We start from the raw sequence: 56,514 nt of genomic DNA, 5'->3' as shown, positions 1-56,514 counted from the left end.
GGGTCAGGTCGATATCGGCGCCCAGCGTATAGCTGCCCGCCAGATTGAGCGACATCAGCTGCAGCGCATGCGGCGTGAAGATCACGCTCGACGCTTCGTTGCGCAGCATCGGGCGCGTGTCGCCGGGCAGCATCACCCAGGTGTTGGTGAAGTCGAAGCCGAAGCCGCTGTAGGTGTTCTGGTTATAGGCGATACCGTGGACGAAGCCGAGGCCGAGCGCGCTGGTGGAAACGCCGGTGGAGCCCACATCCCAAAGCGCGCCGCTAATGTTGGCGGTGCTGCCGCGCCATTGCCCGATGAGCCCGCCGGTCAGCGAACTCCCGGAGACCCTGCCGCTGGCATAGACGTTGGTGAGCGTCAGCGTGATGCCGTTGTCGGTGTCGCCGATCAGCCCGCCGACCATGCTCGTACCGGTAACCGCGCCGACGGCGTAGGAATTGGTTATGCTGGCGGTGGAAAAGACATAGCCCGCCAGGCCGCCGGCCTTGTTCTGCGAAATCGCGACGGATGCGGCGGACGAAACGCCATTCAGCGTGCTGTCGAACAACCAGCCGACGACGCCGCCGGCTTCCTGGAAAGCGCTGACGCTGCCGGTGACGTGGACATTGCTCAGCGTCGTACCGCCGGCATAGCCCACCACCGCCCCTACCCGGGAGCTGCCTGTCACCGTGGCGTTGGAAAGCGTGAAATCGCGCAGTACGGCGTTGTTCGTGCTTCCAAACAGTCCGGTCTGGCCCTGGTTTGGCCGGTTGACCGTCAGCCCATCGATCGCATGGCCGAGGCCGGCGAAAATGCCCTGGAAATTATCGAGCGTCGCGAACCCCGCGCCGCTGTTCCAGGTCGCGGTCGCGGACGCATCGATGTCGTTGCCGAGCGCATAATAGCCGGTGGCGGATGCCGGAATCGCCTGGAGCTGGGTGGCGTTGTGGATCAGCGTATAGGCATTGCCGTTGATCCTCAGGTTCGCCGCGCTCCCGGGCAGCGATATCCGTGCCCCGCCCGTAAGCGCATAGCCGCTTGCCGCGCTCAGGTAGAGGCTGGCGGACTGCCCTGACAGCGTCACGTCCTTGGCGATGGTGAGCGTGCCGCCGCTGGATTGCAGCGTGTAGCCGGCGCCGACGGCGGTGTCGGTCAGCGCTGCGTTGATCGTCAGGTCGCCGGCAGCGATGAGGGAGACAAGGCCGCTGCTGCTGGCAACCGCGCCGGTCACGGTCAGCGCCGTTCCGTTACCGAAGTAGAAGATGCCCGACGCGGACGAAGCGCCGAGCCGCGTGACCTGATTGTCCGCCACGTGGAGCATAACGCCACCGCCGTTCGCGGCGTTTGCGGTCAGCGTGCCGACGGTGATGGCGCCGCTGGCGTTCTGGTTGATGCCGCCCACGCCTGCATTGAGCGCAAGGCCGCTGTTCGCGTTCGAACCGGTGATCGCAGCGTTGAGGAAGATGCCGCCGGTCGAGCTATTGGCGTTGAGCGTCAGCGTGGTGGCGGCGCTCCAGGTCACGGCGTCATTGACGGTGATATTGCCGGCTTGCCCGCCGCCGCCACCATCGACCAGAACGATGATATTGGCTGAATTCAGCCATCCCGAGAGCGTGGCATTATTGAGATTGGAGGTAGTACCGATCGACCCGACATATCCGGGGTTACCGACTACGTTGATCCCCAGGGAATAGGAAGAATTGGCCGAGATGGTCAGATCGTACGGATCGATCAGCCAAGTGCCGGTCGTGCCGTTCGCCGCCGAGGTCAGGACCTGCAGATCGTCGCCGAAGCCGACCATGTGCGCGGAGGTTTCGACGAAGCCGCCATCGCCGCCATCGGGCGCCGACGCGTCGAGCGTGCCGCCGGCCTGCGTCACGCCGCCCTGCATGTCGGCGAGGAGCAGGATCTTGCCCGACTGGTTGGAGAGCGTCCGCGCCTCGATCGTGCCGATGTTCGAGACGATCGAGGAGACCGCCGCGCCTGCACCCTGCGCGGTGAGCAGCACCTGGCCGCCGCCCGCTGCGATCAAGCCGCCATTCTGGACCAGCGCCTGGCTGGTCGCGGGATCGACCTCGACCTTCAGATGCCCGTCGGCGCCGGCGTCGAGCGTGACCTTGCTGCCTGAGGCGAGCACCACGTCGCCGCGTTCGGCACCGATCGTGCCGAGGTTCGACACGCTGCCGCCGACCAGCACCACTGCGCCGCCGTTCCGCGCGGTCAGGCTGCCTTGGTTGATCACCGAAGCGGTGGGGCTGATCGTGAAGGCGTCCTTGCCTGCCAGGAAGTCGCTGTCGGCGATGTCGCCGGCGGCGGCGACCAGCCCGCCCACGTCCACCTGCGCAGTCGACGTGAACAGCACGCCGTTCGGATTGACGACATAGACCTTGCCGTTCGCCGAGAGCTTGCCGGCGATCGTGCTGCCATTGCCGCCGAGAACGCGGTTGAGGGTGACCGAACTGGCGTCGGGTTGAACGAATTGTACCGACGCATCGCTGCCGATATCGAATCCCTGCCAGTTGATAATCCCCCGCCGCGTCGACTGGGTGACCGTCATCGCGGCGCCGCTGGTGCCGATCGTCGCCTCGCCGGCGACCACCTGGCCGCCGGTCGGCAGCGCAGTGCCGGTGGGGCCGTCCGGGCCTGCCCAAGCGGGTGTCGCCAGCACGAGGCTGAGCAGCGAGACGCCGGCAAGCGCGCCGAGGCGGCGGCCGCGCGGCTGCGAGAGGTTCGGACGCGAGAGGCGGCGGACCGTGGTGCTGATCATGCGCTTAACTCCGCTCAGAAGGTCTTGGAGACAGTGAACCAGCCGCGGGCGCGGCGGCGGCTGCCATCCTGGTTGTGGCGATCGTCGGGGCCGCCCGGATTGGCGCCGATCGGCGCGGCGATCACGCCGCTGACGGTGATGCCGCCGGGCAGCGGATAGGATACACCGGCACCCGCACCGGCGATGCCGTAGCTGTTCTTGTCGCCCGGCCCGCCCCAGCCCAGCCAGGGATCGGCATGCCGCTGGGTGATGCCGCCATCGACGAAGCCGTAGAAGTCGATGCCGCCCAGCGCGCCGCCGTTCACCGGCAGGTGCAGCTCGACATTGGCGACGACGCCGCGATCGCCCAGTGCTTCGTTCACCGGATAGGCGCGCACGCCGTACGGGCCGCCGAGTGCGAACTGCTCGCTCGAATCGAGATTGGCGAGCGACAGCTGGCTGGCGACGCGGACGCGCAGGAACGCCGGCGCGCCGAGCCGCTGGTCGCGGATCAGCTCGGCGGCGAGCTTGCCATAGGCGCCGTTCACCCGGGCGGTGAGCTGATCGTAGAGCCTGTCGAGCGCCGCGCCCGACAGGTCGATCGTGCCCAGCGTCATCGCAACGTCGTACCGGGTGCGCCCACCGCCGCCCAGGCCGTCGCCGGCATCGCCGCTCAGCGACAGCGCGACGCGGTGGACCTGCTTGTTGTGCGCGACCGCGCCGAACAGCTCGTCGTGATAATGGCCATGCTCATAGGCGATGCGGAAGCGCGCCGTCGCCGCGCTGGTGCGCAGGATCGGATAGGTCAGCTCAACGCCCTGGGTATCGGCATTGCCGCGTCCGTCGAGCGCCGCGAAGTCACCGCCCAGCGTGTAGCGCAGATAGCTGGTATAGACGCCGGCGCGCCAGCCGCCGCTGCCGATCGCCAGGCTGTAGCCGATCTGGCCATAGCCGAGCCGCTCCGATCCCAGCCCGAGCAGGGTGAGCTGGTCGCCGGTGCCGGTCAGGTCGTTGAACGCGAGCGTGGCGATGCCGCGATAGCGGCCGGTGGTCTCCACGCCGCCATTGTCCGCCCCGATGCTGCCGCTGACCAGCGGCGCGTCGCGCACGGTGAGCGCCAGGTCGCTGGTGCCGGGCGCGCTGCCGGCCTTGAGCACGCCGTCGGCGCGGATGCCCGGCAGGTCGTTGGCGAGCAGGATGCCGCGCTCGAGTGCGTCGGCCGAATAGGGCTGCCCCGCCGCCAGCCGCCCGCCGACGACGCGCGACACGAAAGCGGGGTCCGCGCGCTTTGCCTGGTTGTCGAGCAGGATCTGGCCGAAGCGTCCTTCGACGACCTGGATGCGGACGGTGCCGGCGCTGGCATCCTGGGGCGGCAGCAGTGTGCGCGCGAAATAGCCGTGGCGGCGATAGACATCGGCCACTGCCTGGGCGGCGGCCTGGAGCCCCTGCAGATCGAGCGGCCGACCGATATAGCCGCGGGTCGCGGCCTCGAGTTCGGGCAGCGGGACCAGCGTCGCCCCCTCGATCACGAAGCGATCGACCTGCACGGTGTCGCCGGTGGGCGCCGCGACGTCCCGCGTCGATGCGGGCGGCGGCGAGGCGGAGCGGGGCGTGCCGCCGGGCAGGCCCTGGCGCAGCTCGCGCTGCAGGCTGCCGGCGTCGGGCACGGTCTGCGCCGCGGCAGGTGAGGCGGTGGCGGCGATTGCAGCACAGCCGAGCAGCAGCGCGACACGCCGGTTCCTCGAAATTTGCCGGCCGATGCTCCCGCTTTGGGCGCGCAACTTCGTTTTGCCGACAAATTCCATTTCACCCCCCGATGATCTTTCACGCCTCGGAAGCTGAAACTTCAGCAATTGCGAAGCTGTTCGCTCATCGGGCAATTTGATGTCCGAAGCATTGCTGCGACGCAAAATTCTGTTTGTCTTCGCGCAAGTTTGACCATGGTTATTTTCTCAGCAACCAGGCGCAAGCATCTGGATCAGTAGCTTTGCCCGGTTTGTTGCTGCGCAGCGTGGTTGCGATCGCGAAGCCTCGCGGAGGGCACATGGCCGCGCCCCGCCGCCGCGCTTGCCCGGCCGGTCAGCGTGCCTGTGCGCGTCCACGCCTCGGGCTTATCGGCGCGGCGCATTTCCCCGGCGCAGTTCCCGCCGGGCCAGGTGAAATGACGTGGCTGACGGGGTGCAAAAAATTGATCGGCAATTTGTTTTCGGGGCGGTTGACAGCGCAGGACGTCCCCCGTAGAGGCGCTCGCCTACCCCGTGCCCAGATGGCGGAATTGGTAGACGCACCAGCTTCAGGTGCTGGCGCTCGCAAGGGCGTGGAGGTTCGAGTCCTCTTCTGGGCACCATTTTCCCGGTCCATTGACGTCCATCAGCGTCGCGTAAGTGGCTGGGTTAAAAGCCTTTTTCCAAATATCTTTCCGACGAGATTTGGGCGGGTCCGCCGACATACCACCAGTTTTGGTGGCATAAATCGGCAGCGAATTCGCCCGTTTTCGGACGGAGATACCACCATGGCTCTTACCGCACTCGCGATCAGGAATGCGCAGCCCCGGGCAACGCCCTACAAGCTCAGCGACGAGCGATCCCTCTTCCTTCTGGTGATGCCCAACGGCGCCAAATACTGGCGCCTTCGCTATCGATTTCTCGACAAGCAGAAGACCCTCGCACTCGGCGTCTGGCCGGAAGTCAGCCTCGCCCAGGCACGCGACAAGCGCGATTCCGCGCGCAGGATGGTCGCCGACGGTATCGATCCGATGGTCGAGAAGAAGCGCCGGAAGCTTCGCGCCCAGATTGATGCGAACGTCACCTTCAAGGGCGTCGCCGAGGAGTGGTTCGTGAAGATCACCCGCGAAGAGCGGGCCGAGGTTACGCTTAGCAAGGTCCGTTGGCTGCTGGAGAAGGTCTATCCGTTCCTCGGCCATCTCCCGCTCCACGAGATCGAGGTGCAGGAGGTGCTCGCCGTGCTGCGAAAGATCGAAGCGACCGGCCGCTACGAAAGCGCGCGCCGCATGCGCAGCGTGATCAGCCGGGTCTTCAGATATGGCATCGCCACCGGGCGGGCGAAGGTCGATGTCGCCCGCGACCTGCGCGGCGCGATCATCGTTCCCAAGACCAAGCACTTCGCGGCGATCACCCGGCCCAAGGAAGTCGGGCAACTCCTGCGCGACATCGACGATAGCGCGGGAAGCGCGATCACGAGGTTCGCGCTTCGGATGACGCCGCACGTCTTCGTGCGCCCAGGCGAACTTCGCCGGGCCGAATGGAACGAATTCGACCTGGAGCGCGCGGTGTGGTCGATCCCGGCGGAGAAGATGAAGATGCGCTGGCCACACCAGGTGCCACTGTCGCGGCAGGTACTCGACCTGCTCGACGAGATACGTCCACTGACCGGCCATAGCCCTTATGTTTTCCCGGCACTCCATACTTGGAAGCGTCCCATGTCGGAGAACACCGTCACGTTCGCGCTCCGGCGTATGGGTTACAGCGGAGATCAGATGACCGCGCATGGCTTTCGCGCCATGGCGGCGACGCTGCTCAACGAGATGGGCCTATGGAACCCCGACGCCATCGAACGGCAGCTCGCGCACATGGAGAACAATGGCGTGCGCCGCGCCTACGCTCGCGGCCAGTATTGGGAAGAGCGTGTGCGGATGATGCAGCACTGGTCGGATTATCTCGACCAGCTCCGTGGCGGAGGCGACGGCAGCGACAAGGTTGCAGGTGATGGCAAGGTGGTCACGGTGGACTTCGGCCGCCGCGGTGCTCGCGCGCGCTAGATCCCAGGGGCGGAGACGGTCGGTCGCTGGCCCGTGCGGGCGCGATTTCGCCTCCGGCTGCCGCCTCGCCGGTCGAACCGATGTGAAAGCCGGACGTTGGCGCCTTGATCGAAGCGACAGGCAATCCGCCCGTCCGCGCTCATCGAGGACAATCGAGCATGCCCAACCGCGCCCAGAAGATCTTCGCGCCGGAATTTTCCTTCGGCCTCGGCGGCGTGCCGCTCGGCAACGAGTTCAACAAGCACAGCGACCGGGAAGCCGCGGAGACGCTGGAAGCGGCGTGGGGTCTCGGCGTGCGCTACTATGATGTCGCGCCTTGGTATGGCTTTGGTCTCTCCGAGCGGCGGTTCGGTCACTTCCTTCACAACAAAAATCGTGACGACTTCGTCCTGTCCTCCAAGGTCGGAAAGTTGTTCAAGGCTTCCCGGGAAAACCGGCACGCCGACTATTTCCCGCTGTCGGATTCTCCGAACGATATCATATTCGACTATACGGCAGACGGCGTGCGCCGCTCGATCGAGGACAGCCTGCAACGGCTCGGCGTGTCGCATCTCGACGTCGCCTTTGTGCACGACCTTTCGCCCGACTTCGTCTACTTCCCGAACGGCTGGGAGGAGCAGTACGAGATCGCGCGCAAGGGCGCGTTCCCGGAACTCTCGAAGATGCGGGACGAAGGGATCATCCGCGGCTGGGGCGTCGGCGTGAACACGCCCTACGCGATTCTCAGGGTGATCGAGGATTCCGATCCCGACGTCTGCCTGTGTGCTCGTCAATACTCGCTCATCGACCATGAGAATGCGGTGCGTGAGGTTTTCCCCGCGGTGCGCGCGAAGAACGTCTCGCTGGTGATCGGCTCGTCACTCAACGCCGGGTTCCTATCCGGGAGCGCGCGTTACAATTACGGCAAGGAGAATTTCGTCATCCCGGCGGAGGTGATCGCCAAGCGCGAGCAGCTGCGCGCGGTCGCGGAGCGTCACGGCGTCGACCTGCGCACTGCGGCGCTGCAATTCTCTGCGGCAGCAACGGAAGCGGTTTCGCTGGTCGTCGGCGCACGCAGCGCGACCCAGATCTCGGAAGACTGGAACTCGATGCAGGCAAAGATCCCGGCGGATTTCTGGGCTGAACTGCAGCACGAGAAGCTTATCGACGCGGAAGCTGCGCTGCCGGCAAGGAGCGAGTAAGCGCTCGCCGGATCGAGGACTCAAGTTGGCGGCGCGACCTTCCTAGCGGGCCGCCAACTTAGGGCAAGAACGTCAGCGCTCAGCTCCGCTCGAACAAGCGCTTGAGGCTCGGATAGAGGATGAAGGTCGATCGGCCGATCTTCACCGTCTCGATCGTCCCGTCGCCGATGAGCTCGTAGATCGTCGAGCGGCAGATGCCGGTCAGCTTCACCGCGGTGGAGATCCGCACGGCGATCGGCTCTAGCGCGTCGGGATCGGTGTGGAAGATGCCGGCGCTCATTTCGCCCTCGTCTTGCTGAAGGCCCGGTCGCTCTCGAGGAACGCCGTGAGCATCGCCGGGATGAGGTCCACGACCGGCTCTTCCCGGCCGTATGCTTGCGCATAGAATGCGGCATAGTCATTGAGGGCCTGGTTCAGGTCGGGCATAACCGAGATGCCGAGCTTGACCGGCGTGCGGTCGCGCAGCTGAGCGAGCTTGATGTCAGGCATGTTATTGCTCCTGGCCGGGCCATGGCGCGAGGACGATGTCCTTGTGCACCACGACGCGGAGTGGCCAGCCGGGCCGCACCTTGATGGTCGGCTGGATGTTGAGGTTCTTCATGACGATCTGGTCGCCGGCGCGCGACGCGCCTTGCTGGGCGGATTCGCGGATCGCGCGGACGAGGTCGCTCTCGCTGTCGCCCAGGCTCAACTCGGTGCCTACGCCCAGCAGCGTCGCCAGACCGATGCCCTTGAGCAGCCGCCAGGTGTGAACATCGACCTTGTCGGCAAGGCCGGCATAGCCGGCCATGTCGGTCGCCGGCACATTGTCGATCCGGATCGAGCTGCCGTTCGGCAGGACGATGCGCTGCCAGACGACCAGAGCCCGGTTTTGGCCATAGGCCACGACGCTGTCGTAGCTTCCGATCAGCCGGGCACCCTGTGGAACCAGCAGGATGTGGCCGGTGGCGCTGTCATAAGCGTTCTCGGTCACCTGCGCGATGACGAGGCCGGGCAGGTCCGAGTTGAGACCGGTGATCAAGCTGGCGGCGATGATGCTGCCGGCGCTCAGCGTGTACGGCGAGACCTGTGCCACCAATGCGTGCGGGTTGATGTCGCCGGCCTCGTCCTTGCCGGCGAGGAAGTCGGCCTTGCGTTGCTGGTTGCCCGGATCCCGCACCGGATCGACCGCGATCGTCGCCGATGGCGCCTCCCGTGCCGGAACGGCGGACGGCGCAGAGGCGGGCGGAGCCGCATTCGCCGCGTGTACGGAGGCGCCGAGCTGCATCATGATACCGGATTCGCGGGCCGCCTTGCGTTCGGCGAGAAGTCGCTGTCGCTCGGCTTCGGCCGCCTGCGCAGCCTGGTCCGAGGAACCCGCAGGCGGCAATCCACCGAGCGCTTCCTGCCGGCGCAGGATCGGACGCCCGAGATCGCCGGGGAGCGGCGGCCCGAGCCTGGGTACGTCACCATAGCTTTTCGGCGCGCCGGCGAGGGCGTCGTCGGGCGCATGGTTGGCGATGTCCTTCTGGTCCTCGGCGCCGGCGACGATCCGGAAAGTCGCGGGCTTGAGCGCGACCCAGGTGACCCCGACGATCGCCGTCGATCCCACCGCCGCGATCGCGATGATCGCGCCGCGACGAAAGCGGATGATCCGGTTCGGGCGGCCGCGCAGCACCAGCGTCTCGGGATCGAGTTTGGGCGAGGCTGCCATAGTGGGAACAGTCTCGCTCATGACGTCCTCCGCTGCCGGCGACGGTCGATGCCAGTACGGCTGATGCGCACTACCACCTGCTTCTTCGTCCCCAGGCGGAGCTCGGCCGTGTCGAACAGCCGATCGACCACATAAAAGCGGCCGCTCATACGGTAGTTGACGAGTTGGGCTTCACCCCGGTCACCGATGACGAACAGCGGCGGCGCCTCCCCGACACCGACGCTTGCCGGGAACTCGACAAACGTCTGCCGCCCGTCGTCGAACGCGCGCAACGGCCGCCAGGCCGGTCTGTCGCCGGCCACGACATAGCCGAAGTCGAGCCGCTCGACGGCGAGACCCGCCGCAACCGGCCTTGCCGCCTCCGCCGCCGCCTGCTGGCGGCGGATCGCGATCATCTCGTCCTGCGGGTAGGTCCAGGACAAGGCGGCCATGGCGGTGGCCGGCGTGCTGTCGAGCTGCAGATGATAGGCACGCCGGTCGGTGGTGATGACGAGGTTGGTCGAGAGCCCGGTGGCGAATGGCTTGACGAGGATATGGACGCGCCTGCTCTCGCCGGCACCGCTAGTCGTGTCGCCGACCGTCCAGCGGGCGGTGTCGCCCGCCGCCACCGAGACGATCGCCTCGCCGGGTTGCAGGGCGATGTCGCTGACCCGCTCGGGCGCGGCGAGCAGCCGGTACAGCACGCCTTCGCTATAGGGATAAACCTGCACGGCGTTGACGAAGGCCGGGGTCGCGGGCTCCTGGGTCGCCTTCGCATTCGCCGTGCGAACCCGAAGCTCGGCCGGCGACGGCTTGTGGCGACGGGGCGCCACGGGAGGCACTACCGACGGGGGAGCGATGGTAGTCGCGACCGGCGGCGAGCTGGGACTCGCCGTGGCGGCCTGAGGCGGTTGGGGCGGCGAGGTTTGCGCGAGAGCGGGCACGGCGACGAGCGCGCTCGCGGAAAGCAGGATGCGGTTCATGGGCGGTTCTCCGGTTGGACTTGGGAGGGCTGGCCGAGGCGGGGATCGAGCGGCGATCCGCTGGGCACGCCCGGATCCGGCACGGGCGTCGGCGCCGTTCCCGACGCATGGTCGGCAGGCGTCTCGAGCTCACGGCTCCAGTCGATCGCATCGACATAGAGGCCAAGCGGATTCTTGCGCAGCGTCTCGGCGTCGCGCGGCGGCTTGAGCAGGACCGTGACGATCGCGGTCCAGCGCGACGTACCAGCGAGGCTCCCGCGGTCGTAGGCGCGCTCGGCCCATTTCACCTGGAAGCTCGTCGCGGACGCGCGGACCACGCTCGTCACCTGGACCGAGACGGTCTTGTCGCCGACATCGGCGAACGGGTTCGCCGAGCGGGCATATTCGCCAAGAAAGATCGCGCCGCGCTTCGACGCGAAGTCATAGGCCTGGAGCCAGTTCTCGCGCATCAGCACCGCGTCGAGCGACCGGCCCCGGATATCGGTGATGAAACGCGCGAGGAACCAGGCGATCTGGGGGTCGGTCGGCCGATATTCGGCGGCGGCGGGAGACACGGCCTGGGCCTGACCGAGGGTGTCGACCGCCACCACATAGGGGACGACGCGGCTCTGCATCGACTGCCAGACCAGCGCGCCCGACAGGCCGGTGGTGAGCGCCAGCCCGCCGAACGCCATCAGCCGCCAGTTGCTCGCCTGGGCCCGGGCGGAGCCGATCCGCTCGTCCCAGAGCTGGCCCGCGCGGCGGTACGGTGTCTCCGGTTCGTCCGTGCGCCCGTAGCGCTGGACGGCACGTTTGAAGCGCATCAGTCCTTCTCCTTGATGTCGGGGGTCGCGCCGCCGCCGCCGCGATCCGAACCCTGGAGGGCGTGGATCGCCGCCTGGCGATGGTGACGGCGGGATTGCGTGTTCTGGAGGTCGCGCGCCCAACCCGGCATCGCGTTAGACGCAGGAGCCGGCGCTCCCCCGGGGTTGGATTGCGTGCCCGTCGCGCCGGCATTCCAGGCGGCGCGTTGGCCTTCGCCGGCGGCGGCGCGGAGCCCGAGCCCGCCGCCCATGCGCTGCGCGAGCGCGCCACGGGCGGCGCTCGCGACACCGCCCATGCCGGCCGCGACCGATTTCGAGCCGGAAGTCTCCTGGCCGAGCCTGTACGCGGTCGACGCGGCAGACCCCATCGAGGTGCCGGCCCGGATTGCGCCGAGCCCGGCACCGGCCAGGCCCTTTGCCGCAGCCATGCCCGCACCGCCGGCGACCGCGAACCCGCCTGCGGCCAGCGCCGTGGTCGCGACCGCCGAGCCGGCGCCGAGCTGCGGCGCGCCGGATACGAGCCCGGAGGCGATGCCCGGCCCGAATATGCCGAGGCCGAACAATGCGAGGCTGGCGAGCACCAGGCTCATGGCCTGGCCGATATCGGGCTCCTTGCCCTGGAGCGCCGAGGCGAATTCGGTGAAGAAGCCCGACCCGATGCCGACGATGACCGCCAGCACCATCACCTTGATGCCCGAAGAGATGACGTTGCCGAGCACGCGCTCGGCGAGAAAGCTGGTCCGGTTCCACAGCGCGAACGGCACGAGGATGAACCCGGCGAGCGTCGTCAGCTTGAACTCGAGGATGCAGACGAACATCTGCACCGCGAGGATGAAGAAGGCGACGATCACGATCACCCAGGCGATCAGGAGCACCATGATCGTCATGAAATTCTCGAAGAAGGTCGTGAAGCCGAGCAGATCGCTGGCCTGGTCGAGCAGTGGCCATGCCGCCTGGAACCCGGTGCCAGCGAGCCGGCCCGGGCGCAGCAGGTCGTCGGCCGAGAGCGTGCCCCCGCCGGCGGTCAGCCCTGCCTGGGCGAAGGAGCGGAAGATGATGTCGGCGAGCGTTGAGAAACGGTTCAGGATCAGCGCGAACACGCCGATATAGAGGATCTTCTTGAGGAAGCGGCCGATCATATCGTCCTCGCCGCCCATCGCCCAGAACAGGCCGGCGAGCGTGATGTCGATGCCGATCAGCACGGATGTCAGGAAGCCGACATCGGGCCCGAGCAGGCCGAACCCGCTGTCGATGTAGCGGATGAAGTCGGCCATGAACCGGTCGATCACGTTGAGGTCGTTCACGGGTTCTTCCTTGGATCTGGGTGCCGCGGGGCCCGGCCAGGGGGAGCGGTTGGCCAGGCCCCGCGGGCTGCGACTGTGGCGGCAGGGGGCTGTTGCCGCCGCGGCCGGTCTCGCTATTGCCGGGGCGTGTAGGCGGTGCCGGTGCCGAGGAACCTGCGCGTCGCGGCGCGCGACGCCTCGGACTCGGTCAGCTGGCGCTGCTTCTCGAGCGCGTCGGCGCGGAACTGCGCGGCCATCATCTGCTGCAGCGCCATGCCCTGCTTGGCGGTGAGCGCGAGCAGCTGGTTGGTCGCCTGGCCGACGGCGAGCGCGCCTTCCGCACCCTGGCTGCGTGCCGCGATCTCGGCCAGCGCCTCGGCATCCTCGCGCGCCTGCTGCACGATACCGCTCTGGACGGTCATCGTCCGGTGCAGCGCGTCGGTGCTCGCGTCGTAGCGCGCGCGGGCCGCCTGCAGCCGCTGGTCGCGTGTCGAGGCGGGATCGAAGCTGCGCGGATAGAGCGCCTTCAGCCTGGCCTCGAGCTGGTCCACTTCGAAGTCGACGCTCTGCGCCTGCTTCATGAGCCGGTCGATGCCATCGAGCTTGTCGAGCAGCGCCTGGAGCTGCGGAAAGGCGATGCCCTTCAGGTTCTGGTCCAGCCGGAGCAGCATCTGCGCCTCGTTCTGGAGCGACTGGATCTGGTTGTTTACCTGCTGGAGCGTGCGCGCAGCGGTCAGGACGGTCTGGCTGTAGTTGGTCGGGTCGAACACCGTGATCTGCGCGTGCGCCGAGGTGGCGAAGCCCATCGTCAGCGAACCCAGGGCGCCAAGGCCCAGCGCCGTCGCGATCAGGTTCTTGCGGGTAAGGATACGCATCACTTCTACTCCTTCGCTTGGGGATCGGGGAATTGGGCGAGCAGCGCCGCGGCCCAGTCGAGTCCGGCCTCCTCGAGAAACCGCGCGGCAAATCCGGCCGGGCCGTACTCCGCGAGCAGCGCGTCGATGCGCGCCTGGGTGGCGGGATCGGAGGAACCGCACAGCGCGAGCGCGACGGGCCCGAGGCCCAGCTCGAAGAGGCGGTTGCCGGCGGCGGACTGGAGGTAATAATGGCGCTTGGGCGTCGCGCGGCTGACGAGCTCGATCTGCCGGTCGTTGAGCCCGAACCGCTGATAGGCAGCGCGTCCCTGCGGCTCAATCGCCGCGGCATTGGGAAGCAGGATGCGCTGCGGGCAGCTCTCGATGATGGCGGGCGCGATGCCGCTGTCGGCGATGTCGGCGAGGCTCTGACTCGCGAAGATCACCACGACATTCTTCTTGCGTAGCGTCTTCAGCCACTCGCGGATGCGCGCGGCGAACAGCGGGTGGTCGAGGAACTTCCAGGCCTCGTCGAGGATCAGCAATGTCGGGCGTCCGGTGAACCGCGCCTCGAGCCGGTGGAAGAGATAGGTCAGGACGGGCGCGACCACGCTGCCCGCGCCCATCAGCGCCTCGGTCTCGAAGCACTGGACGTCCGCCACGCGCAGGTCGTCCTCGGCCGCGTCGAGCAGCCGGCCGAACGGACCTTCGAGCGTATAGGGCGCGAGCGCCGAGCGGAGCGCCATCGACTGGAGCAGCAGCGAGAGGCCGGTGAGCGTCCGTTCCTCGATCGGCGCGCTCGCCAGACTGGTCAGCGCCGACCAGACGGCTTCCTTCACCTCCGGCGTGACCACGACCTTCTCGTGCGCGAGCAGCGCGGCGATCCACTCGGCTGCCCAGGCACGCTCGCCGGCGTCGGCGATCCCGGCGAGCGGCTGGAACGCAATCGTCTCGCCGGCGTCGCCGCCGAGCCCGAGCCCGTGATGCGCGCCACCCATCGCGAGCACCGCCGCGCGCGCCGAGCGGCCCATGTCGAAGAGGTAGAGCTGGCTCCCCGGATAGCGGCGGAACTGGAGCGCGATCAGCGCGAGCAGGACCGATTTGCCGGCACCCGTTGGCCCGACGATCATCATGTGCCCGACATCGCCGACATGGGTCGAGAGCCGGAACGGAGTCGACCCGCTGGTCTCGGCATGGAGGAGCGGAGGCCCGTCGAGGTGCCTGTTGCGCGCGGGTCCCGCCCAGACGCTAGACAGCGGCATCAGGTGCGCGAGGTTGAGCGTATGGACGAGCGGCTGCCGGACATTGGCATAGGCCTGCCCGGGCAGGCTCGAGAGCCAGGCCTCGACCGCGTTCAACCCCTCGCGGATGCAGGTGAAGCCGAGCCCGTTGACGATCCGCTCGACCGCGCGGACCTTGTCCTCGACACGGGCGCGATCCTCGTCGGCGACGGTGATCGTCGTGGTGAGGTAGCCGAAGGCGACATGGTCGCCGCCCAGTGCCTGGAGTGCGAGGTCGGCGTCGGCGGTTTTGTTGTCGGCGTCGCTGTCGAGCAGCTGTACCGGCTGGTTGTAGATCACCTCGCGCAGCATCGCGGTAACCGACTTGCGCTTGTTGAACCATTGGCGGCGCAGCCGGGTCAGGGCCCTGGTTGCGTCGGACTTGTCGAGCGCGATGAACCGCGTGACCCAGCGATAGCCGAAGTCCTGGTGGTTGAGCGCATCAAGGATGCCGGGCCGGCTGAGACCGGGGAAGCCGAGGATGGTGAGCGTGCGTAGGTGCAGCGAACCCAGCATCGGCTCGAGGCCCCCGGTCAGCGGCGTGTCCGCAAGCAGCCCGTCGAGATACACCGGCGTCTCGGGCATGCGCACGCAGTGGCGTCGCGTTGAGATGGTGCCGTGAAGGAAAGTCAGGGTCTCCGCATCGTCGAGCGCGGCGATCTCCGGCATGAAGCCAGAGAACAGGTCGAGCGCGCGATCGGTCTCCGCGACGAACTCGGCCAGCGCCTGGCGCCAGTCGCGACCCTGCGGCGCCTCGGCACGCTCGACTAGCGCGCGGCCGGCACTGTCCGCCTGGTCGGGCGGCGGCAGGAAGGTCAAGGTTAGATGGTAGCGGCTCTCGAAATGGGCACCCGCCGCCTCGAACGACGCGCGCCGTTCCTCGTCGACGAGCCAGGACGCTGCGTCCGGGAAGTCGCTCGCCGGATAGCCCGCGGCCTCGCGGCGCTCGGCCTCGATGTGCAGCGCCCAGCCCGATCCGAAGCGCTTGAGCACATTGTTGGCGCGGGCGCAGGCGGAGACCAGCTCGGCCTCGGTCGCCGATTCGAGGTCGGGGCCGCGGAAGCGCAGCGTGCGCTGGAAGCTGCCGTCCTTGTTGAGCACCACGCCGGGCGCGACCAGCGCGGCCCAGGGGAGGTGATCGGCCAGCCGGTCGGCGCGGCTGCGATATTCGCGCAGGTTCAGCATGCGAAATAGCCCCGCTGCCGCAGGTGGCGCGCGAGCACCGGTGCGAAGTCCGGGTCGCGCTTCGCAGCGACAACCGCGATGGTGTGACCGACGGCCCAGACCAGCACGCCCGCGATCCATTGCTGGAGTCCGAGGCCGAGTGCGGCAGCGACGGTGCCGTTGACGATCGCGATGGCGCGCGGCGCGCCGCCGAGCAGGATCGGCTCGGCGAGCGACCGGTGGAGCGGCGCCTCGAACCCGTCGAGATGCTGTCCGTCGCCGATCATGCGAGCAGCGCCCCACCGCCGAACGAGAAGAAGGACAGGAAGAAGCTCGAGGCCGCAAACGCGATCGACAGCCCGAAGATGATCTGGATGAGCCGTCGAAAGCCGCCGGCCGTCTCGCCGAAGGCGAGGGTCAGGCCGGTCACGATGATGATGATCACCGCGACGATCTTGGCGACCGGACCCTGGACCGACTCCAGCACCTGCTGGAGCGGCTCTTCCCACGGCATGCCGGTTCCGGAGGCCCAGGCCTGGCCGGCGGCCAGGACGGCGATGGCGGCGCCGGCCAGCAGGCGCGGCTTGGCGGGCAGGTTCATGGTCTTCATGGTCAGGCTCCTTGGCTGGTGGGCAGGTGGAAGGGGGCGAGCGCGTAGGCGCCGCTGTCGGGATCGACGCCGGCGACGCGCGCGATCGCGTCGACCGAGCGATGGGCGCCGCGGCCGGCGATGAAGACGACGAGGTCGATCGCCTCGGCGACGAGGCGGCGGGGCACGGTGACGACCGCTTCCTGGACGAGCTGCTCGACTCGGTAGAGCGCGGCCTCGGCCGAGTTGGCGTGGACGGTCGCGATCCCGCCGGGGTGCCCGGTGTTCCAGGCCTTGAGCATGTCGAGCGCTTCCGGCCCGCGAACCTCGCCGACGATGATCCGGTCCGGGCGGAGGCGGAGCGTCGAGCGCACCAGGTCGGTCATCGACACGATTCCCGGGCGGGTGCGCAGCGCCACCGTGTCCGGCGCCGGGCTCTGCAGCTCGCGCGTATCCTCGATCAGGATGACGCGGGCATCCACCCAGCGCATCTCGGCAAGGAGCGCGTTGGCGAGCGTCGTCTTGCCCGAGCTCGTCCCGCCGGCGATGAGGATGTTGAAGCGCTGGGTGACTGCCGCCCTGAGCGCCTCCGCCATTGCGGCGGACATGATCCCGTCCGCCGCATAGTCGTCCAGCGTGTAGAGGCGCTGGGCGGGCTTGCGGATCGAGAAGCAGGGGCCGGTCGAGACCGGCGGCAGCACGCCTTCGAAGCGTTCGCCGGCCCGGCCGTCGAGATGCGCCGGCAACTCGGCCGAGATGATTGGCTGAGCCGCATGGACCTCGGACCGCGCATGGCTCGCGACCAGCCGGACGATCCGCTCGACCTGCGGCGCCTCGAGGACGATGCCGGTGTCGATCCGGCCTTCGCCGAGCCGGTCGAGGCGCAGCGAGCCGTCGGGATTGACCATCACCTCGACCACCAGTGGATCGGCGAGCGCCGAGGCGATGTCGGGGCCCATCGCCGTGCGCAGCATCGCGCGTCGGCGGTCGGAGGAGAGGATCTCACTCATCGCTCTTCCTCTCCGGGGAGAAGCGTGCGCCTGCCGGTCGCGACGGCGCGTCCGACCTGCGTCACGAACGCCTCGAAGCGCTCGCGCGCGAGCGCGCGGCCCGACACGTCGTTCTCGGCGAGCGGCGCCTGGATCGAGAGTTCGAACCGGATGAACAGCGCGAGCGTCTCGAGCACGACATGGCCGTCGCGCTCGATGCGGCCCAGCGCATTGGATATCCGGTCGAGGCGGAGCGCGAAGCGATCCTCGAGCTCGGAGGTGCCGCGGCGGTTGAGCCAGGCGGTCACCGCATCGGCGAGAATCGCGGACTTGGTCGCGCCGGGTGCTGCGGCAAGCGTCTCGAGACGGTCGCTGACCGGCTTCGGCAGGAAGAGCTGATGGCGGACGCGCTCGGCCATCTCAGAAGTCCAGTTCGAGATTGCCGGGCCGCTTGTCGGCCATGTCCAGCGCATAGGCGCGCCGCGCGGTACCGGTCGCGGTCTGGTCCATCGCACGCTTGTCGGCGGCAGGGTCACTCTCGTCCTCGCCCAGCCCGAGCGGGTCAGCGGGCGCCAGATCGACAGGTGCGGCGGCGACGATTTCCTGGGCGGGATGGCGCGCCTGCTCGAGGCCGCCGGCCTCCTCCTCGTCTTCAGCCGCGGCCTCGGCGAGCCGCGCGTCGATGGGCCGGACACGGTCCTGCCAGTCATGGGGGCGGTGGGACGGCAGGTCGGCTGCCTCGGCGCGTCCCAGAGCGGGAGGCGGGAGCACGCGCGCCTTGAACTGCGCATCCTCGAAGTAGCGCAGCTTCCGAGCCCGGACCGGCGGGTAGCCCGCAACCAGCACAACCTCGTCGGTCGGCGGCAGCTGCATGACCTCGCCGGGCGTCAGCAGTGCCCGGGCGGTTTCCTGGCGGCTGACCATGACGTGCGCGAGCCAGGGCGCGAGGCGGTGGCCGGCATAGTTGCGCATGGCGCGCTGCTCGGTCGCCGTGCCGAGCGCGTCGGAGATCCGCTTGGCCGTCCGCTCGTCGTTCGTCGCGAAGGCGACGCGGACATGGCAATTGTCGAGAATCGCGTTGTGCTCGCCATAGGCCTTCTCGATCTGGTTCAGGCTCTGCGCGATCAGGAAAGCACGCACGCCGTAGCCGGCGAGGAAGGCCAGGCTGGTCTCGAAGAAGTCCAGGCGGCCGAGTGCCGGGAACTCGTCGAGCATCAGCAGCAGCTTGTGGCGCCCAGGTAGGCCCGCGGCATGCAGTTGCTCCGTCAGGCGCCGGCCGATTTGGTTGAGCACGAGGCGGATGAGCGGCTTGGTGCGGCTGATGTCCGAGGGGGGCACGACCAGGTAGAGCGAGACCGGATGCCGTGCTGCGACCAGGTCCTCGACCCGCCAGTCGGACGCGGCCGTGACCGCGGCGACGGTCGGATCGCGGTAGAGGCCGAGGAACGACATCGCCGTCGACAGCACGCCCGAACGTTCGTTGTCCGACTTGTTGAGCACTTCGCGCGCGGCCGAGGCGACGACCGGATGCACCAGCGGCATCTCCGCGGTGCCGAGGTGGTTGGTCGCCATCATCGCGCGCAGCGTGGCGACGAAGGGGCGCTCGGGATCGGACAGGAAGGTCGCGACCCGGGCGAGCGTCTTCTCCTCCTCGGCGTAGAGGATGTGGAGGATAGCGCCGACCAGCAGCGAGTGGCTGGTCTTCTCCCAGTGCGAGCGCCGCTCGAGCGCCCCTTCGGGGTCGACCAGAATGTCGGCGATGTTCTGGACGTCGCGGACCTCGTCGGCGCCGCGGCGAACCTCCAGCAGCGGGTTGTAGCGGGCCGAGCGCCCATCGGTCGGATTGAACAGAAGGCAATGCGAGAAGCGCGACCGCCAGCCGGCGGTCAGCTGCCAGTTCTCGCCCTTGATGTCGTGGACGACCGTCGAGCCGGTCCAGCCGAGCAGCGTCGGCACGACGAGGCCGACGCCCTTGCCCGAGCGCGTCGGCGCGAACGCCATGACATGCTCAGGCCCATCATGGCGCAGATAGCGCGAGGCTGCGCGCCCGAGAAACACGCCCGCCTCGGCTGCCAGGCCCGCAGCGAGGATATCGCGCGGGCTCGCCCAACGCGCCGATCCGTAGGTCGTGACGTTGCGCTGCTGCCTGGCTCGCCAGACCGAGCCGGCGACCGCCGCGCCACAGCCCATCAGGCCGCCCCCGGCCGCGATCGCGCCGGCCTCGTCGAAGACCACCGGGGCATAGGCGTCGAAGTGGAACCACCAAGGGAAGATCGACCAGGGCGCGTAAACGGGCGTTTCGCCGAGCCGGAACCAGGGCGTGCCGAGCTCAGGCTGGTAGGCGAGCGACGCCGCCGCCCACTGCGTTGCGAACCAGATACCCGCGACGACGATCGCGGCGACAACCAGCATCTGGCCAAGGAGGAGCTTCGTCGGTGTCATGCGGGCCTCCGCCCGCACGACTCGATGGCGCGGGCTCGGCCTTAAAGGTCGCTCGGTTCCGGCGCGAAGATCAGAGGCTCACTGGTGACCCCAGGTGCCTTTTTGGGGTCATCAGTGGAGGCGGGTCGATTTCAGAGCCGCCCATTGCTTGGCCATGGCCATTCAGAGCTGGGTGGCGGCGTCCGCATAGCGATACTGGAAATTGATGTTCAGGCAGTCGATCTCGCCATGGAACGCGATAACAACGTTGATACCGTCCGCGGACAGCCACTCGCCGGTCGAGAAGGAGGTCGGGTTCTCCTTGAACGAGACCTCGCGCCCGTAGCGCAGGCGCAGTGCATTGGCGACCGCGTGGAAGTCGTTGAGCGTCGGTCCGCCCCTCGTGGCGATTGTGACTTGCGAAAGAGAGCCGTGCAGAAAGTAGAACAGAACCGAGTAGTCGTGTTCGGCAAGCCGCAAGGTCGGTATCCGAAGCTCGCTGACGGCGCCGTTGTGGAGCATCTGGCGATCACCCGACGGAGCCGCATCGGGGCGAGTGGCCAACACCTCCTCGACCGTCATGCCATAGGCAGTGTTCTGCCAAAGTAACGGCGAAGGCGCCTCGGCTCGCCGTGCAACGGGCACCGGAACCATATCGGAATCCTGCGTTGCTTCGAGCCGCAGCTCGGACGATGTCGGCGCAGCCTCGGTCTCGGCTCCACGACGACGGAAAAGTCCCAGGACCATGAAAACGTCTCCTAAAGAGCAGGCAGCGCGAGCGAATTGTTCCGTGTGCCGGTGGTGGCGACCAGCTTGCGCGCCGCGGCCGACAGATGCTGCGCGCGACCGTTCGAGGACACCTGCAGCAATTCGTTGAGCCCATTGCGGCTGCGCAGGTGAATCGATTCGTATAGACAGATCGGCAGCTGGCGATTATTCGCAAACCTGCGGTCGGGACCGCCATTCTTGTTGGGATGCTTCCAGGTCTGACCAACGATGGTGGCATCGCGCGGCACCGCGTCCTCCTCGATGAAGCGCGAATCCTGCCACAAGATCTCGAGCATGTCGTATGCGACTGCACCGACCTTACCGCTCTCGACCACGAGAACGACGTCCGGAAGCCAATATAGCGTTTCCTTCCCGACCTTCATGAAAGGCGGGGTGATATTGGTCTTCAGAACCCGCGGAAGCGCATACCCGAACTCCGTGGGGCGCTTGTCGATGATCGTGGAAGCCCCAGCATTCCGCTTCCATGTGTGCAAGTCGCGGACAGCGCCGCCGGCGTCGACGTGCCATTTCATGGACGAGGCCGCGAGATCGTCAAAGGCCTTGGTCAGCGCTTCATAGGCCGCCGCCGCGTCCGGCTCGAGATCATAGACCACTACGGCAGAGCGCCGGTGGGCATCGAGCCTTGACCCGATCAGCAGCGCGACCAGAATGAGTAAGATGCCAACGGCGCCACCCGCCGCTCCGCCGCCCAAGATCGCGAAGAAGGCACTCAGGCCGGCGACCAGACCAAGCGTCACCATCATCGAGATGGCACTCTGCTTGGCGTTGAGTTCTTCGAGCAGTTCGCCGTACCGCTCGTCGGTCATCTCGAGCACGCTCGATGACGAAACGGCAATCATCTCTACATTGGGCTCGCTCGACGCGACGGTTCGGCGAGGACTTGCCGGCGCAAGCGGGGCCGAGGCGGCCGAGGTCGATGACCGCTTGGATCCGCCCCCGAGTGACGCGCGATAGTAGAGTCCGCCACGGCCCGCATGGACATAGTGGCCGCGAGGGCCCGTGCCGATGCGGAATCCCTTGACGCCAACGGAGACACCGACACCGCCCGAGGACAGGTTGAAGCGAAACGGGCCGGCCGAGACCGACTTCCTGAAGTAAAACGGCATAGGGCACCCCCTCCCTTCGAAGAGGTTGGCATGATGGCTGCCGCGCGGTCAAATCGAACAGGCACCAGTTCGGCTGGCGCTCAAAGGTGTGGACCGGCACGATTCCGACCGAGACTCCAGCTGATCCCCTCGCTCCGCATTATGCCAGCCACCGGCTTGCCTAGTTGTCGCTCGAGCACCGGCCGCCACGGAACCAGGCTGAACTCGCGACTGCGCTCGACCAGCCCATAGCGCCCGCTCGCCAACTCGACCCGGCGCGTCAGCTGGCCCTCGATCCTCTGGCTCCGCACCGGCTCGACGAAATCCTTGCCAAGCTCCTCGCTCAAGGTGTCCGCGACGCGGAGCAACTCGCGGCGTTGCAGCGCTGCGAGCACCCCTCGCTTCAGCCTGACGACATTGTCGCCCTCGGCGCTGGCTAGGCCTTGCTCGACCAGCCATTGCCGCCGCGCGGCGAGCGCGCCTCGCACCTCGCGCCCGAAACCGGCGTCGCGCGCCATTACGGTTTCCTCGCCGGCCAGCGCGCGGTCGAGCCAGGTGGCGGCGTCGGCACCGGGCAGTTCGTCCAGCGGCACCGCGGACAGCGTGTCGATTGCGACGGGCCGGTCGCGAAGTTGGCGCGCCTCATACGCGGCGGCTCGTTCGACATGGTCGTCCGGGATGGCCCAGCTCCCATCCGCCAGCCGTTCGGAGAACCCAGCCCGCCGCATCGCCTCAAGGCGGCGGACATGCGCCTCGGCAAACGCCCGGCTGGCCTGCGGATCATGCTCGAGATGCAGCTCCACCGAATAGGTCCCGCTGCGCGCGGCAGCCACCGTTGCAATCGTTCGGTCGACCTCGCGGACCTCGGCCGTCCGCGGCGCCACCCGGACGATGGCGCCCTCCGGCGTCGGCTCATTCGCGGTGGCGCGCCCGATGTCGAGATAGTGCGTGCGCCCGTCGATCCCGTCGACGATCAGATAGTGCTGGTCGCGATGCTCGTCGGAGAAGCCGCGCCGGAGGACACGGCCGATGACCGGCTCCCGCAGCTCGCCCTCGATGACCCGGTCGGCCTGCGCCCGCTCGAGACGCCGCGCGGTCAGTTCGCGCTGCATCAGCCGGATGATGTCGCCGCGCTCGCCCATGCGGCGCAACGTATCCTCCAGGCCGTCGGCGAGCCGCCAGCGCCCGTTTGCCAAGTCTTCGGCCAGTCCCATCGCGGCGAGCTTGCGGAGACGCCCGGTGGCGACCGCCTGCTGGAACGGATCGTTGTGCGCGGGACCGGTGATCCGGTCGGCGTCCATCCGCCGCAGCAGCCGGCGGTCGATCGCGGTCAGTCGTTCCTGCTCGACATCGCGGCGCAGCCGGTCCTGGATCTCGCGATCGGTGCGCGGGCCCAGGTCGAGCGTGGCAAGCTCGGCGGCGCGCTCGCGGAGCCCATGCGCGATATACTCGCGGGCGATGACGAGGTTCTGCCCTTGGTCGTCGACGCCGCGCAGCATGACGTGGGTATGCGGATTGTCGGTGTTGAAATGGTCGACCGCGACCCAGTCGAGGCGGGTGCCGAGGTCGTGCTCGGCCTGCGCCATCAGCCGGCGCACATAGGGCTTGAGGTCGGGATATTCCGCGCCGTCCTCGGCCGAGAGGATGAAGCGGAACTGGTGGCGGTCGCCGGCACAGCGGTCGAGGAACGCTTTGCCGTCGGCGGTGTCGACATCGCGTCCGTAGAGTTCGCCGGGAGTGCCTTCGCGCGTCACGCCGTCGCGCTGGATGTAGCGCAGATGCGCGCGCGCCGCGGCGAGCCCGCTGCCCGCCATTCGCACCAGCCGCACCTTGACCATCGCCCGGCGCGCCCGCGCGCCGGCGAACCGGTCTCGGCTCGACAGCAGCCGGCCGATGCTCGCGCCGCGCCCGATCCGGCTGCCATCGAAGCGCCGCGTCCGCACGCCCGTCTTGCTGCCCGCCAACCGAGCGGCGGCAAGGACGCGGCCGCCATATTTGACGAGGCGCTTGCCGTCCTTGGCGCCGGGCTTGCCGAGCTTGGGCGTGAACTCGTCCTCGCTCACCGCCGGCATTCCCGAGTCTCGTGGGAAGTCGCAAAAAACGGCAGATTTCCGCCACTTTCGCGAAGCCTGTCTCGCGCCGCCGGCCGCGAGTCTCCTAAAAAAAGGATGTGCAGACAGATAGTTGAGCAGGGTCGCGAGACACTGCCTTTATCTTGTTTTCCCTGTTTCTCCTGCCTGCCTCCCACAAGACGCAAAAAGAGAGCCGGGACACGCTGCGTGGCCAGCAGCGCATCCCGGCTCGATCCGAGGCGGTTTTCACGCATCCGCGAATGCCCTTCGCGCCTGCTCCCTGCGTCCGAAGAAGCGCTTGCCGAGCATCCCATGTGAGCCGCCATCGCCGTCGACGAGCATCACCGCGACGAACCAGCGCCCGTCGATCCGCCCGAGAATCCGCACCCGGTCGAGCTCGATTTCGCTCTCCTCACCGCCGAAATAGCAGCCGAGCCAGCGCTCCTCGATCCGTGCGTCCCAGAGAAAATCGGCCTCCTCGGCATCGAGGAAACGTTCCGCCAATGCCGCACCCGCCTGCCGTCCGAACTCGATCTCGAGCCCCGAAACCAGTGCCGCCATCACGCGATCGGCCGCGTCCGAGATGATTTGAACCTGTGCCATGACCAGTCTCCGCTTGCGGTCCTCACCATCGAGGACAGCGTCTCGAAGACGGACGGCGAAGCGGCGGTCAGGGCCGCCGGAGCGAACGCGCAGGCGCCGCGAAGCGGACATGGGGGGAACCGATTTGCGTAGCAAATTGGGGGGCACCCATGGGCCTTGAGGGCCGCTTTGCCGCCCGTCATGCTGGGACTTCACGACGAGCCCTTCCACCCCCGCCATGTCACGGCACCTCGCGGCGGAGCACGAACATCGCCGGTGCCTGGCTCGGAGCGGGGACCGTGGCGTTTGGTGCGGGCGCGTCCCGACGGACCAGGAACAATGTCTCCGGCGCTGTGGTCGCTACCTCTACTGGCGCGGGCGCTGGACCGCTGACGCGCCGCAGATAGACCATCGTTTCCGCCGGCAACTTCGCTTCGCCGGCAAGCCACGCGGCGTAGCGCGCAGGCCCGGCATTGTACGCGCCGAACAGTCCGGGATAGCCGAAGCGGTCGTACATGCGCCGCAGATAGCAGGCGCCGGCAACGATATTGTCGGCGGGCAGGTCCGGATCGTCGCCGAGCCCGAGTTCGCGCCGCTGTTCGTCCCACGTCGCCGGCATCAGCTGCATCAGCCCGATCGCGCCCTTGAGGCTGCGGATCGGCTGTCCGTCGAGGGTGGTCCGGCCGGCGCTCTCGGCCCGCATCACCCGCGCGATCCAGTCTTGAGGTACGCCGCAGCGTGCCGCGGCGGCATCGATCTCCGCCGACCAGCGCCCTGTTCCGGCTGGGGGATCGGCCAGGACCAGTGCGCCGGTGAGCGCAAGGAGGTTCAGCGCCGCCATATCAGCCTCGCCCGGCCGACCAGATCGTGGCTCGCGCTGATCCCGAAATAGCGTCCGTCGAACGAGCCCGGCGCATCCGTCAGCAGCAGATATTCGTGGGCGAGCAGCCGCCGGCAGCCCTGCCACCAGGGCAAAGCGCGGCCGCTCGGATCGTGCGTGAAGCGAGTCGCGACGCGCACGCCATTGACCGAAACCTCGGGCCCCGACGCGCAGACCAGGTCGCCGCGCGCGGCGGCGACGCGCTTCACCAGCGGGACATTGGCGGGGAGGTAATGGCGCTCGGCGGCAAGCGCGCGCCAGTGCGACGGCGCCCAGGCGATCGCCGTCTCCCCGCGTGCGGGCGCATCGTCCGGCCATACCCAATAGAGCCCGATCGGCGCGCTGGCGCTTGCATTCCACACCAGTCGCGTCGCAGGTCCATAGACCGGCGGCACCGCGAGCAGCACCAGCGCCGCGCCTCCGAGAATGCCCAGGCGCAGCTGGCGGGTTTCGCGCTCGCGCCGGGCATGGCGCGCCTCGCCCCATGCGAGCAGCGGCGTATCGCCGGACGGGCGGCGCCGGTTCATGGCCGGATCCCGCGCGCGCTATGCGCGCGGCTCCAGGCATCGAGATCGTCGATATGATATTGGACGAAGCGGCAATGCCGGCGAAACACCGGCCCGTCGCCCCGCACGCGCAGCCGCTTCAGCGAGCGGCTCGACAGGCCCAGCCAGGCGGCCGCCTGCTCGGTGTTGAGGAAGGGCGAGCCGCGTTTGGCGCTGCTTGCCCGGTCGATATCGTCGCCGTCCATGCGCAATTCCTCGGATGCCTCGAACGGCACCCGGGATGACGGACGAGGCACCCCGCGAGGAGTGTCGAAAACGGCACCTGCCGAATTCGACACCCCCGGGCGCATGCTCAGCGCGACCAGATCAGGTTGTGCGTGCCGTGCTCGCCCTCGACCAGGGTCGCGTAGATCGGCGCGGGCAGCGACGGATCGTCGAGCTTGACCGAGACATAGGGCCGATCCTCGCGCGAGGTCTTGGTCCAGCCGGCGCCGAACTCGACATTGCCCGAGTTCATGACCCGGTAGTCGGGCGCCTTGTCATTGTCCTTGGTCGCGGGCCGGATGCTCGCCTTCACGTTGAGCGTCAGGGTCCGGATGGTGCCGGTGAAGACGCCGGAGTCGTCGCGGGTGAAGCTGCCGATGGTGGCCATGGTATTTCTCCTCGTTCCCACGAAGCCGCGCCAGTGCGGCCTCGATGGCGTCGGTCCGGCACCGCCAGCGGCCGGCATGCACCCGGCCCGCAGGGCCGGGCCGCAGCGACAGCGAAGGGCGGCCAAAGCCGGCTTTCTTGCCTCGCGAGGAAGGCGCGAAGGCGAAGCCTCAAGCCGGGGAAGAAAGCCGGCGACGCCGTTGCTGGCCGAGGCCGCGCGGTGCCAGACGGCCATCGTGAAGAGGCCGCGTGCGGCGTCGGGGGGATACGAGAGGAGGCGTCTTGCCCAGCCCTGGGCGAATCACCCGCTACCGTTCGGCTCGCCGCAGCCGGGCTGCGCGATAGGAGGCGACGCGCTAACGTGCCGGATCGAGGGGGAAGACATGACGGTATTGGACCAGGTCAGGGGACTGATCGAGCGGCTGGCGCCGGAGCCGGTATGTGACGACTGCATCGCCGAGCGGCTGGCCTTGAGCGTCCGGCAGCACGCAAACCACAAGACCCGCGAGCTCGCCGGCCAGGGCGGATTCGAGCGCCGCAAGGATGTCTGCTCGCTGTGCGGCGAGACCAAGATGGTGATCCGGCGTGGCGCACACTGAGGCGCGCGTCCTCGCGGCACTGCTGCTGATCGCCGCCGCGCCCGCCCCGCAATCGGGCGTGGTCGCCTGGGTGACCGACGGCGATACCTTCCGGCTGGAAAGCGGCGAGCGCATCCGCATCGCCGGGATCGACTCGCCCGAGACGCAGCCCGGCAATGCGAAATGCGGCGCCGAGTTGGCGCGCGGCAAGCAGGCGACCCGCGCAGCGATCGCGTTGCTCAAGGGCCGGACGGTCGAGATCGAGCGGGTCGGGCGCAGCTATAACCGCACCGTCGCCAGGGTCCGGCTCGACGGCCGGGACCTGGCCGAGACGCTGGTCGACAGGGGGATCGCACGCTGGTGGCCGCGCGGAAAGGCGAAGCCCGACTGGTGCCGGGGCTAGGAAGGAGGGGCGGCAGGACGCCGCCCCTCGTAGGTCAGGCAGCGAGCGGCTGGGGCTGCGGTTCGGGCGCGTGCGCCGCGAGCGCCGCCTCGACCTTGGCACGCGCCGCAACCGTGCCGACGCCGCCGCGCGCGGTATAGGCGGAAGGCGGGAAGGCCATCCAGCGCGGCACCCAGTTCTCGACCTGGGCGCGTCCTCCGGCACCGGCCAGATGGTCGGCGACGATCCGGCGCATCGTCTTGCCCGTCTCGCCGGCATTGGCATCGGCCACGGTCGCGCCGGCCACGTCGGCGACGACATGGGCCAGCACTTCCTTGTCGCGGACCAGTTCGAGGAAGGCGGTATCGGCCTGCCACCACTCCGCCATGCGGACGCCGAGTTCGGACCCGACCGCCTCGACCGCCGCGCTCCCGGCGGCGAGCGTCTCGCCCATCAGCACCGCGATCACGTCCATGACCTTGGCGTCGGGCAGGTCGAGCAGGGTCAGGAACACGCCGACGACGCCATGCCCGCCGTGTCCGCCCCGGATCGTCGGAGCCTCGGGATCGAAGCCGAGCACTGCCAGCATCCGGCGCCGCTTGGCGTCGAAGAACGTCTCGCCCCGGCAGGTCTCGACCGACTCGGCGATGGCGTCGCTGCGCGCCTGTTGCGGTTCGACATCGACCCGCCAGAGGGGCGAGCCGGCGATGGCGTGCGCGACCATCAGCCGCAGCGCCACCTTGGGCCGCGACAGCAAAGCGGCGCGCACGGCGGCATGGCGATGCAGGTCGATATAGACCTGCAGCGGCCCGCTGACTTCGGGCCGCACCGGTCTGGCCTCCGTCTCGGGCGCCTCGCCGCGTTCGATGCGCCTGGCCTCTTTGCGGGTCAGATAGCCTTCGTGGAACACCACCTCGCCACTCGCGCGGACGTCGATATAGACGCGGCCGCCCCTGCGCTTGGGCGTCTTCTCATGCTCCCAGCCCTGATATTGCTCGGCGGGACCGACGATTTCGACGCCGCTCCAGCCCGCCTCCAGATAGGCCACCCGCCGCGCCTCGATGGCGGCATTCTGCGCGCTCCAGAAGGCGTCGGGGTCCGCGATATAACGCTGCTCGGCGAACAGGTCGGCGACCAGCGCGAGCCCGCTTTCCTCGACGTCGAACAGCGCATGATGGTCGCCGATCGCCTGCCCGCCGAGCAGCCAGCCGCGCAGCTGCCAGCCGGTCGGGCAGTGGGTGTCGGGCGAATCCCAGAGCGCCAGCCAGTCGCGCTGCTGCGCCTTGCTGGCGAGGGTCAGGTGGCGCACCGTCGCCGCGTCGATCTTCTCGCGCCGGTAGAGATCGCGGATGCGCGGCAGGAGGTTGCCGAGCGCGAGCGTGCGCCGCACGGCGAGCACCGGCAGCGCGAAGGTGTCGGCGATCTCCTCGGGCGAGCGGCCCTCGCGGACCAGCCGGACGAAGCTCTCCCAGCGCGTCACCTCGTCGGGATCGAGCCGCGCCATGTTCTCGATCAGCGACGCCTCGACGGCGGCGGCATCGTCGCCGGCCTCCAAGATCGCGCAGGGGAAGAGGAAGGGCTCGGGGTTCGGGCCGTCGGCGTCGGCGCGCTCGCCCGCGACGATCTGTCCGGCACGGAAGCGCCGGGCGCCCGCGAGGATGCCGAACCGATCCTCCTCGCCGGGACGGACGATCAGGGTCTGGAGGATACCGCGCTTGCGCACGCTCGGCAGGATGTCGGCGACATCGGGCGGGCGCTTGGCGAAGCGCATATTGGCCTTGTCGACATAGAGCTTGTCGAGCGGAAGGAAGTCGAGTTTCATCGGTCTTGCTCCTTGTGGGCGCCGGTCCCGTGCATCTGGACAGTGAGCGGGACCGGCTTCGGGATCGCGGCGGGAAGGCGCGCCGCACGCCTTTCGCACCGTCACTCGGGCGGCGGAAACCGGTCGGTCAGGTCGCATGCGGTGTCGCTCGCGCGGCGCAGCAGCGCCTCGGCCCAGAGGATCGAGCCTGCCTTGCGTGCCCAGCCCGCCCAGTCGGACAGCGACACATTGGTCGAGAAATGCAGGTCGCGCTCGATCCGCAGCCCGAAGGGCAGGCGCAGCGCCTCGATCTCGGACAGCGAGAACCAGCCCAGTTCCGGGCAGCCGAAACCGAGGTCCGCGAGCCCGAACAGCGCATTGCCGTCCTCGGCCAGCTCGCTCGCCAGCCATGTCGCGGCGGAGAGCGGGTTGAACAGTTTGACCAGCGGGCGCTTGCCGCCCACGTCGCTGCGATATTGCGCGCGGAGCGCGGCGCGAAGCTCGGGGGTCAGGAGCATCACGCCGCCGCCTCCATCGCAGGCGCCTCGGCCTGAAAGGCGAGCAGATAGTCGGCGGCCTTGGTGGCGAGGCTGGCGGCGCGAAAGATCGCGCGATTGTCGGCGCGCAGCACCGCGAGCCAAGCGCCCAGATAGTCGGCATGACGGACGCTCGGCACGATCCCGAGCGCGGCGCAGAGGAACGCCGAGGCAAGCTCGGCAACCAGTTCCTCGCGCGCATAGCCCGCGCTGCCGAACGGATTGGACAGGTCGCGGGCCAGCCGCGAGGCGTGCCCGGTCCAGTGGCCCAGCTCGTGGAGCGCGGTGCGGTAATAATCGATCTGGTGGCGGAAGGCGGGCTGCGGCGGCACCCGGACATAGTCCTCGCCCGGCGCATAATAGGCCTCGGCCCCACCGATCCGGAAGTCGGCTCGGCAAGCCGCGATCAGCGCCTCGGCGACGGGCACGATCTCGCGCGGCGGCAGCGGCGCGGCACGGCTGAGCATCCCCTCGGGCAGGCCGTCACACTGCGCGACGTTGAACACAATGAAGCGCTTGAGGAACGGCACCGCCCGCGCCGCGTCGCCCTCGGCAGCGGCGCGCTCCTTCTCGGCCTCTGGGGTGAACCGGTCGGCATAGACGACGCCGACGCCGTGCTCGCCCTTGCGGACGCACCCACCCGCATCGAGCGCCTGCTTGAAGGTCAGCCAGCCCTGCGAGGCATAGTCGCGCGCGATGGCCTCGCCCCACAGGATCAGGACGTTGATCCCGGAATAGGCGCGGTTCGAGGCGGCGTTGCGCGGCAGGCCCGGCGCGGCGGCGGCGCTGTCCCAAGGCTGCACCCATGGGAAGCGCCCGGCCTCCAGCTCGGCGATGACCCGCGCGGTCACCTCGTCATAGAGCGAGGCGCGAGCCGCACCCCCGTCCACCTCTCCCCGCGCTCGACGCCCGCTTGTCCGGCCCACGACCCATCCTCCTCACAAAAAACCGCACCCGGCCCCGGAAAGCGGGGTGGGCGGCGAGGAAGCCCGAAAAGGACCGCTTGCCAGGGCGGGGCGCACCGCAGGCAGGAACGTCAGTGGAGGACCCGGGCAGCGCCCGGGTTGCGCCCCGCCCGAGCGGGCCTAGAAGGGCGCGACGGCCATCCCGCTGACCGGGACCGGCCAAACTACGCCGGCGCGCGAGCGCGCCGTCTGCATCAACAAGCGCCAGCGATCGTCACCGCCAGGCCGGGACGCAGCGCGGCCCGGCGGCGCGAAGCGCCGTAGAGCGCGGTCGCAAGGCAGCGATCCCGCAAACATCGCACCCTTGCCGACACCGCAGGCGCGGCGGCGTGCGCGCGCAGACATGTGCGCCAGCCGCCGCCGCGCCCCCCGGTCCAAGGCAAGCGTGCCGCGCGGCCCCAACCGAAGCGCGAACCCTGAGGCTGCGCAGCAGCCGCAGTGTGCGCACGATCAAAGCCGCGCCCAAGAATGGACCGCGCCGCGAGGCGCCATCTCAAGAACCGGCACGCACGCCGGACAGCGCCCGGACCACGCAGATCGAAGGCATCGCCGGGGCGATGGCGACAGTCCCTGTCGCGACCTCCGCAACCGTTACGGCCGGTACACGTTCATCCAATCGACCAACCGTCGGTCCGAACGCAAAAAGGGGTTAGTCCATGAGGAAACTGTTTGCCCTCGGCGCTGCCGCAAGCGTCCTCGCGCTTTCGGCCTGCAATAACTCGCCACGCGAGCAGGTCGCCGACAATATCGAGGCAAATGCCGATGCCGCGGCCGATAATCTCGAGGCCGCCGCCGACAACGCATCGACGACCACCGCGAAGGACGCGCTGGACAACCAGGCGGATGCGGTCCGCGCCACCGGCGACAAGAAGGCCGACGACATGCGCACCCATGATGCCGACACCAACCTGGCAAACGGCATCTGACGGTATCGGGCCGCGCTGTTCCCACGCAGGCAGCTCGGCCCGGGGGGCGCTCGCCTTTCGCGGGCGCCCTTTCCCAAGACCGCGCCGGCGGCCCCGAGCGGGCCTCGGTCAATGGCGCTTGCGCGCGGTGGGTTTGGCACGCGACGCGGCCTTCTTGGCCTTCGGCGCCAATGCGACACCGAGGCGACCGGCGAGATTTCGACCGATCGCTGCGATGCTTTCCTCGCCCTGACGCGTCAGGACCGGCGGCGCGGAGAAGCTTCGCGCCGTCAGCATGACGACCACGTGCTTCGAGCCCGCGAGCCGCTTGACCGCCGGCAGCTGGGATTCGTGGATCTGGCCGGCGCGGTCGATGATTTCGCCGATCCCCTCGATCGTTTCCCTGACGAGGCCGGCGAGACCAGGGGTCCCGGCAAAGCCGGTGAACGGCGTCACGAAGCTGGTGAGGACGCCATCGAAACTGTAGGTCTTGTCCGGAATGAAGACATGCGCGTGATAGTCGCTCGCGATCTCGGTTTCGTTGACGCGAATCACCTGCTCGTCCGGCCCGCCATAGGGTGAGGGCACGAATTCCTCGATCTTCGCACCGGCGGCGATCCCGCTCCAGACGAAGCGTTCCCCGTGACCGGCCATTTCGCGCAGCACCGCCTCGAGCGCGTGCGTGCCCCGGCCCTCGAAGACGACGTCTTTGAAAAGAAGGTTGTGACGGCGCAGCACGGTCAGCGACCCGCTTCGCCTGCCTCCCTTCAGCCACCTCGGTCCGAACGCGATCCCGGGAATTGCCGCAGCCCGGTCGGACACGACCCAGCCATACCGTACCTTCGCCATGGAGTATCTCCTCTGTTGATGCCCGGCATGTCGGGCGGTCACCGCATGCGAATCGAAAGGCTCAGCAGGTGCCGGATTGCGGCTGCACGGTCGTCCCGGCGATGCGCAGGCAGGTGCCCGAGCGCTGCCTGGGAATCTCGTTCCAGTAGCCAGCCTGGCGCCAGTCATTGTGGAAGAAATCGAGTTCGCCCAGCACGGTGAGACCTTGCGCATCCGCCGGTACGGAGATGGTGCGCCGCCAGCCCGCGGTCTGGACGCCGCTATGCCAGACTCTGTCCTCGGCCTTCGCGCCATCGACCCGCGGCTGCCGCCATTTGACGATGAACTGGCCCCGGTACCCGCCGTCGTGGCGCAGCTCGATCGCGTAATTGTCGAGGGTCTCGCAACTCGGTACCGCGAAGGGACCGTCGTAGCGGGCATGGGCCAGCTCGCCGGTCAGCAGGTTGACGGTATAGCCGATCGGCAGGCCGGGATTGTCCCGGGCGAGCTGGCTGCCGCTCTCGATGATGTCCTTCACCTGCCGGTCGTTGTCCGGACCCTGGGCGACGACACGCGCCGCGTGTTCGGCGCCGCCGCCGAGCACGATGACGCCGAACCGCGAATTGTTCGCCACGCGCCGCAGGTGCGCGTTGACCTGCCCCTCGGCGCCGGTCCCGCCCGTCGCATAGTCGATCGCCGCTTTCGCATCGGCCTCGCTGACCGAGGCATCGGTCTCCATGCTGACCAGGATGAGCCGGCCATAGGCGACGCTGCTCACATAGCCGGGCAAGCGCGTCGGACCGAAGTCGCTGCGCAGGCGCGCGATGCTGACATCCCTGCGGAAGAAGCCGGCGACGTTGCGCGGGCGATCTACCCCGACGGTATAGAAAACCTGGCGGAAGACGGCGAGATAGGTCGCCCTGGACTGGTCGCTCGACGCCGAGAGCATCGCCGATGCCCGACCCCCGGCCCATTGCGCGCTGAAGCCGAGGCCGGCCGCGGCCTGCTGCGCGTTGTAGGAGCGCGTCCTGCGGTAGCTGACGTTCGCGGGCGCCTGGTAGCCTCGTCCTGCCGGGCCGGAAAGCCAGGCGCTGACGACGCTGTCCACCGCGGCATGGACGGTGCCTGCGCTGGGTTGCTGGACCAGGAACCGCGCCTCGGCGCCGAGGCCGGGCAGCGAGATGTTCAGGGCGAGGGGCGGCCGCGGGTAGCTGGTGACGGTCGGCCGGCCCTGGGCGAGCCGCTGGTCGACGACCAGGATCGCCCCGGGATAGATCCGGTTGGTATCGGCGGACAGGATCGCGAAGGAATCCTCCAGCTGGCTGCCGGTGAGCGCGCGGGCTTCGCAGATCGTCGTCTGCACGTTGGTCTCGTGCCGGGAAGCGGCCGGCACGGCCGGTGCCGCGAGCGAAAGCACCTGGGTGGCATCGCGCGGCAGGCCGAGCAGGAAGGCCTCGACCGGGTCGGTGGCCTGGGCCGCGACGCCGGGGGCCAGGGCGAGAAGCATGGTGGCTGGCAGCATGGCACGCATGTGGCTGTCCTTTCCTCGGTAAGAGCGCGGCGACGGCGCAGCGCGCGCCGGGTTGTCGAAGCCGGCGGCGACGCGCCTGGCGTGGCCGGTGCCAGGAGTTCCCCGGCAGGCAGGTCGCGCCGCCCTGCTGCACGGCGCAGGCTCCGGATCCGGCGCCAGGGCACCCTGTAGCGCGACGCGGTTCCGGTGCGCCGGGCGCAGGCCGCACGACCCCGTGCGCAGTCCGCGAACAGATTCAGCACGTGGGAGCCAGGCGTTCAGCACGGGGTGCTTAAGGCCATGCCAATCATCAAATGCTCTGGCCTGGCCTTCAGGCGGGCAATATTCTTGGTCGACCGGCGCATGCTACGTGCGGAGGACCAATCTGCAACGCAACTTTGGTGGCATATCCTCCCCGGCAGGCAGCGCGACCGGCACCCCGGCGCCGGCACCAGCGCCAGTGCCAGCGCCTCCGCCCCCATATGCGGCGGAATGGATGGAAGAGGCGGCGCGCCTTTTCTCGCATCCGGCGTTCGGCGCGGCGCTGGTCCGGCTCGGCGCGAACCTGCTCGCGATTTCGGAGGCGAACCGGTCCTGCGCCCGCGCGATCGGGCAGCATCGTCGCTACGGCGTCGCGGCGCTGATCCTCTATTTCGACGATCGCTTCCGAAGCGGGCTCGGGCCGGCGCCGACCCGGGCGACGCTGACCAAGCTGGCGGAGCGGGCCGGGCTCGGCACGCGCCGCGGCATCGGGGCGATTCTCGACGTGCTGCTGCATTTCGGCTTCGTCTGCGAGGCGGCCTTGACCGATGCGCGGTCGCGGCGCCTTGTCCCGGCAACGCCGCTGACCGACTATCTCGCCGCCGGGCTCGCCGCCCGGCTCGACGCGGCGGCCCTACTCGGACCCCTGCCGTCTGCTGCGACCCATCCCGAGCGAGTATTGGCGGTCTATCTCGGTCAGCTCGTCGAGCCGCTCCTGGAGGAGAACCGCATGCCGCGTCAGGCCTTTCCGGAGCTGGCGCCCTTCGCCGACCGCGTCGCGGGATATATGCTGCTCTTCCATGTGCTCGCACTTTCGGAGCAGGCGCCACCGGGCGCGCCGGTCGCGATCCGGGTCGCCGATCTCGCGCGCCAGCTCCACGTCTCGCGCATGCAGGTGGCGAAGATCCTGGCGGCGGCGGCGCGTGCGGGACTTTGGACGACCCATTCCGGGCCGGCCATATGCTGGAATGGGGAGGTCCATCAGCGGCTAAGGCTGTTCGCCGCGGTCGAGCTGGCACGCGCAACCTGCGCGGCGCGGACACATGACTTGGCGATGCAAGCATAAACCCACGACACTAACAGTGCGCTTGTCCAGGCAAGCGTGCCGCGCGGCCGCAGGGAGCGGCAAAGGCACGCCCGCCAGACCAGGCACACCTCGGCTCGGGCAAACTCTCGCGGCGCATGTCATCGGCAATGACATCCATTCTCCATCGCAAGAATTGCCGCCATTTCGGACCGAAGTTCCACAGGCCACATGGCCCCCAACAACTATTCATCAATTGAACACGCAACTTCTCTCTGCAACATTGACCCTCGGGGAGAGCATAGTCATGGCACAGACAGGCATGTCCGGTGCGGGGATCGCCGGCTGGGTGGTCGCCGGACTTCTGGGTCTGGTGGCGATCGCGCAATGCTCGCGAAACCCGGTCACTACATCGGCGTCCACCGCCGCACTCGCGGCAGCGCCGGCACCCGCCACGCACAAGGTGTCGGCGCGGTTGCTGAAGTGCCGATCGGTCGCCTCGGCCACCGCGCCGGTTCTCAAGACGCTCGCGCGCAACGATGCGGTACAGATCAACGAGGAGGCCAAGGGCTGGGCGCATGTCGGCGACAGCCCAGGCTGCTGGGTCGCCACCCGGTATCTCGCGGCACTCCCGGCGTCCCCCGCTCCTGCGCCTGCCGCAGTGAAGGCGAGCACCCTGCTGGCCTCCCCAGGCTCGGCCGAAGCGATTTCGACATCCGAGGCCAGCGCGAAGCCGGACCTCACTACCCCAAACCTCTCGCTCCCGAGCACAAGCTCGGCTCGAAAGGCACATCGCGCACGCGAAAGGTCACGCTACAGCGCCAGGTCCCACGGCTGGAGCACGCCCAAGAAGAAGCGCCGCTCCTATGGCGGCGACTATTACGGCAGCGGCTGCCCCTGTTCCGGGCGTCAGGTCTGTATCGGCCCGCGCGGAGGCCGCTATTGCATCACCAGCGGCGGCAACAAGCGCTATGGCGTGTAGGGCATCACCCGCTCCACATGATGTCGCAGCGGGCGACGACAGACTGAACCGAGCCATGGGATTACCGCCGGCGCCGCGCTCGAGCCCAAACGGGTGACAAGGGGGAAATGATGGAATTTGTCGACGCACAGGAGGCGAAACAGCGGGTCCGGGATCTATTGCGCTCATCGGCGAAAGCGGATCTTGTGGTGGCGTTCTGGGGCGATGGGGCGATCGACGAGCTCGGGATCAGGGATCGCTCCCAGCCCCTAAATATCGTCTGCAACCTGGAAACGGGCAGCACCAACCCCTCCGTCATCGCCGAGCTTCAGAAGATCGCCAGGGGGAGAGCAAGGATTACGGTCGCTCAAAATGATCGGCTGCATTCCAAAATCTATCTCTTCGACGACACGGTGATCATCGGATCCTCCAACGCATCCACCAACGGTCTCGCCTTCGAAGGAGGCGAACTGACGCACTGGATGGAAGCGAACGTCGTCTCGAGCGACCCCGAACTATTGAAGGCTACGCGCGAATGGATCGACAAACTGGGACGTCGCGACATTTCGGCGACCGACTTGAAGCGGGCTCGGGCAGCGTGGAAAGCACGGCGTGCCATTGTGCATATGCCTCGTGATGTCAGCACGACGGTCCTCGATGCGATGCGATATGAGCCCGAAACGATCGCCGGACTGCCGATCTTCCTCACTGTGTATGAAGACGAGCTGTCCGACGAAGCGAAGGATCGCGAACAGGCGCTCAAGCGATCCTGGGGGACGGACAGGGTCGGCATTTTCGAAGATTGTGACGAGCTCCCCGCCGTCGGAATCCTCCTAAGCTTCGAAGCGCGGGCGCGCTCCTACAGATGGCAGGGCGCATGGGAGCGAAGGGGAAAGGGCGAAGACCAGATCCTGAAGAAGAATCGCAACTCGGTTCAGCTCGTCTGGAAAGCCGACGACGTTTTCGGCAAAGTCCCTTTTCGTAGCAATGAGATGAAGGCGTGGAGCGAAATCTGCAGAAACGCCATGCAGCTGCCGCAAGCCAGAAGAGACGGCGGCATCTGTATTCGCCTTTCAAAGGTTGCGGCAAAGCTATTGCCAGTGGCGTTGCGATCGGCGTCATTCGAGACCGATGTCTGGCGCAGCATCCATGAACTGGAGGCAGCGCTCCGCCTCGAAGGCAAGAAAGGAGCCACGCTCGGGCGAACGCGACTGAAGATTTCGCGAGTGGGCGAGCAACAGACCGTCGCAGACCTGCTGCGCGGGAAAGCGTCGCGCGGCTTCGGAATGCTCGTCGACCGTGGCCTGCTCGAGCGCACCTTCGAAGCAGTGGCGCTGCGCCATCCGCAGCTCTTCGAGGAGGATCTGCTGAACACCGCAACAACGCGTCTGCAGCGGGCCGAGCGGCCAGGCCCTGCCCCGCCGCTCGCCGTCTCATGACCCGCCATTAGCCGAGCGCCGCACAAATGCCGCCGACGGTTGCAAAGCGTCGAGCGATATCGCCGGGGTCGGGCAAGATGGCCGACAGCGTCTGAGCTGCAGTGAACGAGCCGCGTGAACCAGTGGCGAGACCTGAGGTGTAAAAAAACCTATTGCGCCGCTTGCGAGGTCGCCCTCCCGATCCCACTATGAGGTCTGGAGCTGATTGCCTGGGCTGCAAGCGACCCAAAAGGCGGCATTGAATAGCGACACTCTTCATCGGCGACTTCTTTTCGCCGGCGCGAGGTGGTCACCAAGCGTTTGCGATCACCGGTAAGACGCCGGTCAAAGGAAGTATCGCATGTCTGTCCACAAGGACTGCGCAGACCATCTGCGCGCGCACCACAAGGCGCTCACCGGCGGCAAGCTGTCGTCTGGCCATGCTCATGAACTCGTTGCCGCCTTTTTCGGGTATGGGACCGGCGCTGCGCTCCGAGCGGAGGCCGAGCGACCGCTGGACTTACTGCCCGGGGCAGCGATCATGATCCCCGATTTGGCGCTGCTCGACGCTCGGCGGAGCAATCTTGCCGGTCTGCCGGAGGATCTGATCGGAACCGACGAGATCGCAGACCTGCTGGTCGAGCATCTCTCGTCCGCTGGCCATTTTACGGGTGAGGCCTGGCTGACGAGGGACCTGAAGGATCACATTGGTTCTGACTTCATTCAGGACAATGCCCTCACCATCGAGGACGCTCTGTCCGGTGAAATCGCGTCGACCAATGCATTCTTCGACGAGCTCTATCCAGAAGAGATAAGCGTGGAGCGGTATCACGATCGACTGAGCGCGAGCGTCGCAGGGCATCTCAACGGCGAAAGTGATCAGGATCGCGCATTCCACGGCGATTCCATCGCCTTCGAAACCGAGATTACGTTCGATCTGGTCGCAGGGCGGACCGCCTATGCCAGCCCGAACTTCGAGACTACGGGCGCTGTGGACGATTCCCGATATTACGAAGACGAATGACGATTTCGGGACGGCGGAGCTTTCGGCTTCGTCGTCCCGGCACCTTGCTTTTTAGCCGAAGGACGTACGTCTGCCGTGCCGCTGTCACTCGGAGCAAGGCTTGGGCCTCTCGTATCAAGATGCCGCGGCATGCGCACCTTGGGAGCCGACAAATCGGGTTCCTTGCGAATGTCCGATCCCCACATTGGAGGTTCTTCGAGCATCGCGATGCGCGTGGTCTCCCACTCGCGTTTCAGGATGCGCTGGCAGATGATCAGATAGTCGCCCGCAGCCTCGCCATAGGTCTTACCAACGAGGCGGTCCTGGGCCGCGTCGAGGACTTCATCGAGGGCGACGATCAGCCCGTCATATTCCTTATCCCGGTTGTTCATCCTGAGTAGGATCATCGCCATCGACTCGATGACCTCAGGCTCTTTGGCGCGATCGACAACATATTCCGCGGTAAGCGAAAGAAACCGTGCCATTTCCTCGCGGAGTCCGTTGATCCAAGCCTGTCGGAAATCAGCGTGCTTCAACTGTTGCGTGGCCCGGGTCTGGATAAAACCGTTCCGGCGCGCGACCCATGCGGTAAGGATCACGCCACCGAGCGACAGTAGGGCAGCGACAGCAGCCACAACCGCCGTGACGGTCGCTGCCGTGATCGCGCCATGGGCGGCGGTTTGCGCGGCCTCGATTTGCGCCAGGCGCTGGTTGATCGACGCGGCAACGGCGGTGAAGTCTGGTGTGGACATTGGCGCGGTCTATTCGCTTGCAGACAGTCGCCGCAAGGTCGCCGGCGATCACGGGCACCTCACCGCCGGCGATTAGCTTGAGAGCAGCCTTAGTCAGTTTACCTGCCTAGCAAAGCCCGCCAGCCTCCCGCCGCCATAGCCCGTGCCTCGCCCGCGCGCCGACGGACTCGCGACATCAGGAAGTCGGACCGTCCCCTCCATTCGGAGCGGACCAGGCCCTCGCCGTAGAGCGCAACGGCCATCTCGCGGTACGATGCGCCTGCCGCGATCGCATCGCCGACGCGCAGTGTCTCCAGTCGCCGCGGCAGGCCTGGCTCAGTCGGATAGAGCAATCGCGCGAAGCGGCCGGTGCGCCACAGGCCCAGCATGCGCCGTAGCGTCAGCACCGGCGCATCGACGCGGGTCAGCCCCGATAGCAGATAGTCGAGCCGCGCCGGCCCTTCCTCGACCAGAGTGCCTTCGACCACGTCGATCCGGATGCGGTGCCAGCCATCTGACAGGGCGACATGCTCGCGCCCGCCGCCGCGCACGATCGTCGCCCAGCGCATCAGGCGGGCGAGGTCGATCGCATCGGGATCCGAGGCTGCACTCGGCACCGCGCGGACCTGCAGCACAAACGGGTCCAGATCGGCATGCCATAACAGGCGTGCTTCGGGCGCCGGCCGGCCGGCATCCTCGGCGAAAGCACAGCCCGAAAGCCCGGGCGTCCGCCTCCATCTCGAGATGCGGCGCCGTCCCGACCCCGACGCGCCGCAGCCGCGCGCTGATCGCCGCATAGGCGGGATCGCGGCGCAGCCACTCCCAGGCGAGCCCGGCGCGATCGATTCCCGCCAGCGCGCGGTAGGGCGCGCTGTCCCGCCAATCGGGACGGCCGTCAGGCGGCGGCCCCATCGCCAATCCGGCGAGGCGTTGGGCTTGCAGCCGAGCGACTTAGCGAGGGTTGCTGCCACGCGAATTTGCCCAGCCCCCAGAATCGGATTAAACGCGACGCCTTATCGATCCGACCGCGACGGCGACGGGAAAGCGCCGGGCACGGACAGGGCAGGTGTCGGCCACGGACGCAGCAGCTTGGGGCGCGTCCTTCATCGGTATGGCGTTGCCCATGGTACTCGCGACAGCACAACAATTCGCCACTGCGGCCGAAACCGCGGTAGATATCGCCGAACTCGGTGCCCATGTGGACGCGATCACGCGGGAGATGGGCTTCCGCTATTTCGCCCTGGCGCATCACGTCGATATCGCGCGGACGCCGCAGCCGGCGATACGCATCCACAATTATCCCGCAGAATGGGAAGCGTTCTTCGATGCCGAGGGGCTCGGGCGCTCGGACCCGGTGCACCGGGCCAGCCATCTGCGCAATCTCGGCTTTCCCTGGGCGATGCTGCGCGACCTCATCGAACTGAGCCGGCGCGACGAGGAGATTATCGCACGATCGAGGCGCGCGGGAATCGCCGACGGCTATACGGTGCCCGCGCATATTCCAGGCGAGTCGGAGGGCTCGTGCTCGTTCGCGACCGCCCATGGGCAAAGCTACCGTGTGGAGTGGCTGCCGCTCGCGCAGTTCGTTGGCACCGCGGCGTTCGAGGCGGCGCGGCGCCTGTCGGGCGTGCGCCGGATCGATCTCGACCGGCCGCGGCTCAGCGATCGCCAGCGCGACTGCATCTACTGGGCAGCCAGAGGCAAGTCGGAATGGGAGACGGCGCAGATACTCGGCATCGGCCATGGCACAGCGGTCCAGCATATGAAGGAGGCACGGAAGCGCTACGGCGTCTTCAACAAGACGCAGCTCGCGATCCACGCCCTCTATGACGGAGCGCTTACCTTCACCGATGCGCTGTGGCGTTGAAACTCCCCATTTCTGGGGAATGGCCAGCGCCGGCCACCGGGCACAGCATCGGGCCTCCACGACCAGGGGAGCCCGGCCATGCTGTTCACCCACGACGACGAGAGCGCTGCCAGCGACGCGGTGATGCGCGCGATGTTCGAAGCCAGGAAGCGCGTCTTCGTCGACCTGCTGGGCTGGGATCTGCCGGTCCTCGCCGGCCGCTACGAGATCGACCAGTATGACGACCCCCATGCGCGCTACCTGATCCTCGCCGACACCGACCAGAACCATCTGGCGTCGGCCCGACTGCTGCCCACGACCCGCCCGCACATCCTCGGCGACCTGTTCGCGGGGCTGTGCGACGCACCGCCGCCCAGCGGCCCCAGCACCTGGGAAATCACCCGCTTCTGCCTCGACCGCGGCCTCCGCGCACCCGAGCGCCGGCGCTGGCGCGACGCTCTGGTCACGGCACTCGCCCATTATGCGTTAGAGCACGGGATCACGACCTATACCGGTGTCGCCGAGCAGGGATGGCTGGGCCAGATCCTCCAGTTCGGCTGGCACGCCGAGCCGCTCGGCCGGCCGCGCACGATCGACGGGATGACGCTCGGGGCGCTCCGGATCGAGATCACGCCCGAGACGCCGAAACTGCTCGCGGCCAATGGCATCCATGCCCCGGCCGAGCTCGAGCAGGAGGCAGCGTGATGGCGACGAAGCTCCAGCCCGTCGCACAGGCGGCCACCGATGTGACGCGGCAGCTGCTCGACCAGGGCTATTGCATCCTGCCCAACGCTCTGCCGAGCACGACGATCAAGGCGCTCGATGAGGACCTGACCCAGGCCTTCGCTGAAACCCCGTTCTGCCAGGGCGGCTTCTATGGCGAGCGCACCAAACGCTTCGGGCGGCTGCTCGCCCGAAGTCCCCATGCCGCCGATCTGGTCATGCACCCCGAGATTCTCGGCATCGCCGAGCACGTCCTCGGCCCGTGGTGCGACTGCATCCAGCTCAACCTGACCCAGGCGATCGCGTTGCACCCGGGGGCGCTGCCTCAGCTGCCACACCGCGACCAGGACATGTGGCGGGGACCCGTGGGCACCATCGAATATCTCGTCAACGTGATGTGGGCGTTTACGCCCTATCGCGAGCTGAACGGCACGACGCTGCTCTGGCCCGACAGCCACGGCGCCAGGGCGCTCGAGCCGAACCCCGACACCGCGCCGATCGCGATCGAGCTCGATCCCGGCGACGCGCTCGTCTTCCTCGGATCGACGCTGCACGGCGCGGGCGGCAACCGCAGCTTCACCATCCGCCGCGGCGCAATCATCAGCTACTGCCTGGGCTGGCTCAAGCCATACGAGAACCAGTGGCTCGCCTATCCGCCGGAGACCGCCCGACACTTCCCTCCCGACCTCGCGGCTCTGGTCGGCTACCGCCAGCATCGGCCCAACCTCGGCAACTACGAGGGTCAGTGCCCCTCGATCCTGCTCCACGACGCACCCAACCAAGCAATCGGCGCGGTCGATGCGCTGCGCCCGGACCAGCAGGCGCTGATAGAGGCATATGTCGCCGGCCAGCGGGTCGAAGGATAGGCCATGAGCCCCGGTGCCACTTTCGAACGGGTCTACAACGAGCTCAAGCGCATGCTGGGCGAGGGCGAGCTACCCCCCGGAACCCCGATTGAACCCGCGCTGATCGGCAAGCAGATTGCCTCAAGCATTACGCCCGTTCGCGACGCACTGCACCGTCTCACCGGCGAGCGGCTGGTGGAGGCACCGAACCACAATGGGTTCCGCGTGCCACTCCTCACAGAAGCGGGGCTCCGCAATCTGTATGATTGGAATGGCGTGGTCGTCAGAGCAGCAGCGAAACACGGAACGCTCGGGTTAGGAGAAATTGAGCGCCCTATCTCCGACGCAGATGTTCCCAGATGCACGGCAGCCCTTTTCCGCGACATCGCGGACCGAACAGGGAGCTCCGAGATCATCGTTGCGGTCGGTTCACTCAACGACCGCCTTGCGCCATTCAGGCGGGCCGAAGTCATGGCTCTCGGCTCTGGGATAGGTGAGCTGATAGAGTTGGCGAGTGTCGTTGCCGTGGGCGACCGGACGGCGCTGATGGGTGCGATAACGCGGTATCATCGCCGACGGGTTGCGGCGGTTATTCGAATCGTCGCGCAGGCGACGAATGCTCTGGTCAAATAGCTGGTCGGAGAATGCGCGGGCTGTTCTCGGACGAAGAAGCCAGCCTCGCCCGCAGGCGGCTGAAGCAACCTGGATACGCGCTCGCGACGGGGAAGATGAGACCGATGCCCTCCCCTGATCCGGCGGTCAGGCGGGTAAGAAAAGCGTCGATCGCGTAAGCGTCTTGGCCACCAGCCCGACATACCAGGCATTCATGCGGCTGTCCCAGCTGCGCACCGACGGCATGGCCGGAGGCGCGCTGCCGGCTACGATCGACAGCCACGGTAAGGCGGTCGCGCTCGAACTCTACGACATGGTCCGGCTGAACCGCGTACTGGGTGAAGGCCAGACCCGCGCCGACATCGATGTCGATCTCGTCGCGCTCGCCGGCCACCGCATCGCCTGCCTGCCGGTAGCGTCGGGCGCCGGTCACTACGAGGCGTTTCTCGCTGCTTTTCCCGGTGAGACGCTATCGCGCATTTACGACCGCTACGGTATCGATCCATGCCGGTCGCGCTCAGTTGCCAGCGTGCTGCCCGCGTCGGCGTATGACCGCCGCTCGACCATCCTCGAAACGGGGATCTTTGCGCGTCAGTGGCGTTCTGAGGATCACACGGGACCGTTTGAGCGCGGCACGGCCCTTGCCGGTCACCTCCGGCGACCACGCATGAAAGCTGCCATTGCGATCGCTTGCGGCTAGTAAAAAGGGATCGCGCATAAGCGTCGCGCTTCGGCTTCGGCGCCATCAAGTCGGCTTCTTCGTGCGGATCGGGCAGCTGTATTGCCTCGCCTAGCGTCAAGCTGATCTCCACCGCTCGGAAGACGCGGTGTCGAGCAAAGATTTCAAGATTGATGCCTTCGGAGGCTCCTTAGGTGCCGCCAAATCTCGTCAGCTCTAATCAGAAGCGATGGCAGCGCCGAGTATTCTCGGCCGGGCAGCTTATGTCGATTGATGCTCGTCATGCCTTCCGAGCGAGTTTACGGCCGGTATGACATTTTCTTAGCACGTTGTTGCTAACCTCGCCTCCACATCGCTTAAACCATTGGGATCGGTCTTGTCCCAGTAACCCTTCGAGCACGGGCCCTAGGTGTTGACGATGATCAGGGTTGAATATAGTCAACTGCACTTTGGGGGTGACGATGGCAGAACGCGAGCACTGGCACGTCGCTGATGCAGCGGCCGAAGCGGGAATATCCAAGCCCACCCTGCTGCGATGGATCAAGCAAGGGAAGATTGCCGAAGCCGCCAAGCGCGACCGAAACGGTTGGCGCTTATTCGATCGAGGCGAAGTCGATCAAATCAAAGCGCTGGCTTGCGCGACCGCACCCTCAGGAGACCCCAAATGAGCGCACGATCGAAGAGCGCGGCGGAGCGTAGGGAGCCCTCCTTCCTAGCGGTCGATTTTTTCTGTGGCGCTGGCGGGACGACTCGCGGCCTGATCGACGCCGGAGGTTACGTCCTCGCAGGTGTCGATAAGGATACGCGCTGCAGAGAAACTTACGTCGAAAACAACTCCAACGAGAAGCTCGACTTCACGGCGCCGCGGTTTTTACATCGGGACATATTCCCGCGCAGTGAGGATTATTCCGCGGGCGAACAGAGCGAACTCATGGCTGAGTTGGACGCGCTAATCATGCAATACAAGCAGGAGGTGCCCACGGCGCCGCTGCTCTTCGCCATCTGCGCCCCTTGCCAACCCTTTACGAAATTATCCCGCAAAGAGCTGAGTGCGGCGCGAAAGGCAGGACGGGAGAAGGATAGCAACCTGCTTTCCGAGGCGACGAAGTTCGTCGAACATTTCAAGCCGGAAATGGTCCTGTCTGAGAACGTCCAAGGGATCAAGGATCCCAGGTACGGTGGCGTGTGGCAGGAATTCCGAGAGGCTCTGGAGAGTCTCGGATACGTCACGGGCACGAAGGTCGTGTGCACCTCGGATTTCGGCGTTCCGCAATATCGCAAGCGCTCAATTCTCATCGCGGTACGGAAAGCGCTTGTCCGTCCGGAATTCTTATCAACCGACGGACGTGACGAACTCCATGTGCCTGTCGCCGATCCGGACAATGTTGTGAAAACCGTCCGGTCCGCCATCGGCCATCTACCGCCTCTGGGTGCGGGGTCTATCCATCCCACAATCCCCAATCACAAGACCCGCACGCTGAGTGAGCTGAACTTGAAACGCCTCGCCGCCGCTCGTCCGGGTGTATCAAACATCTATCTCGAGGATACGCCGCACGGCGATCTATCGCTGGCCTGCCATCGCAAGGTAAACAAGAAGCTCCACGTCCGGTGTTTCACGGACGTATATACGCGTATGAGTCCGGACCGTCCGTCGCCGACCATCACCACGAAATGCCATAGCATCTCGAACGGCCGTTTCGGCCATTTCGACGTGGATCAATTGCGAGGCATCTCGCTGCGAGAGGCCGCCATGCTGCAGTCTTTTCCGCCGGACTATATCTTCTACCCCATCGATAAAATCGAGCCCGTCGCCCGGATGATCGGCAACGCGGTGCCGCCCCGGCTTGCCGAATATTTCTCGCGCTATCTTCATTCTGCGATTGGCGCCGCCGATGCATGAGGCGGTCCGCGTGCCCCCTCAGAACCGATCGAGTAGATTGATCGCGCCGAGTGTGGGTCGGAAAGGTTCCGCCGGACCCTATCATGGACTTCTGATTGGGCATTTCGATGCCTGAGGCCTCTGCTTCAGGAGAAGTAGCCGCTCAGCCAGAGTTGGAGACGGTTGCGTTCAAAACGCGCGCGCGCACGATCGATCATCTGGGCCGCGGACAGATCGCCGATGCGCCGACGGCCGTTAGCGAGTTGTGGAAGAACGCATGGGACGCTTATGCGACCCAAGTATCCTTGAACATCTTCGACGGCGACCCGGTGATCGCTGCGGTGTTCGACGACGGCGTGGGAATGTCTGCCTCGGACTTCACCGACCGCTGGCTCGTCGTCGGGACGGAATCGAAAGTAGACGGGCCGCCACCCCCGCCGCCGAAATTTTTCAAGGGTCCGCCTCGCCAGCGTCAGGGCGAGAAGGGCATCGGGCGTCTCTCTGCCGCATTTCTCGCGCCAGCGACACTCGTCCTTTCTCAGCAAGAAAACGGCACGATGTCGGCGGTCCTCGTGGACTGGCGCCTTTTCGAGAACCCCTATCTTTCGCTCGACGACATTACGCTGCCGGTTCGGACCTTTGCCGATCCGTCGACGGTGCTCTCGGGCCTCGCGTCAATGGCTGACGTACTACTCGGCAATCTAAGCATTACCGATGAGGACGGCGCGCAACGCCCCAACCCGGCTTGGGAACGCTTTTCGGAAGAGGAGCGCGATGAGGGCCGCACACCGACCGCCGAGACGTTGCGCAAATTCTGGTTTCGGATGCCGATCGAGCAGCGCCATCTGGATGAATGGCCTGTGATGGCCAAGTTGGACACGCACGGCACCGCTCTGTTCATGCTCGGCGCACACCATGAACTGTCGGTTTGGCTCGGTTCCTCCCATGAGGATGAAGAAGCGGAGCGCGTAAAGGGCAGGCTCAAGGATATTCTGACCGGCTTCACCGACACGCTCGCTGAAAAGCCCGTCCAATTCGAATACGAGGTGCTCGCCTATCGCGGGGAGGTTCCGAGGCGAATTCTGGCTTCGTCCGACATCTTCGATCTAGAGCAGTTTCGTGATCTCGAACATACGGTTGAGGGATCGTTCGACGCTGCGGGTGTCTTTCGCGGAAATATAAAGGCCTTCGGCAAAGATTTGGGCGAGCGCATAATTCCTCCGCCTCGCCCGCTGCCGAGCGCTCCCAGCGAACAGCCCGGCCCGTTCGACTTTTGCATCGGAACGTTCGAGCAGGTCGCGACAAGTTCGTCGCACAATGCTCGGCGCCACAGCGATCTCGCGGCTCAGGTTCAAAAGTACGGCGGTGTGCGCGTCTATCGCGACAGCTTGCGCGTGATGCCTTACGGATCGGCAGACGCGGATTTCTTCTCGCTCGAAGAGACGCGTCAGAAGCATGCCGGGCGCTATTTCTGGGCACATCGGCGCAGTTTCGGACGCCTCGCCTTCACCCGGTCGGCCAATCCGTATCTGCGCGACAAAGCCGGACGTGAAGGACTGGTTGAGAATAGAGCGAGCCGCGAACTCAGAATACTTGTGCAGTCGCTGCTTATCGGGCTAGCGAGGGACTATTTCGGGACGGATGCTCCGGAGCGGAGTGAGCGCATCGCGGAAGCGCAAAGCCGCAACGTCAAAGGCAAAAAGGCGGCGGACGAGGTTCGAAAAAAGCGCAGAGCCGAGTTCAGCGCTTATCTCAAAGATGCCGTCGCGCGAATGCCGATGGTCGCGGCTCGCGCGCAAAGCATCTCCGCTCGGATCGAGGATCTCAGGGAAGACCCCAATCGCGAGGATATTGCGGTGCTGAGGGGCGAAGTTGAGCAGACGCGAGCCGACATCACGGGCCTTACCCCCACTGATGTACCGAGGTCATTGGGCAGCTCGGAAGAGCGATATCGCAGCTTTCGGGACGAGCTCGACGACGCGCGTGAACTTATCCGGATATCGGACGACGTACTACGTGATCTGGAAGCAAAGGATGGCATCGCGTCACCGCGCGAAGTCGCGCGAGCCGTACAGACGCGCCATCGTGATGCTTTGAACAGGCAGCTCGATGGATATCAGCAACAGATTCGAGAGAATATTCGTGCGGCGACGGGGCTCTGGACGGGAGATTTGGCGGAAGACAAGGAGCGGTACGATAAAGCGACGGCACCGTTCCTTCGCAACCTTTCGACCTCTACCAACCTCGTTGATATACTTTCTCTACTCGAATTGAACCGACGCGAGTTGGAAGCGGAATTTGCCGATCGGTACCGGCCACTCATTCGTAACGTCGCCGCGGTCCTGGAAGGCATCGATGCCGAGACCGCGTTGACGGCCGTCGACGAGGATCGCGAAGAACTCGAAAGGCGCGTGCGCGATCTTAGCGCGGTAGCGCAGCTCGGTATCACTGTGGAGATCATCGCGCACGAACTGGAAATGCTCGACAGCGAGGTTACCAGAAATCTGGAGCGCCTGCCCCAGGAGGTCCAGGGTAACCGCGCCTTCAGCCAAGCGCTATCCGCTCATCATGCACTGACCGAAAAGCTGCGCTTCCTTTCGCCGTTGCAGCTAGCTGGCGCTCGAATAAGAGAGCGGATCACCGGCGCCCGCATTGCCGATTATGTGAACGAATTCTTTGGGGAGATATTCCAGGGAGATCACGTGGAGTTCTTCGCTTCCCCGGCATTTCGGGGCATCGAGTTTACTGAACTTCCGTCGCGGATATTCCCGGTCTTCGTGAATCTGGTCAACAATTCTCTCTACTGGGTAGGTAGGCAAGAGTCTCGCCGGATTCACCTCGACTTTGTGGACGAAAAGATTGTGGTTGCCGATAGCGGGCCCGGCGTCGACAAGGACGATATTGGACGCCTGTTCCAGCTCTTCTTCACGCGTCGGAATGCCGGCAGAGGTGTTGGACTGTATCTGGCGAGAGTTAATCTTGAGGCGGGTCGGCACATCATTCGATATGCTACGGATGATGATCCGCACGTTCTCCCGGGCGCGAACTTCATAATTGAGATCAGGGGGGTCTCCAGCAGTGGCTGATGTTGCCGAAATCGATTACGGCGCAGCGATCGAAGCGAGCTTTCGGGATCACGCGATCCGCACTGCGGTGCTCATCGACGATCAGTTTCCGGACTATTTGCAGATCGGGACCGAGGACGCGAGTGCCTTCAAGGAGGCTTCACGAGCCAAGAGCATCTATCAGTTCATTCATCGACGCGGGCTGATCTGTGATGTGCTGAATTGGCGCAACGTTGGTGATGACAGACTCGAGTTGATAGACAAGGTTCGAAAGAGCGACCTGATCGTACTTGATTACAAGCTCGATGGAGACAAGCCCGAGCCCGCACTGCAAATTCTTCGGCGGCTCGCGAATACCGATCACTTTAATATGGTCGTTCTGTATACCGCCGACCAAATCGCACCCGTTGCCGTGGCGGTGGCCGCAGCGATGCGCGGTCTGACGCCGCCCGATCAACGGGCGGTGCTGACTCCCGAAGAAGAAGCGACTGCCAACGATTTTCTCGAAGATCCGATCAATGCTGAAGTCGACGGTTCCGCCTTGCTGTCTTGGTTGGCCACAGGCGACGTACCCAAAGAGTGGCGAAAAGACTTCGTAAAGAGAGTGGGGGAGGCCGGCCTCGCGGGGGGCTTAATGAACAAGCTGCTCGACACCTTACGGCGACGTTGGATCAAGCGGCTTGTCGGCGACTATGTACATGAATCGGACTCGATCCTTCCTATCCGGTCCAGCGCCTATGGAGCGAGCGATCTTTGGGTTCAATGCGGCAGTTGCTTCGTCACGATCGTCAGGAAGGTTCAGGCAAATCAGGACGTCGACGAAGGCCAGCTCATCTGGACGAAGCTCGGCGCTGCTCTTCGCGCGTGGCATCCGAATTTGTACCGCCTTTTGCTCTCGGATATTCAGAACGCCCTCGAACAGGAGTCGATCGCCGACCACACGCGGTGGCTTGCGGATGATCTTTGCGTCGGCCTCGGCCTATATCTCCTGCCAAACGATGCCGCGGCCAACGACACCGCGAGCAACGCCGCTCGGCGAGGCTCCATTGAAGACCTGATCGATCGCTTTCTCGATATGATGCGCCACCGGCTGGCGGTGAACGACAGGCTTGCCGCGGGCGGAGCCGATCTGCTGGGTGAGCGGCTCGCGCAACCGCTGGTTCACCGGCCGGCTGAGAGCGACCGATATGCTCGCGCCCGGCAACTCGCCCATTGGATGGACGAAGCCGAGCCGGATTGGCGCGGGAAAGTGATCACCTCCGTAAATGCCTTCATGGTCTCGGACGAATATCGCGGCTCGCACATCACCACCGGCTCCGTCCTCTTTGATGCGGCAGCGGGTAAATATTGGCTGGCCGTGTCACCCGCTTGCGACCTGATTCCTCGCGGCGAGGACCAGTCGCGTATCGTGCAAGTGATTCAGCTGCATGATGAAAATCTGGTGGGGGATCTTAGTCGGGGTGACCGGATCGTCGTTACGGTAAGGGATGGGTCGAAGGTACTGCGGGTTCTGCACGAGCAAACTCGTCAGCCGGACTTGCGAGCCATCTATCTGCCCAACGGCACCACCACGGCGATCGATGAGCCAACGGGAGAACCGGTGCTTTACGGTGTGTCGGGCGAGAAGGTTCAGCGGTTGATTGTGGAGGCTTCCGCCGTACGCCCCGCCTCGGCGCCGAAGCGCGGGAGGAAGGGTGTAGCCGCAGCGGCACCCGCTGCTTTCGGCCTGACCACCTATCGCGTGGTATCGCAACTTAGAAGCTCATTCGCGCTGCGCCTGCTTCATGTAACCGGGCATCATCTGTCGCGTGTCGGCGTCGACTTCGTGGACGCCTGAGTTCCCCGGACGGAGACTGGTAGATGCAACGGTCGGCGGAGTTGATGACGGTCGGCTGCTTCCTTTCGAGATTCGGCGCGGTCGGCTCCGACGGCAAAAGCGTGCCGCCGCATGAGGCCGCCGCCACAACGTGGGCCGACACCTATCTTTGCTTTTATCGTAGCCTTTCCGGGGGGCGGTCGATCCGACAATTCGGTCACGCTCTCAAAAACACGCGGGACGAGTTCGACGGATTCTTCCCAAACGGCCGAGTCGGTTGGCGTTCGACGGGCGCCGAACGCGAGGCCCGCCCGCTCACTCCGGATATGCAGATCGTCTTCGACCGTTGTTCCGAATTAAGCCGGCCGGATCACTGGGACCTAATCTCGGGATTCCATTCCCTAGCATGGAACCGGATCGATCCCTCCGAACTCGATCTTTCATCCCATGAAGGCGGCGGCGCCGACGAAGAGGATGTCACTTCGCGGACCGAAGGCGGAAGAAAGGTCGTGTTGTCTAGCAGAGTTGAACGGGATCCTCGCCTGAGAGCTCAGGCGATCAGATTGCACGGCGCAAAATGCACGGCGTGCGGATTCGACTTCGAAGCTGCCTACGGTGAATGGGGAGCCGGATTTTGCGAGGTCCATCACCTGTCGCCGCTCGGCAAGGCGGAGAATGCTCGCCTCACGAACCCCCTGTATGACCTGGCTGTGGTCTGCGCGAATTGCCATCGAATGATCCACCGCCGGCGTGGGGTCACCTTGAGCATTGCGGAACTACGCGCAAAACTAGACGCGCGAGGTTTCCAATAACGAGGTCTCGTTCGTTCGCCCGGCTACCGCCAACAGGTCGTCGGCCGATCGAAGCCACCCATCTAGCTTTTCCGCGACCGCAGCCGCCCCGAGCCGACCTTTGCCCAGCAGCGCGCATTGCCAAACCGTCGCGACCCGCCAACCCTGCGCGCGAAGCTGGTCGACCTGGCTAACATCGCGGCGCGCGTTCGCGGATATCTTCTCGGTCCAGAACCCGACATTCGACTGGGGAAGGGCGCCACGGGCGCAATCATGACCGTGCCAGAAACAACCGTGTACGAATATGACGGCTCGCCATCGGCGTAGTACGATGTCGGGCCGACCGACCAACCGGGCGTCGTGAAGGCGATAGCGCAAGCCACGGCTGTGCAACGCGCGACGTAACAGTAACTCGGGCGTGGTATTCCGAACCTTGACGCGGCTCATCACGAGGGATCGCTGTTCCGGCGTTAGCCTATCCCGACGCTCGTCCGGCCGAGCCGCCGGCTTCGAGTCAGGCATGGGGCTCACGGGTTGGATTTAGCATCACCCCCAGATCGGCGACCGGAAATGCAAAGCTTTCGGGCTTGAAGACTCCGCGCTGGTCACGCTCATTGCGGGCGCAGAAGGCCATGACCTGCCTGACGGTGCCCTTTCTCACGTTGCGAAGTGCCTTCCGCAGATTGTCCCAACTCGTCCAGACGGCTCGTCGATCATGATCGGCGTACCCGCTGAAGTGCGCATGATATCGCGCTACCACCATCAGCCTTAGCTGGGGGGGCTCCGGCGTGGAGAATCCGAGTACCCTCGCCAAGGCATCGGTACCGAAATCCTGAGCATAGTCGGAAACCCGGTCGATCCACTTATTGCACTCTTCAATCAGATTTTTCCCGAGGCTCCGGCGAGAACGATTGTCGCCCGAGACCAGTTGCTGCCATTTCAACTGAAAGACGGTCAGCTCGTTCGTTGCAGGCTCATAGACCGCATAGTCGACGTCGGTGACCACCTTGCCGTCGCGTTTCAGCTTGGCGCATTTTGCATTGGTCCGAATTCCGTCGCGGGCGAACTCAAGCTCAAGCTCCTCGAGCCAGCGCTTTTCCCTGCGATTTGCCGCTTCGAACCATTCCGAAGGGTATCGGAAGCGAAGGTCCCGGAGCAGGAACATGAACGGGTTCGCTTCGAGACCGAAGAGCGGCGCGATCAACCATTCGGCATTGGTTTCGATCAGCGGTGCCCAACACCCTTCCTCGTGACCGAGATGCAGGTCCGCGTTCTTCCCGGTGAGCGTCATACTTTCAAGCGCTTGCTCTATGACTTCGTGAGGCAGGTCGGTTATGAGGTGTACGTGTTCGATGAGCGTCCGCTTTTCCACCAGAGTTGTCAGCAACGTGCGTAAGTCGGCATCGGGATAGCGGATGCGCAACGCGGATACGTCTGCCAGGTGCCTATGGCCCCGAGCCGCAAGTGCCGTCAGGACCGCGACGTAGGCACTATAGGCAAGGCCGCCGAACGTGTCCTCGTCACCAATCAGATCGCGACCTCGCGTGCCGGTGAAGTAATACTCGGCTACGCTTTGGAACAACGCGTCCAACTTGAGCGACGCGAGCGAGACCGGCATGTTCCCCTCGACAAGATCACAGCTCCGCTCAATCTCGCGCGCGACCGTCTTGAAGCGTTTGGCCAGTTCATTCGCCAGCGGGCGCCCGGCTCTCATCCTGTCCCCGCTCGCCCATGCCAGCCCCGCACTGCCAAGATGTTCGTCGTACAACGAAGGGTCCGCACTATGCAGTGTTAGTACGGGTTCGCCGTCATGCTCGCGAAATGTCGCCCCAAGGAGTCCTTCTCGCAGCCATTGAAGCAGGCGCTCGCCGGTTTGAAGCGAGCCGCAATCGAACAGACATCGATCTACCTTCGCCTGCACGGTGGGGTGGGAAGGAACCCATCGCGGAACTGCCGCGATCGGCGTGGACGGCAATACGAGCCACAATGCGCGATTACAGCCCGTCCTCATAAGCGTGCGCTCTATCCGGCCCACCGGGTCACGATTGCGTGCCATAAAAAGAGGCGCGCAAAACAACATATCGAGTCCGCGCACAATCTCCAGCGTAGTGACGTCCGAACGTTGCTCCCACGCTTCCGTCCTGGCGCTCAAAGCCTCCAGCGCGCCACGCAAAACCGCGATATCGTCGGCTACTTGCGGACTGCTAGCCTTGGGGCTTGGTGTTTGATCGGAGGGTGCTCGCTGCATGTCGTCAACAGCCTTCTATGTCGCACCAAGCTATAGCAAAACGCTTTGTGGGCACGAAATTTCGAGGCGCCGCAGAAGAGGACATCGCAATTTACGCTTTGACCATTGCGTGGTCAGGTCGATCAGCTCATCGACGAACGGTGGTGTGGGGGGGGGAACGGCCGCACCCAATAAGCTACGCTACGCGGCACGCGCAGAGCGGCTGTTTCTTGGGACCGAGTGTACGCGAGCGGAACGACGGCGACTAGGGCGCGAAGCTGATGTTAGCGGCAGCACGATTTATGCAGCTGCGGATCGTCCAAGCGCTGCGATGTGCTCATCGCAGATGACCTGCACGGTATGGCCAAGCTCTTCCACGCGCGCACCGAGCCAAGCCAGCTCCTCTTCGCTGATGCGATAGTGCTTCGAGTAACGCGCTTTCACATAGGCTTCCTTGAGCTTCTCGAAACGCCCGCGGCTGGCGCGTGTATCACGCGGCCAAGCCTCGATAAGGCGCGGATCAATCCGTTCGGCCTGCGTGCGGAGGAAGCCAAGATTGTGAACGTGCGGCGTGTAGAACGTGCATACGAGCAGAACACAGTGATAAAGTCGCTCGACAGTTTGATGGAGGTCGAACGCGGCGTCCTTCAAATTCCCGTGTTCAATATGGAATTTGGCGCCGTCGAAGCGCTTGTTTGCCGCCGGAAACCACTCCGCGAAATACTCCTTCGCCATCGCCAGCGCTTGCTGCGGCGTCTTCGGCTTGGGCTCGTGCAGCTCGGTGCCGTCGCTTTCGTACAGCGCGATCCCATCGCGAACAACATCCATGAAGAAGTAGCGGCCATGCGCCAGCCCGTCGTTCACCTCATGCAACGTGTGCACGATGAAGTTGACCGGCGTGCGTAGCGTCTTGGTAACGGCCAGTTCGCGATTGAGCCGATCCTCGGCCGTGGACCAGAAGGCGGCGCGGTCGGTCAGCTTCTCGTGATTGACGACGATCAGCAGGTCGAAGTCGGATTGATAACCCTTGGCGGTATGCGGTTCGTCGACCCAGCCGCCGCGCGCATAGCTGCCGTAGAGGATGACCTTGAGGATACGCGCCTGGCGCTTCCAGTCGACCGTGGCGGTCGCGGTCGCGTCGCGGAACTCCTCGAACAGGATCTGCACCACGCGTTCGAGCTCGCGCTGCTTGGCGGCTGGCAGATGATCGAGATCGGTACGCATGCGCGGAATCCTAGAGTGCCGGGGCGGCGATGCAACCGCCGGAGCGCCGATCAAGCGCCATTTCCGAGCGGTCGTCCATCAGCGTCCATCGGCGCCGAGATCGCGGCCGAGCCGCACGAGCGCGCTCGCGAGCAGTCGTTCGACCTCGTCCACGCCGATGCCGAGCCGGGCGGCGACGGTGGCGAAGTCGTGTTCGTCGACGGCATGGAGCAGGAACACTGTCTGCTCGGGTTCGGGCAGCGCGGCCACCGCGGCGCCTATGCGCGCAACCAGCCTGGGATCGATATCGGACATCGGAAACGCTCCTTCCAGCCGGCCCGCCGGGGCCGGAGGAGACGCACACCGGGCACGCCACAAGCGGTGGCCCGCACCGCAGGGCGAAGCGCCAAGCGGAGCACCCGGCATCGCCGGGTTGCGGGGTGCCGCGGCGTGCCCGACATGCGGCGCCCGGTCCCGGTCGGTGGAGGAGGCGGTGTCCAAGTCCGTCCGCCGGCTGTTGCGAATGCCCGCGAACTGACGCAGACTCAGGCTGCAGCGCGGTTTCGAGCCGGCAGCCCGCTGCGGACTGACCGCCAGGCATCAAGCGCTTCCGGCCATCACGGTCGGGGGTAACCTCCAAGGCACTGCCCGGCACGAGACAGGCTCTCGTGCGATCGACTTTCCTCGCCCGCGCACCGCGCGGCGGCAGCTGCGCGCGATAGCGCGATGCGGCGGCCGGATGACGACCCTGACCAGTCGCCCGGTGGCGGCGGCAACGGCCAGGCACGCTTCGATGTGCTCTACCGCGAGCAGGCACCTCGCCTGCGGCGCTGGCTCGATGCACGCCTGCGCTCGAGCGAGGAAGCCAACGACCTGGTGCAGGATGCGTTCGCGCGCCTGCTCGGCTCGGATGCCCGCGACGGGCTGCGCCAGCCCGAGGCGTTCCTTAACCGGATCGTGCGCAACCTGCTCATCGACCGATCGCGCCGCGTATCCAACCGCACACCGCACGTGCCGATCGACGAGGCGAACGAGCCGGCCGCACGGGCCACCCAGGAAGACGGAATCGAGGTCGCGCAGATGCGGGAACGCTATCGATCGGCGGTCGCCGCGCTGCCGCCGCGCACCCGCGAGGTGTTCGTGCTGCACCGGGTCGAGGGTCTGGGCTACAAGGAGATCGCGACTCAGCTCGGCATCAGCATCCGTACCGTCGAATGGCATATGGGTGAAGCGCTGCTGAAGATCGGCAGGGACCTGAAGCAATGACCATCCCGGAAGGCCAGGCGGAGGAAGGCGACGATGCGCTCGCCCGCGAGGCCGCGCACTGGTTCGCGCGCATGCGCGGTCCCGATGCCGATGCCAGCCGCGCCGAGTTCGAAGTGTGGCTTGCCCAGGGAGCGGCGCACCGGGTCGCGTACAACGATGCCGCCGAGGTCTTCGCGATGGGAAAGCTGCTCGCCGAACCTGGCGAGCCCGCTCCTGCGCCGACTCGGCGCCGGCCGGTCCTCGCCATGGCGCTGGCCACCGTCGCGGCCTGTGTGGTCGGCGGCGGCGCCTGGGTCGCCATGCACCCGTCGGGGCCCGCCGGAGACCAGCACGAAGCCATTGCCGGCACGACAGAGCATCGCAGGATCTCGA

General features: G+C 66.3%; 54 protein-coding genes and 1 tRNA gene (2 of these 55 only partly in view). 22 read left to right on the top strand and 33 right to left on the bottom strand.

Features of this window, described 5'->3' with window-relative positions; translation table 11 throughout:
- Both P6144_RS16670 and P6144_RS16665 read right to left on the bottom strand, forming a co-directional pair.
- Nucleotides 1–2,746 carry part of the coding region annotated (locus P6144_RS16670) for an MBG domain-containing protein (RefSeq protein ID WP_277768926.1) on the bottom strand (this coding region is incomplete at its 3' end). The annotated region extends 5,446 nt beyond the left edge of the window, so 2,746 of the 8,192 annotated nt are shown.
- Nucleotides 2,747–2,760: 14 nt separating this feature from the next.
- On the bottom strand, nt 2,761–4,506 hold the full coding sequence (locus tag P6144_RS16665) for a ShlB/FhaC/HecB family hemolysin secretion/activation protein (protein ID WP_277768925.1): 1,746 nt from the start codon (nt 4,504–4,506) through the stop codon (nt 2,761–2,763).
- 479 nt (nt 4,507–4,985) lie between these two features.
- Between P6144_RS16665 and P6144_RS16660 the strand changes: the two genes are divergently transcribed.
- The 3 genes from P6144_RS16660 to P6144_RS16650 all read left to right on the top strand — a co-directional run bounded on the left by P6144_RS16660 (nt 4,986) and on the right by P6144_RS16650 (nt 7,684).
- Nucleotides 4,986–5,072: transfer RNA gene (locus tag P6144_RS16660), tRNA-Leu, on the top strand.
- A gap of 165 nt (nt 5,073–5,237) precedes the next feature.
- On the top strand, nt 5,238–6,503 hold the full coding sequence (locus P6144_RS16655) for an integrase arm-type DNA-binding domain-containing protein (protein ID WP_277768924.1): 1,266 nt from the start codon (nt 5,238–5,240) through the stop codon (nt 6,501–6,503).
- Nucleotides 6,504–6,661: 158 nt separating this feature from the next.
- Nucleotides 6,662–7,684, top strand: a complete 1,023-nt coding sequence (locus P6144_RS16650; RefSeq protein WP_277768923.1) for an aldo/keto reductase — start codon at nt 6,662–6,664, stop codon at nt 7,682–7,684.
- Nucleotides 7,685–7,763: 79 nt separating this feature from the next.
- Here the strand turns inward: P6144_RS16650 and P6144_RS16645 are convergent, their stop codons facing one another.
- The 21 genes from P6144_RS16645 to P6144_RS16545 all read right to left on the bottom strand — a co-directional run bounded on the left by P6144_RS16645 (nt 7,764) and on the right by P6144_RS16545 (nt 26,288).
- Entirely contained in the window at nt 7,764–7,964 is a 201-nt protein-coding gene (locus P6144_RS16645; protein WP_277768922.1) for a helix-turn-helix domain-containing protein, read from the bottom strand.
- A complete protein-coding gene (locus tag P6144_RS16640) occupies nt 7,961–8,173 on the bottom strand; it encodes a DUF2274 domain-containing protein (protein WP_277768921.1) in 213 nt (70 codons plus the stop codon). The genes P6144_RS16645 and P6144_RS16640 overlap by 4 nt, the downstream gene beginning before the upstream one ends.
- 1 nt (nt 8,174) lies before the next feature.
- Nucleotides 8,175–9,398: a TrbI/VirB10 family protein gene (locus P6144_RS16635; RefSeq protein WP_277768920.1), complete on the bottom strand. Its 1,224-nt coding sequence runs from the start codon at nt 9,396–9,398 to the stop codon at nt 8,175–8,177.
- Entirely contained in the window at nt 9,395–10,339 is a 945-nt protein-coding gene (trbG, locus tag P6144_RS16630; protein ID WP_277768919.1) for a P-type conjugative transfer protein TrbG, read from the bottom strand. The genes P6144_RS16635 and trbG overlap by 4 nt, the downstream gene beginning before the upstream one ends.
- Complete coding sequence (gene trbF, locus P6144_RS16625; RefSeq protein WP_277768918.1) at nt 10,336–11,142, bottom strand: conjugal transfer protein TrbF; 807 nt, start codon at nt 11,140–11,142, stop codon at nt 10,336–10,338. Before trbF ends, trbG begins: the two co-directional genes overlap by 4 nt.
- Nucleotides 11,142–12,446, bottom strand: coding sequence for a P-type conjugative transfer protein TrbL (trbL, locus tag P6144_RS16620; protein WP_277768917.1), 1,305 nt, complete (start codon nt 12,444–12,446; stop codon nt 11,142–11,144). The genes trbF and trbL overlap by 1 nt, the downstream gene beginning before the upstream one ends.
- Nucleotides 12,447–12,559: 113 nt before the next feature.
- Nucleotides 12,560–13,300, bottom strand: a complete 741-nt coding sequence (gene trbJ, locus P6144_RS16615) for a P-type conjugative transfer protein TrbJ (protein WP_277768916.1) — start codon at nt 13,298–13,300, stop codon at nt 12,560–12,562.
- Between the two features lie 5 nt (nt 13,301–13,305).
- Nucleotides 13,306–15,744, bottom strand: a complete 2,439-nt coding sequence (gene trbE / locus P6144_RS16610; protein ID WP_277768915.1) for a conjugal transfer protein TrbE — start codon at nt 15,742–15,744, stop codon at nt 13,306–13,308.
- Nucleotides 15,738–16,010 carry a VirB3 family type IV secretion system protein gene (locus tag P6144_RS16605; RefSeq protein ID WP_277768914.1) on the bottom strand — a complete coding sequence of 91 codons (273 nt, stop codon included), beginning with the start codon at nt 16,008–16,010 and terminating at the stop codon, nt 15,738–15,740. Before P6144_RS16605 ends, trbE begins: the two co-directional genes overlap by 7 nt.
- Nucleotides 16,007–16,333 (bottom strand): TrbC/VirB2 family protein, encoded by a 327-nt coding sequence (locus P6144_RS16600; RefSeq protein WP_277768913.1) that lies wholly within the window; start codon nt 16,331–16,333, stop codon nt 16,007–16,009. Before P6144_RS16600 ends, P6144_RS16605 begins: the two co-directional genes overlap by 4 nt.
- Before the next feature lie 2 nt (nt 16,334–16,335).
- Nucleotides 16,336–17,322 (bottom strand): P-type conjugative transfer ATPase TrbB, encoded by a 987-nt coding sequence (gene trbB / locus P6144_RS16595; RefSeq protein WP_277768912.1) that lies wholly within the window; start codon nt 17,320–17,322, stop codon nt 16,336–16,338.
- Nucleotides 17,319–17,720, bottom strand: coding sequence for a CopG family transcriptional regulator (locus P6144_RS16590; protein WP_277768911.1), 402 nt, complete (start codon nt 17,718–17,720; stop codon nt 17,319–17,321). Before P6144_RS16590 ends, trbB begins: the two co-directional genes overlap by 4 nt.
- 1 nt (nt 17,721) lies before the next feature.
- Nucleotides 17,722–19,743 carry a conjugal transfer protein TraG gene (locus P6144_RS16585; RefSeq protein WP_277768910.1) on the bottom strand — a complete coding sequence of 674 codons (2,022 nt, stop codon included), beginning with the start codon at nt 19,741–19,743 and terminating at the stop codon, nt 17,722–17,724.
- A 162-nt stretch (nt 19,744–19,905) separates the two neighbouring features.
- Complete coding sequence (locus tag P6144_RS16580) at nt 19,906–20,469, bottom strand: hypothetical protein (protein ID WP_277768909.1); 564 nt, start codon at nt 20,467–20,469, stop codon at nt 19,906–19,908.
- Nucleotides 20,470–20,480: 11 nt separating this feature from the next.
- Nucleotides 20,481–21,617, bottom strand: a complete 1,137-nt coding sequence (locus P6144_RS16575) for a DUF4236 domain-containing protein (RefSeq protein WP_277768908.1) — start codon at nt 21,615–21,617, stop codon at nt 20,481–20,483.
- Between the two features lie 80 nt (nt 21,618–21,697).
- Entirely contained in the window at nt 21,698–23,668 is a 1,971-nt protein-coding gene (gene rlxS, locus P6144_RS16570) for a relaxase/mobilization nuclease RlxS (protein WP_277768907.1), read from the bottom strand.
- Between the two features lie 246 nt (nt 23,669–23,914).
- Nucleotides 23,915–24,271: a hypothetical protein gene (locus P6144_RS16565; protein WP_277768906.1), complete on the bottom strand. Its 357-nt coding sequence runs from the start codon at nt 24,269–24,271 to the stop codon at nt 23,915–23,917.
- A gap of 220 nt (nt 24,272–24,491) precedes the next feature.
- Complete coding sequence (locus P6144_RS16560; protein ID WP_277768905.1) at nt 24,492–25,091, bottom strand: lytic transglycosylase domain-containing protein; 600 nt, start codon at nt 25,089–25,091, stop codon at nt 24,492–24,494.
- Complete coding sequence (locus P6144_RS16555; protein ID WP_277768904.1) at nt 25,079–25,657, bottom strand: S26 family signal peptidase; 579 nt, start codon at nt 25,655–25,657, stop codon at nt 25,079–25,081. Before P6144_RS16555 ends, P6144_RS16560 begins: the two co-directional genes overlap by 13 nt.
- Nucleotides 25,654–25,881, bottom strand: a complete 228-nt coding sequence (locus tag P6144_RS16550; RefSeq protein ID WP_277768903.1) for a helix-turn-helix domain-containing protein — start codon at nt 25,879–25,881, stop codon at nt 25,654–25,656. The genes P6144_RS16555 and P6144_RS16550 overlap by 4 nt, the downstream gene beginning before the upstream one ends.
- A 107-nt stretch (nt 25,882–25,988) precedes the next feature.
- A complete protein-coding gene (locus tag P6144_RS16545) occupies nt 25,989–26,288 on the bottom strand; it encodes a DUF736 domain-containing protein (RefSeq protein ID WP_277768902.1) in 300 nt (99 codons plus the stop codon).
- Between the two features lie 382 nt (nt 26,289–26,670).
- Between P6144_RS16545 and P6144_RS16540 the strand changes: the two genes are divergently transcribed.
- Both P6144_RS16540 and P6144_RS16535 read left to right on the top strand, forming a co-directional pair.
- Complete coding sequence (locus P6144_RS16540) at nt 26,671–26,886, top strand: hypothetical protein (RefSeq protein WP_277768901.1); 216 nt, start codon at nt 26,671–26,673, stop codon at nt 26,884–26,886.
- On the top strand, nt 26,873–27,268 hold the full coding sequence (locus tag P6144_RS16535) for a thermonuclease family protein (RefSeq protein ID WP_277768900.1): 396 nt from the start codon (nt 26,873–26,875) through the stop codon (nt 27,266–27,268). The genes P6144_RS16540 and P6144_RS16535 overlap by 14 nt, the downstream gene beginning before the upstream one ends.
- 34 nt (nt 27,269–27,302) lie before the next feature.
- Here P6144_RS16535 and P6144_RS16530 read toward each other — a convergent pair whose 3' ends face one another.
- From P6144_RS16530 to P6144_RS16520, 3 genes are all read right to left on the bottom strand, one after another.
- Complete coding sequence (locus tag P6144_RS16530; RefSeq protein WP_277768899.1) at nt 27,303–29,069, bottom strand: ParB N-terminal domain-containing protein; 1,767 nt, start codon at nt 29,067–29,069, stop codon at nt 27,303–27,305.
- A 101-nt stretch (nt 29,070–29,170) separates the two neighbouring features.
- A complete protein-coding gene (locus tag P6144_RS16525) occupies nt 29,171–29,569 on the bottom strand; it encodes a DUF2958 domain-containing protein (RefSeq protein ID WP_277768898.1) in 399 nt (132 codons plus the stop codon).
- Nucleotides 29,566–30,474 (bottom strand): zincin-like metallopeptidase domain-containing protein, encoded by a 909-nt coding sequence (locus P6144_RS16520; RefSeq protein WP_277768897.1) that lies wholly within the window; start codon nt 30,472–30,474, stop codon nt 29,566–29,568. The genes P6144_RS16525 and P6144_RS16520 overlap by 4 nt, the downstream gene beginning before the upstream one ends.
- A gap of 731 nt (nt 30,475–31,205) precedes the next feature.
- On the opposite strand from P6144_RS16520, the gene P6144_RS16515 reads away from it, so the two are divergent.
- Nucleotides 31,206–31,475, top strand: a complete 270-nt coding sequence (locus P6144_RS16515) for a hypothetical protein (protein ID WP_277768896.1) — start codon at nt 31,206–31,208, stop codon at nt 31,473–31,475.
- Between the two features lie 108 nt (nt 31,476–31,583).
- Here P6144_RS16515 and P6144_RS16510 read toward each other — a convergent pair whose 3' ends face one another.
- Nucleotides 31,584–32,303 (bottom strand): hypothetical protein, encoded by a 720-nt coding sequence (locus tag P6144_RS16510; RefSeq protein WP_277768895.1) that lies wholly within the window; start codon nt 32,301–32,303, stop codon nt 31,584–31,586.
- 61 nt (nt 32,304–32,364) lie between these two features.
- Entirely contained in the window at nt 32,365–33,813 is a 1,449-nt protein-coding gene (locus P6144_RS16505) for a thiol-activated cytolysin family protein (RefSeq protein WP_277768894.1), read from the bottom strand.
- 475 nt (nt 33,814–34,288) lie between these two features.
- On the opposite strand from P6144_RS16505, the gene P6144_RS16500 reads away from it, so the two are divergent.
- The 4 genes from P6144_RS16500 to P6144_RS16485 all read left to right on the top strand — a co-directional run bounded on the left by P6144_RS16500 (nt 34,289) and on the right by P6144_RS16485 (nt 38,480).
- A complete protein-coding gene (locus P6144_RS16500; protein WP_277768893.1) occupies nt 34,289–35,119 on the top strand; it encodes a hypothetical protein in 831 nt (276 codons plus the stop codon).
- Between the two features lie 265 nt (nt 35,120–35,384).
- A complete protein-coding gene (locus tag P6144_RS16495) occupies nt 35,385–36,059 on the top strand; it encodes a hypothetical protein (RefSeq protein WP_277768892.1) in 675 nt (224 codons plus the stop codon).
- A gap of 110 nt (nt 36,060–36,169) precedes the next feature.
- Entirely contained in the window at nt 36,170–37,477 is a 1,308-nt protein-coding gene (locus P6144_RS16490; RefSeq protein WP_277768891.1) for a phospholipase D family protein, read from the top strand.
- Between the two features lie 340 nt (nt 37,478–37,817).
- Entirely contained in the window at nt 37,818–38,480 is a 663-nt protein-coding gene (locus P6144_RS16485) for a hypothetical protein (protein ID WP_277768890.1), read from the top strand.
- Here P6144_RS16485 and P6144_RS16480 read toward each other — a convergent pair.
- A complete protein-coding gene (locus P6144_RS16480) occupies nt 38,465–39,211 on the bottom strand; it encodes a hypothetical protein (protein WP_277768889.1) in 747 nt (248 codons plus the stop codon). The genes P6144_RS16485 and P6144_RS16480 overlap by 16 nt on opposite strands.
- A 98-nt stretch (nt 39,212–39,309) precedes the next feature.
- Nucleotides 39,310–39,825 carry a DUF2285 domain-containing protein gene (locus P6144_RS16475; RefSeq protein WP_277768888.1) on the bottom strand — a complete coding sequence of 172 codons (516 nt, stop codon included), beginning with the start codon at nt 39,823–39,825 and terminating at the stop codon, nt 39,310–39,312.
- Between the two features lie 488 nt (nt 39,826–40,313).
- Here P6144_RS16475 and P6144_RS16470 point away from each other — a divergent pair, with 488 nt between their 5' ends.
- From P6144_RS16470 to P6144_RS16425, 10 genes are all read left to right on the top strand, one after another.
- Nucleotides 40,314–41,057, top strand: coding sequence for a LuxR family transcriptional regulator (locus P6144_RS16470; RefSeq protein WP_277768887.1), 744 nt, complete (start codon nt 40,314–40,316; stop codon nt 41,055–41,057).
- A 78-nt stretch (nt 41,058–41,135) separates the two neighbouring features.
- Nucleotides 41,136–41,741 (top strand): acyl-homoserine-lactone synthase, encoded by a 606-nt coding sequence (locus P6144_RS16465; protein ID WP_277768886.1) that lies wholly within the window; start codon nt 41,136–41,138, stop codon nt 41,739–41,741.
- Nucleotides 41,741–42,625, top strand: coding sequence for a phytanoyl-CoA dioxygenase family protein (locus tag P6144_RS16460; RefSeq protein WP_277768885.1), 885 nt, complete (start codon nt 41,741–41,743; stop codon nt 42,623–42,625). The genes P6144_RS16465 and P6144_RS16460 overlap by 1 nt, the downstream gene beginning before the upstream one ends.
- A gap of 3 nt (nt 42,626–42,628) precedes the next feature.
- Entirely contained in the window at nt 42,629–43,237 is a 609-nt protein-coding gene (locus P6144_RS16455; RefSeq protein ID WP_277768884.1) for a GntR family transcriptional regulator, read from the top strand.
- Nucleotides 43,238–43,430: 193 nt separating this feature from the next.
- Nucleotides 43,431–43,916 carry a hypothetical protein gene (locus tag P6144_RS16450; RefSeq protein WP_277768883.1) on the top strand — a complete coding sequence of 162 codons (486 nt, stop codon included), beginning with the start codon at nt 43,431–43,433 and terminating at the stop codon, nt 43,914–43,916.
- 440 nt (nt 43,917–44,356) lie between these two features.
- Entirely contained in the window at nt 44,357–44,563 is a 207-nt protein-coding gene (locus P6144_RS16445; protein WP_277768882.1) for a helix-turn-helix domain-containing protein, read from the top strand.
- Nucleotides 44,560–45,795, top strand: a complete 1,236-nt coding sequence (locus P6144_RS16440) for a DNA cytosine methyltransferase (RefSeq protein ID WP_277768881.1) — start codon at nt 44,560–44,562, stop codon at nt 45,793–45,795. Before P6144_RS16445 ends, P6144_RS16440 begins: the two co-directional genes overlap by 4 nt.
- A 95-nt stretch (nt 45,796–45,890) precedes the next feature.
- Nucleotides 45,891–48,860, top strand: coding sequence for an ATP-binding protein (locus P6144_RS16435; protein ID WP_277768880.1), 2,970 nt, complete (start codon nt 45,891–45,893; stop codon nt 48,858–48,860).
- Nucleotides 48,853–50,676 (top strand): response regulator receiver domain, encoded by a 1,824-nt coding sequence (locus P6144_RS16430; RefSeq protein WP_277768879.1) that lies wholly within the window; start codon nt 48,853–48,855, stop codon nt 50,674–50,676. Before P6144_RS16435 ends, P6144_RS16430 begins: the two co-directional genes overlap by 8 nt.
- 23 nt (nt 50,677–50,699) lie before the next feature.
- Nucleotides 50,700–51,467, top strand: coding sequence for an HNH endonuclease (locus P6144_RS16425; protein ID WP_277768878.1), 768 nt, complete (start codon nt 50,700–50,702; stop codon nt 51,465–51,467).
- Between the two features lie 493 nt (nt 51,468–51,960).
- Here the strand turns inward: P6144_RS16425 and P6144_RS16420 are convergent, their stop codons facing one another.
- The 3 genes from P6144_RS16420 to P6144_RS16410 all read right to left on the bottom strand — a co-directional run bounded on the left by P6144_RS16420 (nt 51,961) and on the right by P6144_RS16410 (nt 55,191).
- Nucleotides 51,961–53,694 carry a hypothetical protein gene (locus tag P6144_RS16420; protein ID WP_277768877.1) on the bottom strand — a complete coding sequence of 578 codons (1,734 nt, stop codon included), beginning with the start codon at nt 53,692–53,694 and terminating at the stop codon, nt 51,961–51,963.
- 279 nt (nt 53,695–53,973) lie between these two features.
- Complete coding sequence (locus tag P6144_RS16415) at nt 53,974–54,897, bottom strand: HEPN domain-containing protein (protein WP_277768876.1); 924 nt, start codon at nt 54,895–54,897, stop codon at nt 53,974–53,976.
- Nucleotides 54,898–54,975: 78 nt separating this feature from the next.
- Nucleotides 54,976–55,191 (bottom strand): sigma factor-like helix-turn-helix DNA-binding protein, encoded by a 216-nt coding sequence (locus P6144_RS16410; protein WP_277768875.1) that lies wholly within the window; start codon nt 55,189–55,191, stop codon nt 54,976–54,978.
- A 411-nt stretch (nt 55,192–55,602) separates the two neighbouring features.
- On the opposite strand from P6144_RS16410, the gene P6144_RS16405 reads away from it, so the two are divergent.
- Nucleotides 55,603–56,142 (top strand): sigma-70 family RNA polymerase sigma factor, encoded by a 540-nt coding sequence (locus tag P6144_RS16405; RefSeq protein WP_277768874.1) that lies wholly within the window; start codon nt 55,603–55,605, stop codon nt 56,140–56,142.
- Nucleotides 56,139–56,514: the 5' end (the start) of a FecR domain-containing protein gene (locus tag P6144_RS16400; RefSeq protein ID WP_277768873.1), read on the top strand. Its footprint extends 647 nt past the window's final position; the window shows 376 of its 1,023 coding nt (coding positions 1–376); the start codon lies at nt 56,139–56,141; its stop codon lies beyond the right edge, outside the window. The genes P6144_RS16405 and P6144_RS16400 overlap by 4 nt, the downstream gene beginning before the upstream one ends.

The organism is Sphingomonas sp. HITSZ_GF (assembly GCF_029543155.1).
Taxonomy (GTDB): Bacteria; Pseudomonadota; Alphaproteobacteria; order Sphingomonadales; family Sphingomonadaceae; genus Sphingomonas.
Note: the sequence above shows the minus strand (reverse complement) of the source record. Positions and strands in the feature narration are given on the sequence as shown.

Coding starts and splice junctions, on each gene's coding strand:
- P6144_RS16655 (WP_277768924.1), top strand. CDS start 5,238: ATGGCTCTTACCGCACTCGCGATCAGGAATGCGCAGCCCCGGGCAACG.
- P6144_RS16650 (WP_277768923.1), top strand. CDS start 6,662: ATGCCCAACCGCGCCCAGAAGATCTTCGCGCCGGAATTTTCCTTCGGC.
- P6144_RS16645 (WP_277768922.1), bottom strand. CDS start 7,964: ATGAGCGCCGGCATCTTCCACACCGATCCCGACGCGCTAGAGCCGATC.
- P6144_RS16640 (WP_277768921.1), bottom strand. CDS start 8,173: ATGCCTGACATCAAGCTCGCTCAGCTGCGCGACCGCACGCCGGTCAAG.
- P6144_RS16635 (WP_277768920.1), bottom strand. CDS start 9,398: ATGAGCGAGACTGTTCCCACTATGGCAGCCTCGCCCAAACTCGATCCC.
- trbG (WP_277768919.1), bottom strand. CDS start 10,339: ATGAACCGCATCCTGCTTTCCGCGAGCGCGCTCGTCGCCGTGCCCGCT.
- trbF (WP_277768918.1), bottom strand. CDS start 11,142: ATGCGCTTCAAACGTGCCGTCCAGCGCTACGGGCGCACGGACGAACCG.
- trbJ (WP_277768916.1), bottom strand. CDS start 13,300: ATGCGTATCCTTACCCGCAAGAACCTGATCGCGACGGCGCTGGGCCTT.
- trbE (WP_277768915.1), bottom strand. CDS start 15,744: ATGCTGAACCTGCGCGAATATCGCAGCCGCGCCGACCGGCTGGCCGAT.
- P6144_RS16605 (WP_277768914.1), bottom strand. CDS start 16,010: ATGATCGGCGACGGACAGCATCTCGACGGGTTCGAGGCGCCGCTCCAC.
- P6144_RS16600 (WP_277768913.1), bottom strand. CDS start 16,333: ATGAAGACCATGAACCTGCCCGCCAAGCCGCGCCTGCTGGCCGGCGCC.
- trbB (WP_277768912.1), bottom strand. CDS start 17,322: ATGAGTGAGATCCTCTCCTCCGACCGCCGACGCGCGATGCTGCGCACG.
- P6144_RS16590 (WP_277768911.1), bottom strand. CDS start 17,720: ATGGCCGAGCGCGTCCGCCATCAGCTCTTCCTGCCGAAGCCGGTCAGC.
- P6144_RS16585 (WP_277768910.1), bottom strand. CDS start 19,743: ATGACACCGACGAAGCTCCTCCTTGGCCAGATGCTGGTTGTCGCCGCG.
- P6144_RS16580 (WP_277768909.1), bottom strand. CDS start 20,469: ATGGTCCTGGGACTTTTCCGTCGTCGTGGAGCCGAGACCGAGGCTGCG.
- P6144_RS16575 (WP_277768908.1), bottom strand. CDS start 21,617: ATGCCGTTTTACTTCAGGAAGTCGGTCTCGGCCGGCCCGTTTCGCTTC.
- rlxS (WP_277768907.1), bottom strand. CDS start 23,668: ATGCCGGCGGTGAGCGAGGACGAGTTCACGCCCAAGCTCGGCAAGCCC.
- P6144_RS16565 (WP_277768906.1), bottom strand. CDS start 24,271: ATGGCACAGGTTCAAATCATCTCGGACGCGGCCGATCGCGTGATGGCG.
- P6144_RS16560 (WP_277768905.1), bottom strand. CDS start 25,091: ATGGCGGCGCTGAACCTCCTTGCGCTCACCGGCGCACTGGTCCTGGCC.
- P6144_RS16555 (WP_277768904.1), bottom strand. CDS start 25,657: ATGAACCGGCGCCGCCCGTCCGGCGATACGCCGCTGCTCGCATGGGGC.
- P6144_RS16550 (WP_277768903.1), bottom strand. CDS start 25,881: ATGGACGGCGACGATATCGACCGGGCAAGCAGCGCCAAACGCGGCTCG.
- P6144_RS16545 (WP_277768902.1), bottom strand. CDS start 26,288: ATGGCCACCATCGGCAGCTTCACCCGCGACGACTCCGGCGTCTTCACC.
- P6144_RS16540 (WP_277768901.1), top strand. CDS start 26,671: ATGACGGTATTGGACCAGGTCAGGGGACTGATCGAGCGGCTGGCGCCG.
- P6144_RS16530 (WP_277768899.1), bottom strand. CDS start 29,069: ATGAAACTCGACTTCCTTCCGCTCGACAAGCTCTATGTCGACAAGGCC.
- P6144_RS16515 (WP_277768896.1), top strand. CDS start 31,206: ATGAGGAAACTGTTTGCCCTCGGCGCTGCCGCAAGCGTCCTCGCGCTT.
- P6144_RS16510 (WP_277768895.1), bottom strand. CDS start 32,303: ATGGCGAAGGTACGGTATGGCTGGGTCGTGTCCGACCGGGCTGCGGCA.
- P6144_RS16505 (WP_277768894.1), bottom strand. CDS start 33,813: ATGCGTGCCATGCTGCCAGCCACCATGCTTCTCGCCCTGGCCCCCGGC.
- P6144_RS16500 (WP_277768893.1), top strand. CDS start 34,289: ATGGAAGAGGCGGCGCGCCTTTTCTCGCATCCGGCGTTCGGCGCGGCG.
- P6144_RS16495 (WP_277768892.1), top strand. CDS start 35,385: ATGGCACAGACAGGCATGTCCGGTGCGGGGATCGCCGGCTGGGTGGTC.
- P6144_RS16490 (WP_277768891.1), top strand. CDS start 36,170: ATGGAATTTGTCGACGCACAGGAGGCGAAACAGCGGGTCCGGGATCTA.
- P6144_RS16485 (WP_277768890.1), top strand. CDS start 37,818: ATGTCTGTCCACAAGGACTGCGCAGACCATCTGCGCGCGCACCACAAG.
- P6144_RS16480 (WP_277768889.1), bottom strand. CDS start 39,211: ATGTCCACACCAGACTTCACCGCCGTTGCCGCGTCGATCAACCAGCGC.
- P6144_RS16470 (WP_277768887.1), top strand. CDS start 40,314: ATGGTACTCGCGACAGCACAACAATTCGCCACTGCGGCCGAAACCGCG.
- P6144_RS16465 (WP_277768886.1), top strand. CDS start 41,136: ATGCTGTTCACCCACGACGACGAGAGCGCTGCCAGCGACGCGGTGATG.
- P6144_RS16460 (WP_277768885.1), top strand. CDS start 41,741: ATGGCGACGAAGCTCCAGCCCGTCGCACAGGCGGCCACCGATGTGACG.
- P6144_RS16455 (WP_277768884.1), top strand. CDS start 42,629: ATGAGCCCCGGTGCCACTTTCGAACGGGTCTACAACGAGCTCAAGCGC.
- P6144_RS16450 (WP_277768883.1), top strand. CDS start 43,431: ATGCGGCTGTCCCAGCTGCGCACCGACGGCATGGCCGGAGGCGCGCTG.
- P6144_RS16445 (WP_277768882.1), top strand. CDS start 44,357: ATGGCAGAACGCGAGCACTGGCACGTCGCTGATGCAGCGGCCGAAGCG.
- P6144_RS16440 (WP_277768881.1), top strand. CDS start 44,560: ATGAGCGCACGATCGAAGAGCGCGGCGGAGCGTAGGGAGCCCTCCTTC.
- P6144_RS16425 (WP_277768878.1), top strand. CDS start 50,700: ATGCAACGGTCGGCGGAGTTGATGACGGTCGGCTGCTTCCTTTCGAGA.
- P6144_RS16420 (WP_277768877.1), bottom strand. CDS start 53,694: ATGCAGCGAGCACCCTCCGATCAAACACCAAGCCCCAAGGCTAGCAGT.
- P6144_RS16415 (WP_277768876.1), bottom strand. CDS start 54,897: ATGCGTACCGATCTCGATCATCTGCCAGCCGCCAAGCAGCGCGAGCTC.
- P6144_RS16410 (WP_277768875.1), bottom strand. CDS start 55,191: ATGTCCGATATCGATCCCAGGCTGGTTGCGCGCATAGGCGCCGCGGTG.
- P6144_RS16405 (WP_277768874.1), top strand. CDS start 55,603: ATGCGGCGGCCGGATGACGACCCTGACCAGTCGCCCGGTGGCGGCGGC.